58 protein-coding genes (1 of these 58 running past the window's edge) are annotated in these 57,671 nt (G+C 58.9%); 24 read left to right on the top strand and 34 right to left on the bottom strand.

Annotated features, from left to right (window positions below; genetic code table 11):
• From M0D64_RS37715 to M0D64_RS37660, 12 genes are all read left to right on the top strand, one after another.
• Window positions 1–334, top strand: partial view of a hypothetical protein gene (locus M0D64_RS37715; RefSeq protein WP_266241814.1) — the 3' portion only. Its footprint begins 26 nt before the window's first position; the window shows 334 of its 360 coding nt (coding positions 27–360); the start codon falls outside the window, past its left edge; its stop codon occupies window positions 332–334.
• Window positions 335–341: 7 nt separating this feature from the next.
• Window positions 342–947 carry a TraE/TraK family type IV conjugative transfer system protein gene (locus M0D64_RS37710; RefSeq protein ID WP_266241812.1) on the top strand — a complete coding sequence of 202 codons (606 nt, stop codon included), beginning with the start codon at window positions 342–344 and terminating at the stop codon, window positions 945–947.
• Entirely contained in the window at window positions 944–1,951 is a 1,008-nt protein-coding gene (locus tag M0D64_RS37705) for a type-F conjugative transfer system secretin TraK (RefSeq protein ID WP_266241810.1), read from the top strand. Before M0D64_RS37710 ends, M0D64_RS37705 begins: the two co-directional genes overlap by 4 nt.
• Before the next feature lie 2 nt (window positions 1,952–1,953).
• Complete coding sequence (locus M0D64_RS37700) at window positions 1,954–3,342, top strand: TraB/VirB10 family protein (protein WP_266241808.1); 1,389 nt, start codon at window positions 1,954–1,956, stop codon at window positions 3,340–3,342.
• Window positions 3,339–4,034 (top strand): TraV family lipoprotein, encoded by a 696-nt coding sequence (locus M0D64_RS37695; RefSeq protein WP_266241806.1) that lies wholly within the window; start codon window positions 3,339–3,341, stop codon window positions 4,032–4,034. Before M0D64_RS37700 ends, M0D64_RS37695 begins: the two co-directional genes overlap by 4 nt.
• Window positions 4,035–4,047: 13 nt before the next feature.
• Window positions 4,048–4,458, top strand: a complete 411-nt coding sequence (locus tag M0D64_RS37690) for a hypothetical protein (RefSeq protein ID WP_266241804.1) — start codon at window positions 4,048–4,050, stop codon at window positions 4,456–4,458.
• Window positions 4,459–4,545: 87 nt separating this feature from the next.
• A complete protein-coding gene (locus M0D64_RS37685) occupies window positions 4,546–7,125 on the top strand; it encodes a TraC family protein (protein WP_266241802.1) in 2,580 nt (859 codons plus the stop codon).
• On the top strand, window positions 7,122–7,586 hold the full coding sequence (locus M0D64_RS37680) for a hypothetical protein (RefSeq protein WP_266241801.1): 465 nt from the start codon (window positions 7,122–7,124) through the stop codon (window positions 7,584–7,586). Before M0D64_RS37685 ends, M0D64_RS37680 begins: the two co-directional genes overlap by 4 nt.
• A complete protein-coding gene (gene lepB / locus M0D64_RS37675; protein ID WP_266241799.1) occupies window positions 7,579–8,109 on the top strand; it encodes a signal peptidase I in 531 nt (176 codons plus the stop codon). Before M0D64_RS37680 ends, lepB begins: the two co-directional genes overlap by 8 nt.
• A gap of 28 nt (window positions 8,110–8,137) precedes the next feature.
• Window positions 8,138–9,085: a conjugal transfer protein TraF gene (traF, locus tag M0D64_RS37670; protein ID WP_266241797.1), complete on the top strand. Its 948-nt coding sequence runs from the start codon at window positions 8,138–8,140 to the stop codon at window positions 9,083–9,085.
• 9 nt (window positions 9,086–9,094) lie between these two features.
• Window positions 9,095–10,576: a conjugal transfer protein TraH gene (locus tag M0D64_RS37665; RefSeq protein ID WP_266241795.1), complete on the top strand. Its 1,482-nt coding sequence runs from the start codon at window positions 9,095–9,097 to the stop codon at window positions 10,574–10,576.
• A gap of 18 nt (window positions 10,577–10,594) precedes the next feature.
• Window positions 10,595–13,741 (top strand): type VI secretion protein, encoded by a 3,147-nt coding sequence (locus M0D64_RS37660; RefSeq protein WP_266261425.1) that lies wholly within the window; start codon window positions 10,595–10,597, stop codon window positions 13,739–13,741.
• 390 nt (window positions 13,742–14,131) lie between these two features.
• On the opposite strand, the gene M0D64_RS37655 is transcribed toward M0D64_RS37660, so the two are convergent.
• From M0D64_RS37655 to M0D64_RS37645, 3 genes are all read right to left on the bottom strand, one after another.
• Window positions 14,132–14,650 carry a hypothetical protein gene (locus M0D64_RS37655; protein WP_266261424.1) on the bottom strand — a complete coding sequence of 173 codons (519 nt, stop codon included), beginning with the start codon at window positions 14,648–14,650 and terminating at the stop codon, window positions 14,132–14,134.
• A 285-nt stretch (window positions 14,651–14,935) separates the two neighbouring features.
• Entirely contained in the window at window positions 14,936–15,562 is a 627-nt protein-coding gene (locus M0D64_RS37650) for a thiol-disulfide isomerase (RefSeq protein ID WP_266241789.1), read from the bottom strand.
• Between the two features lies 1 nt (window position 15,563).
• Window positions 15,564–17,129, bottom strand: coding sequence for a GspE/PulE family protein (locus tag M0D64_RS37645; RefSeq protein WP_266241787.1), 1,566 nt, complete (start codon window positions 17,127–17,129; stop codon window positions 15,564–15,566).
• Window positions 17,130–17,352: 223 nt separating this feature from the next.
• Here M0D64_RS37645 and M0D64_RS37640 point away from each other — a divergent pair, with 223 nt between their 5' ends.
• From M0D64_RS37640 to M0D64_RS37590, 11 genes are all read left to right on the top strand, one after another.
• Entirely contained in the window at window positions 17,353–17,997 is a 645-nt protein-coding gene (locus tag M0D64_RS37640) for a hypothetical protein (protein WP_266241785.1), read from the top strand.
• Window positions 17,994–19,181, top strand: a complete 1,188-nt coding sequence (locus M0D64_RS37635) for a hypothetical protein (protein WP_266261423.1) — start codon at window positions 17,994–17,996, stop codon at window positions 19,179–19,181. Before M0D64_RS37640 ends, M0D64_RS37635 begins: the two co-directional genes overlap by 4 nt.
• Before the next feature lie 13 nt (window positions 19,182–19,194).
• The gene (gene traN / locus M0D64_RS37630) at window positions 19,195–20,583 is read left to right on the top strand and encodes a conjugal transfer protein TraN (protein ID WP_266241781.1); all 1,389 of its coding nucleotides are present in this window, start codon (window positions 19,195–19,197) and stop codon (window positions 20,581–20,583) included.
• 5 nt (window positions 20,584–20,588) lie between these two features.
• Complete coding sequence (locus tag M0D64_RS37625) at window positions 20,589–20,933, top strand: hypothetical protein (protein ID WP_266261422.1); 345 nt, start codon at window positions 20,589–20,591, stop codon at window positions 20,931–20,933.
• A 14-nt stretch (window positions 20,934–20,947) separates the two neighbouring features.
• Window positions 20,948–21,844, top strand: coding sequence for a hypothetical protein (locus tag M0D64_RS37620; RefSeq protein WP_266261421.1), 897 nt, complete (start codon window positions 20,948–20,950; stop codon window positions 21,842–21,844).
• Window positions 21,828–21,977 (top strand): hypothetical protein, encoded by a 150-nt coding sequence (locus M0D64_RS37615; protein WP_266241776.1) that lies wholly within the window; start codon window positions 21,828–21,830, stop codon window positions 21,975–21,977. The genes M0D64_RS37620 and M0D64_RS37615 overlap by 17 nt, the downstream gene beginning before the upstream one ends.
• A 152-nt stretch (window positions 21,978–22,129) precedes the next feature.
• Window positions 22,130–23,122, top strand: a complete 993-nt coding sequence (locus tag M0D64_RS37610) for a hypothetical protein (RefSeq protein ID WP_266241774.1) — start codon at window positions 22,130–22,132, stop codon at window positions 23,120–23,122.
• 179 nt (window positions 23,123–23,301) lie between these two features.
• Window positions 23,302–24,078, top strand: coding sequence for a hypothetical protein (locus M0D64_RS37605; protein ID WP_266261420.1), 777 nt, complete (start codon window positions 23,302–23,304; stop codon window positions 24,076–24,078).
• Entirely contained in the window at window positions 24,075–24,386 is a 312-nt protein-coding gene (locus M0D64_RS37600) for a hypothetical protein (protein WP_266261419.1), read from the top strand. Before M0D64_RS37605 ends, M0D64_RS37600 begins: the two co-directional genes overlap by 4 nt.
• Before the next feature lie 67 nt (window positions 24,387–24,453).
• Window positions 24,454–24,738 carry an H-NS histone family protein gene (locus M0D64_RS37595; protein WP_266241768.1) on the top strand — a complete coding sequence of 95 codons (285 nt, stop codon included), beginning with the start codon at window positions 24,454–24,456 and terminating at the stop codon, window positions 24,736–24,738.
• A gap of 23 nt (window positions 24,739–24,761) precedes the next feature.
• Window positions 24,762–25,013 carry a hypothetical protein gene (locus tag M0D64_RS37590; protein WP_266241766.1) on the top strand — a complete coding sequence of 84 codons (252 nt, stop codon included), beginning with the start codon at window positions 24,762–24,764 and terminating at the stop codon, window positions 25,011–25,013.
• 186 nt (window positions 25,014–25,199) lie between these two features.
• On the opposite strand, the gene M0D64_RS37585 is transcribed toward M0D64_RS37590, so the two are convergent.
• From M0D64_RS37585 to M0D64_RS37560, 6 genes are all read right to left on the bottom strand, one after another.
• On the bottom strand, window positions 25,200–26,621 hold the full coding sequence (locus M0D64_RS37585) for a DUF746 domain-containing protein (protein ID WP_266241764.1): 1,422 nt from the start codon (window positions 26,619–26,621) through the stop codon (window positions 25,200–25,202).
• Window positions 26,622–27,372: 751 nt separating this feature from the next.
• Entirely contained in the window at window positions 27,373–30,876 is a 3,504-nt protein-coding gene (gene mobF / locus M0D64_RS37580; RefSeq protein ID WP_266261418.1) for a MobF family relaxase, read from the bottom strand.
• Window positions 30,873–31,385 carry a hypothetical protein gene (locus M0D64_RS37575; protein WP_266241760.1) on the bottom strand — a complete coding sequence of 171 codons (513 nt, stop codon included), beginning with the start codon at window positions 31,383–31,385 and terminating at the stop codon, window positions 30,873–30,875. The genes mobF and M0D64_RS37575 overlap by 4 nt, the downstream gene beginning before the upstream one ends.
• A complete protein-coding gene (locus M0D64_RS37570; protein ID WP_266241758.1) occupies window positions 31,382–33,457 on the bottom strand; it encodes a type IV secretion system DNA-binding domain-containing protein in 2,076 nt (691 codons plus the stop codon). Before M0D64_RS37570 ends, M0D64_RS37575 begins: the two co-directional genes overlap by 4 nt.
• Window positions 33,454–33,804: a hypothetical protein gene (locus M0D64_RS37565; RefSeq protein WP_266241757.1), complete on the bottom strand. Its 351-nt coding sequence runs from the start codon at window positions 33,802–33,804 to the stop codon at window positions 33,454–33,456. The genes M0D64_RS37570 and M0D64_RS37565 overlap by 4 nt, the downstream gene beginning before the upstream one ends.
• Window positions 33,788–34,171: a hypothetical protein gene (locus M0D64_RS37560; RefSeq protein WP_266241756.1), complete on the bottom strand. Its 384-nt coding sequence runs from the start codon at window positions 34,169–34,171 to the stop codon at window positions 33,788–33,790. The genes M0D64_RS37565 and M0D64_RS37560 overlap by 17 nt, the downstream gene beginning before the upstream one ends.
• A 433-nt stretch (window positions 34,172–34,604) precedes the next feature.
• On the opposite strand from M0D64_RS37560, the gene M0D64_RS37555 reads away from it, so the two are divergent.
• Window positions 34,605–34,934, top strand: coding sequence for a hypothetical protein (locus tag M0D64_RS37555; RefSeq protein ID WP_266241755.1), 330 nt, complete (start codon window positions 34,605–34,607; stop codon window positions 34,932–34,934).
• A gap of 774 nt (window positions 34,935–35,708) precedes the next feature.
• Here M0D64_RS37555 and M0D64_RS37550 read toward each other — a convergent pair.
• From M0D64_RS37550 to M0D64_RS37430, 25 genes are all read right to left on the bottom strand, one after another.
• Window positions 35,709–36,398: a hypothetical protein gene (locus tag M0D64_RS37550; protein WP_266241754.1), complete on the bottom strand. Its 690-nt coding sequence runs from the start codon at window positions 36,396–36,398 to the stop codon at window positions 35,709–35,711.
• A 39-nt stretch (window positions 36,399–36,437) separates the two neighbouring features.
• Window positions 36,438–36,776: a hypothetical protein gene (locus tag M0D64_RS37545; RefSeq protein ID WP_266261417.1), complete on the bottom strand. Its 339-nt coding sequence runs from the start codon at window positions 36,774–36,776 to the stop codon at window positions 36,438–36,440.
• A 59-nt stretch (window positions 36,777–36,835) separates the two neighbouring features.
• Window positions 36,836–37,150 carry a hypothetical protein gene (locus tag M0D64_RS37540; protein WP_266241750.1) on the bottom strand — a complete coding sequence of 105 codons (315 nt, stop codon included), beginning with the start codon at window positions 37,148–37,150 and terminating at the stop codon, window positions 36,836–36,838.
• A 654-nt stretch (window positions 37,151–37,804) separates the two neighbouring features.
• Window positions 37,805–38,374 carry a hypothetical protein gene (locus M0D64_RS37535; RefSeq protein WP_266241748.1) on the bottom strand — a complete coding sequence of 190 codons (570 nt, stop codon included), beginning with the start codon at window positions 38,372–38,374 and terminating at the stop codon, window positions 37,805–37,807.
• Between the two features lie 13 nt (window positions 38,375–38,387).
• A complete protein-coding gene (locus M0D64_RS37530) occupies window positions 38,388–38,657 on the bottom strand; it encodes a hypothetical protein (protein WP_266241746.1) in 270 nt (89 codons plus the stop codon).
• A gap of 45 nt (window positions 38,658–38,702) precedes the next feature.
• Window positions 38,703–38,960: a hypothetical protein gene (locus M0D64_RS37525; protein ID WP_266241745.1), complete on the bottom strand. Its 258-nt coding sequence runs from the start codon at window positions 38,958–38,960 to the stop codon at window positions 38,703–38,705.
• Complete coding sequence (locus M0D64_RS37520; protein WP_266241744.1) at window positions 38,960–39,094, bottom strand: hypothetical protein; 135 nt, start codon at window positions 39,092–39,094, stop codon at window positions 38,960–38,962. The genes M0D64_RS37525 and M0D64_RS37520 overlap by 1 nt, the downstream gene beginning before the upstream one ends.
• 23 nt (window positions 39,095–39,117) lie before the next feature.
• Window positions 39,118–39,318: a hypothetical protein gene (locus tag M0D64_RS37515; protein ID WP_266241742.1), complete on the bottom strand. Its 201-nt coding sequence runs from the start codon at window positions 39,316–39,318 to the stop codon at window positions 39,118–39,120.
• A 648-nt stretch (window positions 39,319–39,966) separates the two neighbouring features.
• A complete protein-coding gene (locus M0D64_RS37510) occupies window positions 39,967–40,158 on the bottom strand; it encodes a hypothetical protein (RefSeq protein ID WP_266241741.1) in 192 nt (63 codons plus the stop codon).
• Window positions 40,159–40,172: 14 nt separating this feature from the next.
• Window positions 40,173–40,601 (bottom strand): hypothetical protein, encoded by a 429-nt coding sequence (locus M0D64_RS37505; RefSeq protein WP_266241739.1) that lies wholly within the window; start codon window positions 40,599–40,601, stop codon window positions 40,173–40,175.
• A gap of 14 nt (window positions 40,602–40,615) precedes the next feature.
• The gene (locus tag M0D64_RS37500; RefSeq protein ID WP_266241737.1) at window positions 40,616–41,218 is read right to left on the bottom strand and encodes a phospholipase D-like domain-containing protein; all 603 of its coding nucleotides are present in this window, start codon (window positions 41,216–41,218) and stop codon (window positions 40,616–40,618) included.
• Between the two features lie 124 nt (window positions 41,219–41,342).
• Window positions 41,343–43,856, bottom strand: coding sequence for an adenosylcobalamin-dependent ribonucleoside-diphosphate reductase (locus M0D64_RS37495; protein ID WP_266241735.1), 2,514 nt, complete (start codon window positions 43,854–43,856; stop codon window positions 41,343–41,345).
• Window positions 43,857–44,316: 460 nt separating this feature from the next.
• Window positions 44,317–44,616, bottom strand: a complete 300-nt coding sequence (locus M0D64_RS37490; RefSeq protein ID WP_266241733.1) for a hypothetical protein — start codon at window positions 44,614–44,616, stop codon at window positions 44,317–44,319.
• A 15-nt stretch (window positions 44,617–44,631) separates the two neighbouring features.
• Entirely contained in the window at window positions 44,632–46,137 is a 1,506-nt protein-coding gene (locus M0D64_RS37485) for a DUF5710 domain-containing protein (RefSeq protein WP_266241731.1), read from the bottom strand.
• A 5-nt stretch (window positions 46,138–46,142) separates the two neighbouring features.
• Entirely contained in the window at window positions 46,143–46,418 is a 276-nt protein-coding gene (locus M0D64_RS37480) for a hypothetical protein (RefSeq protein ID WP_266241729.1), read from the bottom strand.
• A 10-nt stretch (window positions 46,419–46,428) separates the two neighbouring features.
• Window positions 46,429–46,803 carry a hypothetical protein gene (locus M0D64_RS37475; protein WP_266241727.1) on the bottom strand — a complete coding sequence of 125 codons (375 nt, stop codon included), beginning with the start codon at window positions 46,801–46,803 and terminating at the stop codon, window positions 46,429–46,431.
• A gap of 68 nt (window positions 46,804–46,871) precedes the next feature.
• Entirely contained in the window at window positions 46,872–47,708 is an 837-nt protein-coding gene (locus M0D64_RS37470; protein ID WP_266241725.1) for a hypothetical protein, read from the bottom strand.
• 666 nt (window positions 47,709–48,374) lie between these two features.
• A complete protein-coding gene (locus tag M0D64_RS37465; RefSeq protein WP_266241723.1) occupies window positions 48,375–48,812 on the bottom strand; it encodes a hypothetical protein in 438 nt (145 codons plus the stop codon).
• A 672-nt stretch (window positions 48,813–49,484) separates the two neighbouring features.
• Window positions 49,485–51,983 (bottom strand): ParB/RepB/Spo0J family partition protein, encoded by a 2,499-nt coding sequence (locus M0D64_RS37460; RefSeq protein WP_266261416.1) that lies wholly within the window; start codon window positions 51,981–51,983, stop codon window positions 49,485–49,487.
• Window positions 51,984–53,106: 1,123 nt separating this feature from the next.
• Window positions 53,107–53,301, bottom strand: a complete 195-nt coding sequence (locus M0D64_RS37455; protein WP_266241719.1) for a hypothetical protein — start codon at window positions 53,299–53,301, stop codon at window positions 53,107–53,109.
• Window positions 53,302–53,414: 113 nt separating this feature from the next.
• A complete protein-coding gene (locus M0D64_RS37450) occupies window positions 53,415–53,690 on the bottom strand; it encodes a hypothetical protein (protein ID WP_266241717.1) in 276 nt (91 codons plus the stop codon).
• A gap of 20 nt (window positions 53,691–53,710) precedes the next feature.
• Window positions 53,711–53,956, bottom strand: coding sequence for a hypothetical protein (locus M0D64_RS37445; RefSeq protein ID WP_266241715.1), 246 nt, complete (start codon window positions 53,954–53,956; stop codon window positions 53,711–53,713).
• A gap of 616 nt (window positions 53,957–54,572) precedes the next feature.
• Window positions 54,573–55,076 (bottom strand): hypothetical protein, encoded by a 504-nt coding sequence (locus M0D64_RS37440; protein ID WP_266243624.1) that lies wholly within the window; start codon window positions 55,074–55,076, stop codon window positions 54,573–54,575.
• Window positions 55,077–56,301: 1,225 nt separating this feature from the next.
• Complete coding sequence (locus M0D64_RS37435) at window positions 56,302–57,069, bottom strand: hypothetical protein (RefSeq protein ID WP_266243626.1); 768 nt, start codon at window positions 57,067–57,069, stop codon at window positions 56,302–56,304.
• Between the two features lie 158 nt (window positions 57,070–57,227).
• Window positions 57,228–57,578, bottom strand: coding sequence for a hypothetical protein (locus M0D64_RS37430; protein WP_266243628.1), 351 nt, complete (start codon window positions 57,576–57,578; stop codon window positions 57,228–57,230).
• Between the last annotated feature and the right edge of the window lie 93 nt (window positions 57,579–57,671).

Here is a 57,671-nt window from a genome sequence, read left to right as displayed (position 1 = left end):
GCGGCATGGTGGGGCAGGCCCCTCACTACTGGGAGTTGAGTTCAAGGACACCTACATCCTGATTGTCAGCATCTTCGTCGGCATCGGTGTCGGCCGGCTCTTCGGTGCGATGTTCTATCTTGGGATTCCGTTCGTGGGATATCACGTCAACAAGCAATACCTGGAATGGAAATCGCGCAGCCTGCCAGGCTTCTTTCGGACCTTTCTCTTTGAAATTGGTCTGTGGGGGTATTCAAAGGCGTTCAGGTCGCAAAAAGTCGTGTTCATCGGTGACGATCGCGCAATCACACCAGGTAACAAGCGCGTGCTGCTCGAATCAGACAAGAAGGAGTGATCGGGTTATGAATGTGGGGAACCGTGATAAGGCGGTGGGTGAATACCGCAGTAATAATCGGCTGCTTACCGTCGCAGTGACCTGTGCCTGCGTCGGGTTTCTGCTTCTTGCCGCCAAGGTAACGTTCATGTCAGAGATTGTCGTGAATCAGGTGCCAGGCATGCCCGACGGCGCAAAGATCTGGAGGAATGGCATGGACGAAGGCGCTGTGGAAGCGCAGGCGTTCGCGGTGGCCAATGCGCTTGCCTCCGTGAATCCCAGTAACGCCGAAAGCGTGAAGAAGTTCGTTCAGCCGTTCCTGTCACCGGACGCTTATACGGTGGTGAGCAAGGCGATCGACAACAAGGCTGCGCAACTTGCACAGCAACACGAGCTGGGCAGCTATTACCTCGTTCTTGGCGCTCGCCCGTTCTATCACGACGACAAGCTGGGAAGAGTTTTTGTGTCGGGTGAGCTGCACACGGTGAATGCCGCGCGAGACACGTCAGAGCCCTGGGTGTTTGAATTTCCGGTGCGTTTTGCGAACTACCGGATGTGGTTCGACGGAGTGACGGCCTATGTGGGCGACAAGATCCATAACTCGGACTGGATTGAGGCGCAGAACAAGAAATGAAACGAACATCTCTGAACTATCTTCGCGCCCTCGTCGTTGGCGTGTTATCGCCGGTGGCAGCAGTCGGAATCGCCGCCTCACCCTCTGCGCCCGCCCAGACGTCAGCGTCAATGCAAACAGTAGCGCCCGCTGCAGTGTCGTTCGGAACTGGTGAGTCGGCTGGCACGTCCTCGACGAGTGGTCATCAAACCGCACGGGCAAAGTCCGAGGTGGTTCACCGTTCGGCTGGCGCCAAGCCCTATGATCCACTCGCACTCAATCCGACCATTGCGGTGAAGGATACCCCCGCGAAAGAGATCGACCTGCCAGGCGTGATGAAAGTGGAAGGTCAGTCGGTGGGCGCGCTGGATCCGACTCGTGCGCACCCCATACCAATGACGGATGGCGGTGTGGTCACGATTTACATGAGCGTCAACGCACCGAACCGTATCGAGCTGCCGTTCAAGAACCCGCACACAATTCACCGCGATACGCTGCAGGTCGACAAGAGCACTGGTCAGAATATCTACGTGTACTGGAAGTCCCTGCCGGCGACTGAAGAGACGTTGTATATCGAGCCGCCTGGTGGTGGTCCAGTGCTTGGACTCGATATCAAGCCGAAAGAGGTTCCGGCCCAGACATATATCGTCACCGACGACAGCGGAATCGTCGCAGGGAAGGAGAAGTCGAAGAATCGTAGTGACGACTATATCGGGCACGTCCAGGATCTCATGGAGTCGGTGGCGCTCGGCCACGCGCCGGATGGCTATGCAAGCGTCGACATTGCGCTGCCACCGATTGTCATGGATGGACTCGCGGTGATGGTCGCGAAGCGCTACAGCAGCAGGGAAGGCGACCTTTACGTCTACGGTGTGCGCAATCCCAGCCAGTCGCGCGCGGTACTTAACGAGCAGGAGTTTGACGGCGCGAATGTGCTGGCTGTCTCAATTTTCCCGAAACCAGTGCTTCTTCCGGGCGAACAGACCAGGGTCATTGTTCTGGCCCGCAAACGGGAGGAACAGTAAGCATGTGGGAATCTATCAAGGCGTGGGGTGCGGACAAGTACAAGGAATGGAAAGAACTTGATGCGGTCTTTCGCTACCTTATGCTCGCAATCGTGGCGGTGTTCGTGCCGCTAATCATTGCTGCGCACTTTCGTCAGCCGCCGGCGAAGTCGATTATGCAGTCCATGAAGACAGCCGGTCCTGGCAGCGCGCCTGGGCAAGCTAATGCGCAGGGTGCAGCCTTGCCGACGACAGGCGGGGCTACTGACGGCTGGGGTGGACAGCGGATTCTTCCCGACTCGCCGCGCAACCAGGGGCTGGAAACGGTGCTGGCCAAGATGGACGCGCTTTCAGCGGACGTGCAGAAACTGAAGGGCCAGGTAGGCGCGAACTCAGGTCAGCCCGTCAGATTGCCGACGGTGGGTGCACAGTTTGGCCATTCGCCACTGCCACCCGGATCGCCCGCGGATGCCGCTAGCGGCACCGCTGTTGCGACTACAGGAAACGGATTGGGTAAGGATCTCCCCGAGTCTGTCAGTTTTGATCAGCCGGGGAAGCAACCGGCTGGCCGTGGCAATGGGAAATCTGCCGATGGAGCGGATGCGCCGTCCGATTCGATGGCGGCGGCACCCGTACCGAGCCGGCCGCTGATGGTTTCCGATCCTATTGATAAGAACGCACAGGACGACGGCAGCGGTTCCCGTCCAGATCTGGTGCTGCCGATCTACACCGGCCTCGAGGCGGTGATGCTATCGGGGGTCAACGCCCGCCCGAGCGGCTCGAACAATGGTTCCAGCGGTGGGGCGGCCGGCAGTGTAACTGCCGCCTTGAATGTTGGTGCGCCGTTCGTCTCGCGCGTCAAAGGTGTAGCGATCATGCCGAACTCGTGGAAGACGTCCGATCTCGAAAACTGCTTCATCGGTGGTTCAGCGACCGCCGTGCTCAGCGCCGAGCGGGCGTACGGAATTGCGGACCACATCAGCTGCATTTTCAAGAATGGAGACGTCTACGAGGCACCGATCAAAGCCTACGCCCTGGACGTCGACGGCACCCTCGGTATCGCGGGAAAGGTAGTGAACAAGCAGGGCGCGATGCTGATGCAAGCCGCGCTGACAGGGATGGCCGCAGGCCTCGGCTCGGCTCTTGCACCGACTGCAGTGCCCTCATACAACTCGAACGCCGGCAGCGGCTCGCAACAAAGCTTTACCGTGCCGTCGCCTGGTTATCTCGCGGGGACCGCTGTCGGGCAGGGTGTTAACCATGCGGCGACCGAGCTCTCGCAGTTCTATCTCAACTTCGCGAAGGAGACGTTTCCTGTGGTGGAAGTAACGGCCGGTACCCGTGTCACGTGGATTCTTGAAGAAGACATCACGTTGAAGAAACGAGTCGAATCGAAGGGAGCCAATTCATGAGTTATCGAAACTTGTCCACAAACATTGCCTGTCTGATCGGCGCGGGATTGCTTGTCGGGCTTTCTGGCTGCAGTACTGCCTTCAACCCGATCGGCTCCAACTCGTATGACTGCAATCGCAAGCAGGATCCGAGCAGTATTTATTGCCACAGTTTCAAGTCGGTCGAGGCTTCGACGAACGGGGAACTACCTGACAGCCGTTTTGACCAGGAACTGAAGTTCAGTCAGTACGACAAGGCCACTGAGATTGCGCCGGTCGGCGCATCGACGGGAGCAGTGATCAAAGGAGGGGCCGGCGAGTCAATCGCAATGGGCTCGTCGCCGCTTGCGCAACTAGGAGGGCCTTCGCTGCCGCCCGCAGACGACACGCCGGTGCGGGCGGGCCCGGTCATTCAGCGCACCTGGATCAAACACTTCGTCAACGCCAACGATGCGCGTATAGGCGACACGGTCGTCTACAAGGAGGTCGTCCCGACACATTGGGTCGGCTTTGATGGTGGCGACCCCCAGAGTGTCGAACGAGGCATGTATCCACACAAGGTGCAAGAAACAAAGACGGCAATGGGCGGACTGCAGATTCCTCCGTCGCTCTCCCGGCCGCTTTCATCGCAAACCGATTTCATTCAGCCGGGCACCGCTCCGGCCCCGTCTGAAAACCCAGGCAGTCCCACAGCCATGTCCATGCCACAGTAAGGAAGAGGAGCTCATGCACCAAGACACCCATACCCTCAACGCACCGATCATGGTTCCGGCGCCAACGCCGGAACCGGTCAGATCGACACGTACCACCATGGTCATGGTCGCCGCCATGACCGCAATGCTGATGTCTATCGGCGCGCTCAACGGTGGTTCCGCCCTCGGATCGAGCGCCTGGGACGTGTTTGTCACCACGATTCAGACCGTGATGTCCAGCACGTTCATCATGTTCCTGATCATGCTGGGCCTGCTGATCACCGTATGGCAGCTCGCACACGGTAGCGGATACCGCAACCTGACAGTGGTACTCGGCGTTCTGGTGGTTGGGCTAATCGGTCCGTCGATTGCGACCACGGTTGCAACGGCGACGGGCCCCGGCGACGCCGTATCCGTACAGATGGATCTCGGAACCGCGCAGTAGCCGGTCGAGCCCCGAGAGACCTTCCGTCCCTGACAGCGCGGCGAACATTGCTGCGCTGTCTCTCCCCGATCCGCAGAGACACAAACCGTGGCCGTCACTACCTCGAAGATCAAGACTGAGAAGACGAGCAAGATCGTCAACCTCGAAACGTACACACCCGACACCCGGCTGGTCATCTCACGCCCGCCGACGGAAAAGGCTGTCATCGGCGGGGTCTACCGGATGAGTCCCCTGGCAGGCGGCGGCGGTGAGTTCAGCACGGTTGTCCAGAACGTTTTCAAGAGCCTGCCTGAGGATTCTGTCATCCAGGTATGCCTTGTTGTATCGCCAGACCACGAAGCTGCCGAAACTTTCGCGAAGGGGAAAGTACACGGCGGGCACGTGGTGCAGGATCTGATAGAGCGGCAGAAGAAGCTTTTCGCCTCTGCGACAAAGACTGACGCGTTGCAGGACATGCCGATGCTGAACGTGTCCGAAGTCATCATCGCTCTGGCTGTCCCGACAAACCGGGTGGAAGGCGCTGCGCTCGAGGAAAGCGAAAATCTTCAAAACGATTTTCTGGCGGAACTGCGCAACTGCGGCTTCTACGATGTTGAGCGATTGAGCGCCGCACAGCTCGCCGGCGTGTACCGGAAATTCGCGAATATCTACGCGAAACTCCAGAAGGAAGTTCAACTCGATCCTTTCCTTGATCTGAAGCAACAGATTTACGGGCCGGACGAAGATTTTGACTTTAGCCGCGACCGCCGCATTGGTGCTTTCGGCGAGGACACGTATTGTGCGGTGATCACCTGCAAGTCGTACCCGGAACATCCGTTCCACGGGATCATGAATCTCGTGAGCGGAGCGCCATTTAACAAGGGGCAGACAAAGGAAGGCGGCGGCCAGCGGAACAACACACCATTCATTCTCTCGACAACCGTGCGTGTTGGTAACCAGCGCAAGGAATGGCGCCGCGTTGAGAGCGCGATCAAGTCCCGCACGACGGTCCAGAATGTGCCGCTCAAACTCGGCGTTGAGGACAGCAATGCGAAGCTCAACGACCTGCTGGCGCTGAAAAAGATGGTTTCCGGGGACGGAAACAGGTACGTGCACGTTTCCACCACCGCCTTCGTGTTCGGCCGGACTCCGAAGGAGGCTCGGGTCGCCGCAACGACCCTGAAGGGCACACTGGACAGGCTGGAGTTCGACGCTCGTCTGGTGGTCGGGAATATGCTGGTGAGGTTCGCGCAGATGCTGCCGCTGAACTTCTCTGTAAAAATCGCAGAAGCGCTTCAGGGTGAGACTACGACTGCGGCCTCAGAAGTGGGGTGTCTGCTGCCCGTCTACGGCGACTACCTTGGAAACGTCAATGCCAATTCTCCCATCACGGGTGCCGCCTTCATTACGCGTCGGGGCCGTGCGCACTATTTCGACCCCTTCACAAGCAACTCGAACTTCTGCGGGACGATGTGTGCGAAGTCAGGCGCCGGCAAGTCGTTCAGCCTGCAGTACCAGATTGAATGCGATCTGGCGATGGGCCGTATGGTCATTCTCTTCGACAACGGGCGCAGCTCGAAGAACTTCTGCAGGGCTGTCGGTGGGGAATTCAACGAGTTCGGCGAAGGCGATTTCAGGCCTTCGCTCAATCCGTTCACCGGGCTGACCGATGACGAGTTTGCGGAGCAGCAGGAGGGGATCACGGACCTCGTCGTCATGATGGCGTACGGCGATGAAAAGGTCGATCCGGGTGCCCGGATTGCAGTGAATGAAGCGGTAAAGGCCGCGTGGGCACAGAAGAACGACGAGGCGGAGATTTCTACAGTTATCGACTGCTTGCGCAAGATTGTTGAGTCGGCCGCACAGGATACTTTTCAGAATCAGGTGGTCATCGCCGCATCAAATGTGGTTCCCCGCCTCCGGTCTTTTATCGAATCCCCAACTCGGGGTGTGTACTTCCGCGGGCCCAGCACGCTGGATGCAAGCAAGCAGCTCACGGTGTTCGAGCTCGCGAGCCTCGGCAGCGATGAACACCTGAAGCGATGCGTTCTTTTCTGCGCAATGAACGTGCTGATGACCCGCCTGCGCAAAACATCCGCCAAGAAGCGCTTCTGGGTCGACGAAGCGATTGACCTCTTCAAGGTGGAGTCTGCCGGCGCCGCAATGGAAGGCCTCTATTTGAAGGGTCGAAAGGAGAAGCTCGCGGTCTGGATCATCGTTCAATCGCTGCTTGCCCTTTCACGCTACGCCGCGGGCGAGGTCATCCTGCGGCAGTCGGCGTGGAAAATGATCATGGCGCAGGAGCCAGAGGAGATCGACCAGGTTATCGACAAGAAGGTGATGACAGCTTTTTCGGGCGATGCCTACTTCGCCAAGCTATTGCGCGGTGTTGAGTCGAAAAAGTTCGCGTGGAGCGAAACGCTGATCATGGGTGAACAGACCTACGAGGTGGTGCGCCTCTACGTGGATAAGTTCACCGCGACGCTTTTCAGTTCCGAGGATGACCGGGACGAGGTATTCCGCCTCGTAGACGTCGGTATGAGCGTGATCGAGGCGACGATCAGGGTGATGGGCGACAAGAAGGCGAGGCTGCGAGAGTCGATGCTGAACGTCATCAGGATGTACCGTGAACACGATGGCCTGACCGACAGGGAAATTCTGGCCGAAATGGAGGAACTCTGCGAATGAAAAAGCTCTTGCTAGGCGGCAACATGCCGTATTCGGTGCTGATCGCCCTTGTGCTCGCGGCGTATTTATTCGGCGGAAAGATGAGCCAGGTGACTTCATCTGGTCTGGCGAAACCGGCATGCGGGATAGCAGTTGCGGACAAGGGTGAGGTGATACTTGAAGCCCTGCTGGCGAATCCGGAAATGTCGAAAGACCAGCGGAAAACCAACATCGTTACGCCGATCCTGGACGTAATGCGGAAGTATCAGACGCAAGGCTTTGCAGTTATCGACATGAGCAGGAATGACGCAGGCGAAATGACGGTGGCGGCGGTGCCGGCAAATGCGATTGACATCACGAACGAATTGCGTCACGCGGTCCACCTTCCGCCCTCGACACCCTCTGTGCCTCATCAGATCAATGCCAAGCCGGCAAGCGCGCCGGATGTGCCGAAAGCAGCGAGCGGGGCGGGCAATGACTGATATTGCAGGCACTGTCCTTACGAAACGGAAATCGGCCGCTGACAGGCGGTTTTTCGTCGCCCTGTTTCTGACCGGCCTCCTGCTTGCGGACGCGTTCTGGTTCAAGCCTTTGCTGACGATTGGCGTTGATCCGCAGAAGGAACGCTGCCTGCCTGACCTGCACGCGGCGCTGATGGTCCACCGGGCTCCGCGTGAGGTAAGGGATGGCGATCTGGTTTTCTGGAAGCCACAAGGCGCGCTTTCGCATTTCAGGGAACAGTACATCATGAAGGAGGTCGCCGGCGTCCCAGGTGACCTCGTCACCGTAGCCGGCGGCAAGGTCATGATCAACGGCCACACGGTGGTCGAAGGTTTTCCCCTGGCCCGCTATTACCACAAGCCGGCAAACGCATTCGATCGAAGCGAGATCATCCCGGCCGGCAAGCTGTTCATGATCGGCACGCATCCGCTTTCCAACGATTCGCGCTACTGGGGCTATCTGGATGTCACTCGCGTCTCTGGCTTTGCCTACCGTCTTTTCTAATATGCACCTTCGCCACCTTGTCACTCTCGTGACCTTCTTGTGCCTTGGCGTAGCGGCCTCGGGAATCGTCAGCGCGCAGGTCACCTCGCGCGGCGACGAGTACGGCGACGCCTTTCTGCACTACGAGCCGTATGTAACCCCGGGCGTCAGGAAGGACGATACACCGAAGCAGTCACCGCGCCAGGACGTCACTGGAGCTCCGGCTAAGCCCTCAAGCGAATCCAGCGTAAACGTCGCGTGGTTGCGGCAGAACTACCCGATGCTGGAAGAGCGGGCGATCAACGACCCGACGGACGACAACGTGTCGGCCTACATGTACACAAAGCGGGTCATCCTCGACAAAAGCCAGCGGTTTAGCGAGGCGGTCACACGCGTATTGCACGAGGACCCGATGCTCGACGAAAACAATCGGATCCCATACGCGTCTACCGGTGCCCAGACTGTACGCAACGCCGACTATCAGGCGCAGGAAAAGGCCGTTCAGGAACTCGCACAGATCGGCGGTCTGCTGATCTTCGTCGACGGCAACTGTCGCTTCTGTGCGATGCAGTTGCCGGTGCTCGACATGCTCAAACACACGGACAACCTGGAGTATCTGGTGATCTCGATCGATGGCACGCGTCCCAAGGGGTACAAGGGCACGGTGACAGCCGACAATGGGCTTTACGGCAAGCTGGGCCTTAAGCTGACCCCCTCGATCGTATACGTGGCAAAACCTCGTTCATATCAGGATGGCCGGGACCCAAACCGCTATCTGATCGTGTCACAGGGATTCTACGCAGCCGACGAACTGAGAAAGCAGATCGCCTATGCCGGGCACCAGACTGAGTTGCTGAGTGCGTCAACGATGCGTGATCTGAACGTATGGGATCGCGGCGTGGCCAGCACCACGGATCTACAGCATCTCCAGCTCGATCCGAACAAGCCCGGAACCTTCAGGGCAACACTTCAACCGTACCTGCTCAAGCAGTATTAAGGACCGCCGATGCGCGCAAAACATCTTTTGGCTGCGGCCGTTCTGGCGATCGCCCCGGTGTTCGCGACTGCGGGCATTCTGGCCGATCTTGGCTCGATGGTGATGAGCAACTCGACTGCCCCGAGTACCATGAGTACACAGGATCGGGTGGGCATGTTCATGGGCGGGTTCTCCATGCGCACGCCGATCCAGAATGTTCACCTGCTCACCTTCGACCCGCCGCGCATCGATGCTGGTTGTGGAGGCATCGACCTCTACGGTGGATCGTTTTCATTCATTAACGGCGCGCAACTGATCCAGATCTTCCGGAACGTAGCAGCCAATGCTGCGGGCCTGGCTTTCAAGGCCGCGATCAAGGCGATTTCGCCTTCTCTCGATGCACTGCTCAGCGAATTTCAGGCGCTGCTGCAGAACATGAATAATCTCTCGAAGAACTCCTGTCAGCTTGCGCACCTACTCGTCGACCCGGCGGAGAACGCCTTGTCCAATGCAGTCAACGGCGACGGCACTGTTTCGAGCACGCAGTCGAACGCGTTTACAGATGGCATGGCATCGCTGACGGGTTACCTTAGCCAGGCGAATTCCTACCTGAAGAACGTGTCGTCGAATAGCCCCAAGCAAGGCAATCAGGTAGTCAAGACGGTCATCAGCTCCGGCGCCTCGTCGATCATGGGGATGGCCGGGCTGACGAATGTCGACGGGACTAGCGACAATCCGACAGACCCGAACAGCCTGAACAATCAGCTTCTCTATGCGTTGCTCGGCTACAAGATCAACGGAGTGCCGTGTAGCAGCCAGAACCAGGACGGAACGCCGGCAAGCACCAGCACGCCACCGAACAATTCGGTGGGGCAGGTCATGTGTTCGGGGCCGAAGCTCATTACCCTTGACTCGATTTTTAAGGGCGGTGGTATTGGCTCTCCGTATCCGAACGCAGCGCTGCAGCTCTACCAATGCCAGAACCCGAGCGGCAGTGTGTTTGGTGGGATCGACAACCAGCCGTGCACGATCATGCAGACGAGGGACTTCAACTATCAAGGGGTCCAGGGATACGTGCGAACAATGCTCTTTGGTAGTCCTGATCCGAGTCAGATTGCCACCTCGAGCTCTATCGTTGGGGAGTTTAACGGAGGCACCTCAACGAGTTTTACGCCGCAACAGATCCAGTTCATTCATCAGATGGGCACGCCCCTTATGGCGCTTCTGTCAAAGACCTCAAACCCAGGCACACGGACTGCGATTGCGCAGCGACTCGAACCACTCATTGAGCAATGTGTCACCGCGCAGATCGGTGAGGTTTTGTACAGGGGCGCGAATCTGATTCAGACGTCGACTGGCTTCGATCTCGACAAGGACCAGAAGGACAACATCGAGCAATTGCGTACGGACTATCTCCGCTACCAGAACTTCTGCAATGAAGCCGATTCGATGCACAAGATCGTTGGCGAGTTGAACGACGACGCGCGGCTCATGAGTACCAGCAACCGATAATCCTGGGCGGAGACAGGCATGCCTACCCTAACTTACTACTCGACCAGTGCCGACCTGACGACGCTCTACGCGATCCTTAACGCCGTCGCGATGATCTGCCAGCAGACGGTATTTATCTGGGCGTTCGCACTCGCAGTTTCCCTGTGGCGTCTACTCTCTACGTCCGTTGGGGCCGTGTTCCAGAGTTCGGGCGGAGCGCAGGCCGGTATCTCGACGCTTTCCACCGGGGGCATGAGCGCCTTTGTCCCGTTTGTGGCGGCATTCGTCCTGACGAACCCGGGCCTGCAGGGAACCGTTCAGATCGAAGCGACCGTCAACGGTGCTCTGTCGGAGGTTGACCATGTCCCGTTCGTCATCTCGGCGATTCCTGCTGCTGGCAGTGTCCTGTCGATGAACCTGAACCAGTATGTTTCGACTGCATTCGGCAACGTTGACGCGGAATATCCAGTTATTTCGTCGACAGCGAACGGGTTCATGAATCCGATGAAGATACTGCTCAGTTCGCGTACAGCGATGTACCGGCTGGGTGGCATCGATTCGGAGATCAAAAGTGTCGTCTCGACATGCCTTGGCCCGGACGCGGGGGTAAATTACGCGGCCATCCAGAACCAGGTGATGAACTCGGGCAACTCGGGTGCAACTGCCGCGAAGTCGATCGCGATTAATGGCGTCAATCCTACGTCAATCGGTGCATTGCTATATCAGGCGGCACAGAATACAAGTGGCATGGTCAATGACGTGTCTCTTAGCGCGAATAACTATCTAACCTGTGCCGACGCGGCCCAGCAGGTGGCGAATGACATTTCGACTGCACTCACGTCTGTCGAGTTTCCGCGCGTACTGCAGGGCGCCGTCAATGGTATGGATCAGCCTTTGGCGAACGCTGATTTCAGTTTTTCGACGGTTGCCGGTCAATTCAATGCGATTTCCGTCGCAAACACACTAGGAAGCACGTTTACGGGCGGCACCGCTCAGAGTGAAGCTGAGTTCATGAACATGCTGTTTTCGGAGATGGTCGAGAACGACATTTCCTGTCTGCGGGCCAGTGGCGACTCGCTGACCCAGTGTCAGTCGACGGCTTTGCAGGCATCCGAAGTCGAGCGTAACAACCTTCAGGAGGCTGCGAGCGAGGTGCCGATGTTGCGCTATGCCGGGAGTTTCGGTAATTACCTGATCGCGCTGATCATCGGGCTTGGCCCGGTGATCGTGATGTTCATGATGTTCGCAGGAATCGGCGCGGGCAAGACGATCAAGAGTGCGGCACATATCATCGTGTGGCCACTGCTCGTCGTGAACGTTGGTGCGGAACTGGTCAACGGAATGATCTGTATCAGCTACGCGAATTTTCTGAACGAGTTGCGCCAGGGTGGCTGGCTATCCCATGCAGTGACGTTTGCAGCGTACAAGGAACTCAGTCTGCAGATCGGTACGGGCTCGCACATCATGGCGAGCCTTCCAGTGCTGATGAGCGTTATTTTCGGACTCGGCGAGTCGTCCGCAATGACGAACGTGGGATCGAGTATCTCCCCGAAGAGCACGGAGGTTGCCGAGAACCTGGCGCCGCGACCGGAAAGCACAGCGCCGATGTTCCAGCAAAGTCAGGTTGCCATGGGAACGCAGTATGGCGACGGAATGGGACGCTTGATGTACAACGGGGGGATCGAAGCTGCGGCATCGAGCGTCAGCTACGGCAACAGCGCACGTGAGGTGTCACAGACGTTGAGTCAGGCGGATCAACGCAGCCAGTCGATAACCCAGGGTGAGCAGGATCTGCGCGATTTTCGTCGGGCTAACAGTACGGGGGACTTTTCCCGCTTCACGAACGACAGTGTGGTTGCTACTGCGCTGGCCAGGAACTGGGCCGATGAACATCGAGCGGGGAACGACGAGCACCGGGGCGCCAACACGTCTGACGCGAGGGCTAACTCCAACACATCGCGGATAGGGGCCACTGCGCATGCGGGGGTCGGCACCGACGGGGTTGGTTGGGGTGTCGGCGGGAGCACTTCGACCGAGGCCGGCACGCAGGACAGCGCCACCCGAACCACGTCAGTCGGAAAGAACGAGGCACTGAGTGAATCCCAAGCCATGGCGAGTGTGCTGTCGAAGACCATGCAGCAGCTGGCGAACACGAGTCACGGAACGCAGGCGTCCAGCGATCTGACGAAGGCACTGGATCGTCAGCAGTCGTACCAGAAGACGATTTCCCAGGTCCAATCGACGAGCGATATCGCTGCGCAGGCGGTTCGCGACTCTGATTCGTTTGTGGACATGGCGGGAAGCCTTCACGCGGATCAGATTGTCCGGCAGAGTCAGACCAATGGAGAGTACCGGACCTTCCAGATGACGGAGGGTCGGCTCGCTCAGCAAAATCCAGCGTTCTCGAAATATCTCGGCCTTGCAGAAGAGGAGGCGAAATCCGGCGCGACCGACAGTATTGTGTCCTCGCCAGCCACGCAGGACATGGTCAACCGGCACCGTGCGGCTTACCTGTTGGCACACGATAGCGGCGCGAGCGCGGCAGATCGCAAGCAGGGGCTGGAATATCTCGCGAAGGAAGGCAGCGCGATGTTCCATGGAGGCGTGGAACGCGATGTTCCACAGCCCAAAAACATGCATATTGATTCGCCTTCGAATGCTACCGGCTTGCCTGGATTTGGGCCGCAGGGTGGGGTACTGCCGCAATCGCGGGCGCCCCAAGGCGGCGGGGTACCTCCGGCGAGGCCTCATGTCGCGCACCCGGGACCGGCCGCCACGCCAGGTGGGGTACTGCCGCAATCGCGGGCCCCCCAAGGCGACGGGGCACCTCCGGCGAGGCCTAATGTCGCGCATCCGGGACCGGCCGCCACGCCCGTTTCGGCTCCTCAATCGGATCTGGGGGAAGATGTCAGGGCCAAGGTGGAAGGTGGGCTAACGCACGGAAGCGCCGCTATGGGCAACGCGATCAAGGGTGCAGACCGGTACGCGGAGTATGCGGGTCTGACGGAGGAGGGGCCGGGGACAATCCGCAGAACGGTCAATCTGGTCAACAACAACGCGGCCGATCTCGCTCGAAAAGCGGGAACAGCATCGATGACTGGAATGGGCGACCCGAACAAACCGCTCCCTGGGCAGGAGCCTGCGCCTTCGCCGAAACCCACGCCTTCGAAATTCGTGCGAAGGTGATACAAACGGGATGCCTGTCCAAAGGCTGGCGTTGTCGTTTGACCGGTATTCGGGAACTGTGGTACGTTGGGATAACAGGAACGATACTTTCGGGGGATACGATGAGGATCATGAAAGCGCTTCAAGCTCTCCTCGGCGTAGCGCGGCCAGGGGCACGAACTGGTCTTTCGCCGGCTGGCGATGAGTTGCGGATGAAGAGGGTACGTTCGCGACGCCGTTCTGCGATCTCGACCAGTTCCGGGGTGGGCCTCGGACTGCCGGGCCCGAAGAATGGCTTCGGGATGAAGAGCGGCACGGGATTCTAAGTTCACATTTCCGTGGCGCAATGTAGAGGGCCGTTTTCGCATGCGAAAACGGCCTTTCTACTTTCCGACGTGTCCCGGGGAACCCTTACCAGTCAAATACCCCTCCATCCTCGCGATCGGGCTGCAGATCCATGTGAGCCCTTAGCGCATTGCGTACCGTGGCTGGTGCCAGTTTATACATCGCCGCAATCGTTTCGACGTCGACACCTTCCTTGGTCAACTTCATCCAGGCAACGAGCCGTTCCTCGCGTGTCTGCTTCTCGGTAATGCCCATTGCGCGGCGGAACTGCACGGCACGAGCCCGCTCGGCCTTCTTTTTGACCTCAACATAGGAAAAGGCGCGCTTTCGGTAGAGGGTGCTCAGGATCGTGTCTGGCTTGACGTTGTAAATCTTGGCGATCGCCTCGAGGCTCCTGCCAGAAGTAAGAAGTCGAACCCACTGGTCGTATCGGGTGTTGAGGATGTCGTCTTTGGTGATGCCTAGCTCGTGACGGTACTTGTAGACGTCGATATGTTTGGCACCAATCATCTCGGCAATAACGGTGTCCATGAGTCCTCTGTCGAGGCCTTTCTTTGCCAGTTTTCTCTGTTCGTCAGTCAGCATGGGCGAGATATCGCATAAGGGCGGTAGGCCGGCGTTGCAAAAACAGGGACTGAGTCGGCGGCGGCGCCTGGCTGAGTGTTCTTGGGAGTCGTTCAATACAACATTGCTGCATAAGCCGCTACGGCTTATGCAGCAATGTTCGTCGCCGCGCTCTCTCGGTTCGAAAGTGCCGATTTTAACCGATAGGCGCGACGACAAACGAAAGCTTTGTAAGAATTGGTGAGGAGTGGTCCTGGATGACCGACTCGTCATGTCCATCCATCCAAAGACGCGCAATTGTGCCGTTCAACGTGCCATAGAAATAATGCCGTTCACGAGCTGGCTGAACATCTGCGCGTCTCCCTGTGTGAATTCGGGCGTTACGATGTACGTGCCTGCGACTGTGACGGCCGGCGTGTTGGTGACTTCAAGACCCTTCTGCGTGACAAGCAACGTTTCGAGATTCACCCGCAGTGCATCGGCGTGCTGATGTACCAGCAGAGGAACAGAAACAGGGACGTGCGCCGCCTGTCCTATACGGTCGATACCCGCCCAGTTTCGGGTCGCAATGCTTTTATCCTGCACCCCGATGAACGATGCTTCCATAAAGTTATGCACGTAGGCCGGATAGTATTTCTGGACCGCGAGGAAGCTGAGTGCGAATTCAAGGCCGTCCCCTTTGTTGACCAACGGCGTGAAAATGAAGGCCTTGCCCGCCGGCAACGTCGCCTCCAGATTTTTGAAGAACTGAAAGTAAGACCGTGAGAAAGGACAGGCGGGCGAGAAGAAGACCCGCACCGTTTCCTCATCTCCGGCGACAGGCTTGACCTGGAGGTAAGGCTTAAGCTCGTCCATCCCTTGCGGGACCTTAGCGAAAGCAGTGGGCGGTGCAATGACCGTCAGCATGGCGAGCAGCAAATGACGTCGTTTCATCTCAAGCGGCCTCCTCTTGAAGGAATTTGATTAGGGTGCCAACCTTTGCCTGTTCGATAAACGATGACAGTTCGACGTTCTCTCCGTTGTCACGCGCGCGGCTGTGTGCATCAATTGCATCCGACACTGCCTGGAAGCTGAGCGCATGTTCCTTTGCGAGCCTGACCCGCAGACCCGGGTGCCGTTCCGCGTCGGGGTTTCCCTCTACTCTCGACATAGTCTCGGGCAAAGTTGCACCGTGACTTTGCACCGCTCTCACCCCACCAACTGCAAGCGGCTCAAACGATAATTGCTCGCACGCCACTTTGTAGATATGTGACACGTCCACATTCGGCTCCTTGATCAAACGCTGAATATCCGGGGTGACGACAATTCCCTCGATGACCGGAACCTTGCCCGCAGACTTTCCGTTGGGCACCACCTCCGCGACCTCGCCGCACAAGTCGATTCCGTTCGTTCTGATCCAGTCACGCTCCCCACTCGTGATCTTCCGCGTTTCAACCTCGCCGTCATATCGACTCAACAGCCGTTGGGCGAGTACAAGCTTGAGCGCTGCGGCGATTTTGTAGGCATAGTTGGCGCGGTCTTCTGGCGGTGTCATGTCGAGCATGCGGGTCACAGCCTCCGCCGCGCTGTTGGTGTGAAGGGTGGCGAGAACAATGTGTCCCGTCGACGCGGCCTGAAGAGCAATATCGAGAGTTTCCAGGTCGCGTATTTCGCCGATCTGGATGATGTCCGGATCGCTGCGAAGCGCAGACCTGAGCGCCCGGGGGTATGTGATGTTGCCGCCGATCTGAACCTGTTTGATTGGACCGATGCCCCGCAGTGCGATTTCGACGGGATCCTCGACCGTATGGATCGCTGAACTTCCGTCATTGCGTACACAAAGCATCGCGTTTTGCAGCGTCGTCTTGCCCGATCCGGTCGGCCCCGTAGTAAGAATCAAGCCGCTCGGCAGATGGAGCGCAACCAGGATCTCCTTCATCAGTACATATGAGATTCCGATGTCGTCCAGCTGCGGCGCACGCTGTGCATCGAGCAATCGCGTGATGAAAGCGAAGCCGTTGTAGGTCTTCGTATATTCAACGCGGACATCAACGTTGTACGTCATCTCGTCTTCGAACAACTTCAGACCATGAAGTGCCGAAAAATGATCGGGAAGAGACAAGTCGAATCGCGTCGACTCGATATCAGGGGTGGTTGCCCCCTGTGGTGTTCCCGCTAGTTCGAACAGCTTGGTTTCCCATCGTGAAGCAGCGTCATCCGTCTCATAGCGAAGGCGGAAATTCCTGAAGCCATCCGGCGTACGAATGTTCACAAATATATGAGGACGATTGCGTAAACCTCGCCCTGAGATATGTATGTCGGAACACCTGTAGACAATGGCCCATGTATAAAGACTTCGTATCAGGCGTTCTACTGGGGCCTTGTCGCTCGATCCTTCATCGATCAGCATGATCGAGCGGCGCTCAGCCTTGTTAGTCATCGCGGCAATTTGCGCATCAATTTCCGCGAGTCCAGGTAGGGATGCGAACAGCTTTTCGTGTGCTGCGTATTGCGCACTCATGAGGTTCATCCGTCTGTAGGTAGGAGACAGTCATCGACCGCGATAAGCCGACGTCGTTCGAAAGGTCTATCACCATGGTCAAGCCGACTCATCCGCTTGTCTCAAAGCGGAAATACATCGCAGGATCGGCGGTCGTTATCCATAGGCGTATGGAATAAATAATAATTGGAGTCCATCCGTGAACTGATTATAATTCACCGGTCAAACCCGTGCGAACAACAGCATGTACGATAAAACAAAGCAAACCCACCATCAAATCCGCGACACTCACGACGGGCGTTCACCGCGAGGTCCCGTTCGGGTTGTGGCGATCAAGGTTTGCACGGCCAGTGTCTTCTCAGGACTGTTCGCAATCTTCGGCATCGCATCTGCGTCTGCAGAGGATCTTCTGAATGTCTTTAGTCACGCTGTTGTCGATGGGACGGCAAGTGCTCCGCTACCAGACATTCCCACTTTCCAGAACGCGATCAGGATCGTGCAGCAACGTACGGGCAGCGATGCTCCACTCGCGATTTACGCGGAGCGGATCACGAGGTTCCAGAATCAACCTCGGTGTGGCCGTGTTGTCTTCATGATTGGACAGCCTGCTACACACAAGGCATGGAAAGACATGGGCGGACAACTGAATATCTGTGAAGATGGCGGTCCGCCGCTGCGTATGTGCCCGGGAAAACCGGACGTGCTTCTGCCCGTCGATGCGATGTGCCCCGGGGGCACACGCCCCGTCGATACTCCCGAAGTGACAGCTGCGATTCAGCAGGCGGTCGCACAAGGCAGTTTGACTCCTGACGCCTTTGCTGCGCGTGAGCGGGCTCTGCGTCCCGCCTCTGATGCATTTGCCACGCAAGGGAAGGGAGTTCATCAGTGAAACGCGCGCTCCCGCTCATCGTGACGTTGTTCGCGCACGTAGTTTGCGCACAGAACGCGGCGAACGTCGCCGCAGGTCAGTCGTTCGCGAATTCGATCGCGCCGAGTTCGCCATCGCAGATCGTGAATCCGTCAGGCGTCAACGCGTCGGCTTGGGGTAGTCAATCGGGTACGCCGACCTCAGTCCCAACAGGGCTAGGCGGGTTTTCTTCGCCCAACACGAGTTCGACGCTTCTCAGCACAGCGAAATCAAGCAGTCTCACCCAGATGGGAAATCAGGCGATGACCGATTGCGCGAACTATGTGCCGGGCGCTGACCCGTATCAGAACCAGTACTGCGCGGCCGTGAATTTCCTGAACAACCAGTGCATGCAGCCTACGACTGGTGAAAAATCAATTCTGGGAAATACCGGGACCACACAGGGATCGGCATCCAATTGCGCAGGTAGCTATGGCGCCGGCCAGTCCCAGTTCGGGTTTGCCGATCAGGAAACGTCGAACGACAACATATTCAACCCGATCAGCAACCTCGGGACGAATGCTTCTGGCGTGATGCAGCAAACCTGCAAGTCACAGGCAGTAGTGACACAGCCTGCCCAGTACGCCAACAACACCTGCATTGTCTCAAGGGACGCGGAATCAGACGGGTGCACACAGCAGTTGAATGTCAACGCAAGTGCCGCGAATACTCCGGCAACCCTCGGGCAGGTCGGTTGTGTGTCGCCGTGGATTACCCTCTATTCCGGTGGAGGAACAACGATGGGTTGCCTGATCGTTGCAGCCGACAGTAAGAATTTGCATACCGGTGATACGTACGACGGTTTGATCATATTCCAGAAGGATTCCGTAGACGCCTATGGCCACGCGGAAAAGGATGGGTGGGACGGCTATGACCACGAGTGGCAAGACTGGGTAAACTCCTATAGCGGCGGCAATCCATCCCACTGTGCCGGGGCGGGTACCCCGTTGAACTGCTTCAAGGAGGCGTTCGCCGATGCAGGCTTTAACCACTATACAGACACTGGAATCGCAACCGAGTGGTACAGCACCGGGCAAGGCTATGTTTGTCCCACCGGTGCAACTCTGAGCGGCTCCAATTGCGTCGCGAAAACCTTTACGTATAACTGGACGGACAACTGCGGCCCGCTCACGGGTGGTGCAGCGCTGCCGACGCCATCGCAATGATGGAGAGCCAGCCATGTTGAGACGTCTTGATTTTCGCCGCCTAGTGCTAGTTGCGCTTACCATTCTTCTCGCCCATGCGGAGACTGGATATGGTCAGGCGGCCTGCACCCAGATTCCGGGGTCGCAAACCTGCGTCGATGCAACTCCCTGCAAGACGATGGCCAATGGCGTGCAGGTATGTCTCGATAACGCATCGCTGCCGACAGGCGCCCAGCAGGTCCCCTATAGCTGCTGGCAGTACACCTACCAGTACGCGTGCCCAGGGGCAACAACGAACACGTGCGGCCAGTATCAGAGCAACCCGGCATGCGGCGTCCTCTCCAGCGTTTGCAACGACACGATCGCCGAGACAGGCGAGTGCGACGAGTGGACGTACACGTACCAATGTCAGACGCAGGCACAGCAGGTATCGTCACAAATGCAGTGTTCTAACGGACTGTTCGATACATCGCAGTTCACAGCGCCCGCGAACCAGAACAACTCATTCGTCTATGCCGCGGTCGGCCTTGAAGCACTCGGCGAGGGGCAGAACTACACGAACGGCCAGACACTATTTTCAGGAGTTGCGGAATCGTGCCGGAAGGGCTACGGCGGCATCCAGAATTGCTGCAAAAGTTCTCCGGGTGCCCAATCGAATTCGGTGATCGCGAACATCGCCCTGGGCGCCACGATGTCTGTTGTCAAATACGTTGGCGAGAAGGCCATAGATATGGCATCGCCCTACGTGTTTGACTTCATGTACCAGGCGGGCCTGTTTGGAGATGGTGCATTTCAGATCGCCTCGACTGCAGCGAGCACGGGAGGGACAGCGCTTGCTGCTGGAGGTCTGTCGGTCGGAGCCTACGGGTTCACGGTTGGGACGGGCACCATGTCCGCAGGGGTCCTCGGCGGGAATATCGAACTGATGAGTGGGGCAGACGGCTATCTTGCCTTCAACCCATATGTCTTCGCCGCGATGGTTGCCATCCAGATCATTGAGAACCTGATGAACTGCTCGCAGGCAGAACAGTTACTCGCGCTTCACAGAGGCGAAAATCTGAGCACTTTCATCGACGAAACATGCTCGAAAACCGCGCTCGGCTCGTGCATACAGCACGTCGATAACTTCTGCTCCTTCAATTCACTGTTGTCCGAAACCATCAATATTCAGGGCAAGACCCAGCTTGGTCTACCTCTCGCGGACTGTAAGGGACTGACGCCTCAACAGATCACCAAGATCGATTTCAGGAAGATTGACTTCCGCGCGTTTGAACAACAGATCGTGCAGCAGGCTCAGCAATACATGCCCAGCAGCGGCGATATGAGCAAGAACTACCAACCGGTGATGCAGGGAGCCGGAAAAGGTAGCTCACAGAAGAGCACGAATTCCGTCCTGCCAACCTATCCTTCCAGTTCGCAATAGAAACCATGAAAAACGGAAAAGAAATCCTGACCAAAGCTCTTGTGTCAGTCAGTCTGGTCGCCTTCATTGGTACAGCTTGCTTCGCATCGCTGCTGTATGTCGGTAAGCACGCGCTCGAGAAGGATTACAAGCGCCAGTCGGATGAGCTTGCGAAGAACGAGGCAGAGCTTCGTCGGTTGAAAAAGGAAGGAGACACAAACGCTCGGAAACTCGCCGAGGCTCAGCAACAGCTTGATCGGCTTCAGCCCGACAATCAGAAAATGAAGGACAGTATTGGCGCGTTCGCGATGCAGGCGGCGACCTGCGACACGCTCAAGCGCACGTTGAATATCAAGGAGCCGGGGGTTTGAAGATGAGACTACCTTTGATCGAGCTGATTTCCGCTGTCCTGCTATGCGGAGCGTGCCAGGCTATTGCCGCTCCGGTCGAGTTCGACACGGACAGAGCACACGTCATCGTCGTCCGCCCGCTCGATGTGTGGTCTGGCGACCGTTCTGCGCTGGAGTCGTCGATGGAGTCGCTTACCCATCACAGAACTTCATACGACATCACGCTAGACGGAAAGCGCTACCGCGGCAGCCCGAACGTATTTCAGGGCGTTAGCGACAACCCGGTCACCGAGGGTGTTGAGACCGCGCTCGAAGGCACTGATACGCGATTGGTGAGCAACGATCGGTACTGGTTTCACGTTCGCTTCTCCGCTACGCTTCCCGCTACAGGCTACAGCGCCTTCGCCCGTGCTCAGTCAGAGTTCTATCAACGTCATGTGATGCGTGCGGGTGACCCGCGGTCGCTGTCAGGCCGCACTAGCGTACGAAAGTTCATCGGGGGCGCTCTCTCCATCGGTTCGTTGCTGATTCCTGCCCATGTGCTGGGTGTGGGCGACGGTGCGCAAGTAATGCTCAATTCAGGAATTCCGGACGCGATTGAAAACTTACCAGGACCAGAAAGGGCAGCGCTCACTCCGGTGGAGCTGCCAGATCTTGATCTCAGCGCCTACACGGTGCTTGATGTCTGGCGAGTCGACTTCAAACCGGATATCCAAGGCGAGATCCTCATCGCCTATCGTGGCGATAAGACAGCGGACGCCGAGCGCGACGCGCTGGTCAGGGCGATTGTGACGCTGACGGGAGCAGACACGACGCCGGCAGCTGTCGAGCAGTCCCGCCATGCAGATTTTGAAAAACGCGTCGCCATTTGGGACGCTTGTGTAACCAGCGGTAAATGCCAAAAGGAGGCATCGAATGACTCAGCAGAATAACGACGACAAGCCGTCTGCACTGAAGCGGTTTGGCAAGTCTGTAGCAAAGAAAAACGGCTTCTGGACCTGGCTTGCATTTATAGCGATCGCGATCGCAATGGTCGTGACATTTTTGCAGCAATCTGGCCATTGATGAATGGAAACGCGTCGCTTTCAGGCGACGCGTTTCAAGGAACACGCGGTGTTGCCTAGCCAGCGGACGACGTCGTCAACGTTGATTCGCGGTACATGCGGTGCATACATTGCGCATCGTTAGTGTAGGTTCAATGACGAGGACAACCTTTGATGAAACTTGAAATTGCTATTACTGCCGCGACAAGTGCTCCCGCACCTGATCTGCCAAGCCATCTGCTTCCAGGTGCAGGAAGCGACCGTGCAACGTTTCGCGTCGTGACGGGCGAGGTCCCTGATCGCCAAACTATGACCGAACTGCTGGGCGAGGCGATAGTCGATGCTTACTTGACCGACTACAACGAAGAGACTGGCGAAGGCCACTTTGTTGTGGTTGACGGCGACGCACCGGAAGTGGGCGCGGTTATCGATCTTTCTGGCGAAAATGTCGAATCGCTGGAGTTGCGCGATCTTGATCACATTGCCACCGAGGACCACATTGACGCCGAGGTTGACGTCTATCCATCGATGAACATTGAGAAGTACTACCATAACCTAGATCGTCATGACTGGTACTTTACGTTCTCAGATGATCCGTCGGTCTATAAGCAGGGCAACAAAGACAATGAGCGAATACACGGGATTGCACGCCAGCACGGGCAAGACTACCTGGCGCTTTTAGAGGCGTTCTCCAAGCACCATTTTTCGGGGGAGCCGTGGGGAACCGCGCGCTGGGACAAGCCTGCTCGCCCCGTCAACGGCGTACTGGTCCTACCGTCTGCACCGGAAACGGCTGAGGAAGAGCAAAGCCGTACGCCGGTTGGCGTTGCCGAAAGTGAGTTTCTCAATTCCTTCACATTCGCTCCTTCGCCAGAAGATGCGCACACACCTGACGGCAGCCACGCCGTCAAATTTGTCGATGAGCCAATGGACCCCGGTTTATCGCACAAGGCTTCGTTAGTTGTCGCTGGATACGAAATTCCGAACCCGCACGCAATAATGTTTGCCACCCATTCGGCTATTGCAGTCGTTCCCGCTGCTGTTCTGGTTACGCTTCACAAACCGCTTTCGGCCGTGATCGTGGCCGCAGTCGGCATGGGCTTTTTCCACCTGCGAAATCTAGTAGTAAGGTTTGAAAATGCTCGCGGTCTTCACGTGCAAACGTGATGAAAAAACCAGTGGACTGTTGCGCAGCGTGGCGCGCTGTTTCTGTTGCGCGCAATTTGACCGTGGGCCTTGAACTGCCGTCGATGGATGCCCGAAAGACGCAACACCGTAAAACTTACCAATGTTGTTGATAACTTTACTTATGTAAAGTACTACTAACTTTTATACGAATCTTGGCTATGCGTGAATGTTGCACCCACGACGACACTGATAGCATTGAAGTTGACCAGGATATCAACTCTCCGGAGTCGCTGGAACAGTGGATGGCTGGCGCTACGCGTGAAGAACTCATGCAGCGAATCCGCGACTCAGCATCGCGTGAAATGAGCCAGGAAGAAGCTTTCCTCCCGGCAGTTAAGTGGCTCTCTGGTCGTCTTGGTAACGCGTCGGATCACTATCGCGAGATTCATGGCGTGACGAGCGAACTCGATCTGATTGATCCGTGCTCGATCGTTCAGGTCCTGTTGGAGCTCGCACAGCAAGGCGCAAGGGTCAGCGCATCTGACGGCGAGGTCATGCAATTTCTGAGCGACTATCGCCCGGATCTGGTTGCGCAGTTAATCGCGTATCGGAGGCATTGCTTCACACGCCTGACAAACGACTGGCCTGAGGCCGCTCGAGCGGAGCATCTTCGTAATACTCTGGTCGACCGGATTAACTGTGCTGTCCGAACTGGGTACGCACATCTGCCCTCTATCCAATATTGGGCCGGTCTGCTGGAGGTGTACAGCCCGCACCAGTTCGACATTCTTGCGGAACATGAATCGATCGAACGGGACACAGGCGAAACGGAATTTGCCGAGGGGCGATCTTGTGGCCTCGCGGGCATCTTTCCCGAGTCGCCCTACAACCGGCAATCGTTTAAGGACGCAATGTGGTGGCAAGGACATCTTAAGGGTTCCAATGAACGACGGTGGAAACAACTCATTGGCAAACCGAACATAACGGCGGAGTGAAGATGACCGCATATGCATTGAGAGAGATTCTGCTTTTTGCCGCAATTGGTTTTCTCGCGGCTGTGCTTCAAGGCGGGGACTATTGGCTGTGGATGGGTATTGCCGGCGGGGCGTATCTGGCGCTTGCGCTCCTTTCGTCGCGGGCGTTCAATGCGGCGGTTAAGACGGGGTTTGTCAGCCGGTCGGCCAAAAGTCGCACTGCCTTTGGCGTTCATCCTGAATGCAAGTCGCTGTGGCTGGTCCGGCGGCATATTCTTGCGACGCCGTCTACCCGGTTAGCGGTGCCCGCATCGAAACGGAATAACTAAAGAATGGCCCGGCCTTGTCCATGGGCCAGCTAGTTGCAATTTGAAGGATGAAGGGGAGATTTGAGAGATGACAGACTCGACGTACGAGACGCTGCTGGCACAACGCGCGACTCTTGAAAAGCAGATCGAGGCAGCAAAGAACGCCGAGAAGTCGGCAGTGGTGAAAAGTATTCTCGAAAAGATGAATGCCTACAGCATTAGTCTCAGTGACCTAGCCAACGCCGCCCGGCGAAAGAGTCGAAGGCGCGCGGAAATCCGCTACCGTGATCCATCCAGCGGCGAAACGTGGTCCGGCCGAGGTAGGCCCCCGCGCTGGATCGACGGGAAGGATCGCACTCCGTTTCAGGTTTAACCGTCCCCGCGAGGGTTCCTCCTATGACCACCCATCGACAAAAGTCGGATATGCCCGAAATCACCGCGTGGGTGTCGGACCTGCGGGATGCATTCGGTGTGGAGGAAGTGAACTCTATCATTCGCCGCGGCCGCGACGGGGAACCGGTCTTCTTCGCGCAAGAGGGCGGATCATCCTACGGCACACCGCTGCCGGCGGGTAACGGTTGGGACGCCGCTGGGATCGACGCACGCCGTGTCGATCCCATCCCGACCCGCGCGTCGATAAAGCGTTAGCATTTCGCAGAACTCCTGCTTCTGCTGTCCCAAACAGGCGTCGTACAGATCTGCCGACAACCGGTTAGCCAAGATAGTATCGAAGCTAGGCCGGCGCGCTTCAGCATCCGCTGCGAGCGGATCCATTCTGAGCGACCGCGGCGCAGAAAGACCCGAAGACTCCGACGCGTCGTAACTCATTGCCCTTCAGGCAGCGCGCCGCTCGAGCGCTGTAATCCGAAAGGTGCGCTTGCACGCCGGACAACGATACTGACGGATGCGGTGCTCCACCGGCAGGTGGTGTGTTTCGCTCGCGAAGCCGTACAGCTGCATGGTGCCCTCCCACGCGCACTTAGGGCATACCATCGGCGGCGCCTGCGGCTTGGCTCCGAGCTGCGCCAGACGCTCGTGGACTCCGGACGGATCGAGTTCGAGCAGCCAGCGACGGAACTTGGGCACCCAGTGGCGGCTAACCAGCAGCGTCGATACGGCAAGCTCTTCGGCGGCCTGTGTGTACGAAAGCGGCTGCGAAAGCAATTGCACGAACCGCGCGAGCCGGTCTCGATGCCGCATGCCCGAGAGCGGCGTGCCGGTGAGCCGAGAGAACACCTTGCCGCACTGCGTGCAGCCGTATTGCGGCACGCCGCGGCTGTTGTGTGCAGGGTTGACGTGTGATTCGCCACACCACGGACACGCCGGGCGCGGCTCGACGTCCGGCGCATACGCGCGCGTGATCGCATCCATCAGGAAGTTCGTGAGCGCTTTGTTCTCCCGGTCCGGCAAAGCATCGGGTTCTACACGCGAGCGCTTCCCCCACACAGGCCGATCCGCCCGCACGACTGACGAACGCGCCGGCAGCGCACCGATGTCCAAGCGAAGTTTGCGCGGTTGAATGCGCTTCGGCGCGGGCGGGGCCAACGGTGCCACCTCCGTGTTCGGCGGCAGCGCGAACGCCGGGGCGCGGCCCTGCCGCGACTGATTGCGCAGCACGGTATTCGCGACATCTTGAATGATGATCATGTCCAGCACGATGCCGAGCGCTTCGAGTTTCAGCCGCTGCAACGTCGCGCCGCACGTCGGGCACAGGAACTTGCGTGTGCGATCAATGTTGAAGCCCCCATGGAGCACCGCGCCGCTATAGTGGCACTCGTAGCAGGTCGTGCGCGCCGCAAACCGGACCCCCAGCCGCACGCGCGCCTCCCAGACACCATCGGGATCAAGTTGCAGCAGCCACTGCCGGACCGCTGTAACCCAGCGGCTTACAGCGCCTCGTCCTGCGCCGAGGTCATCTGCAACGGATTCAATCGATGTTTGCTGTCCGAGCCACGGAATCAGGTACCGCAGCTTCTCTGGGCTGCGTAGGCGCGCAAGCGGCGTACCGGTACGCCGGTTGAAGCCCTGCTTGCACGACTGGCAGCCAAAGCTGGGACTCGCCCGCCCCCGGCTGGAGCGGCGCGAAAGCAGTACCGTATGGCGGCTACCGCAGCGCGGACAGGCACAGGGCTTCTCCGAGAGCGAGAACGCCTCTTCCCACGCACGCTCGACGTACGCGGTGAGCCCAACGTCCTCGTGATCTGGCACCGGCGCGCGTGCACGCGAGAGCGGCACCGTCGGTTCAAAGACTCGCACCGCCAACTTCACCTCATCATCTCTCGTCCGCTTAACCATGGCTCGCCTGGCCCTATTGTTGAATCGTGGCATTCTTCATCGGCGCGCTGGTGACCCGAACGAAAGCCTTTCCAGGCGCGAGCACCTGCAGTGCCGGTCGTTGTCTGGAGTTAGAAGGTCACCCACGTCGCCCTGTTCCGGGCGAGGTCGTCCATGAGATAGCGCACCGTTTCCGCGTTGACTCTTGTTGTATTGACGATCCCCTGCCCCGCCGGCTTGCTGCCGGATCAGATCACGCGCAATCATATCCTAGGGGTAGCCTGCCCGACCTGCGGCGTGCCCAGCGCAAAATTGTGCGGGCCGAGGAATGCGTGGGTCGTCACATACCCTGCAAACACGCGTGCATCGGTGAGCTTTTTCAGGAGCGCGCGGACGGTGGGAGCCCGGTCTCTGGTCCACGAAACGCATCGTGACCACATCGAAGCTCCGAAGGTGCCATTAAGATATTTGCACCCGCCTCGACGCGATGGCCTCCGAATATCAGTCCGCTCTCTTCGATCTGGCCGAACTGTGTGCCGGCGATCGCGTCAAGCATCTTCTCGGTCGGCGCACTGTGCTCGAGGCAGATAGCTGGCCAGATTCCTGTCGCGTCGACAGTTCCTTGCGCTCCTCGATCAGTTGCAGCGCCGGATCCGGCACCGGTCGCGCGGCCGGAATGGGCTGGACCCGGAGTGGCAGTCTGCGCCGGCCGGACGATATCGCATAACGGATGCTAAAGCTTCAGGATACGCCCCTGCTCCGGCACCTTCGCCGGCGTCCTTTCCGGTGTTTTTTCCGGCGTCTTCTGCAGGCCTGGCCGCGTTTGTTCGACCGCCTGCGTGGGCTTCTGGAGACCTCCGTTCTGCAGATTTGCCTGATTCTGTTGTTGCCGGGCCTGCTGAGCCTGTGCCATTTTCTTCTGCATGTCGACGGCGGTGGTCTTTGCCTTCTCCGCCCCCGCATTTTCGCGTAGTCCTTCGAGGTCCGAGGTCACAATCTCGGTGTTGCCTTTCGCCCGTGACGCGGCGACATAGGAGGCGAGCTTGTGGATAATCTTCGCCCCGGTCCAACTGACGGCAATAATTTCGCGATCGTTGGTAGCGCCCTGCTCCTTAAACGATGTGTGCGCGTAAGAATGCTCGATCATGCGGAGCTGGTCGTTATTCAGCCGGGACTCCCTTCCGTCCCGCTTCCATACGATCGTGGCCCCATCATTGTCGACATCCTTGATCATCCCGCGTGTGCCGTTCTTGATCTTGGGCGTTTCTTTGTCCTCAAACGCAATGATCGAACGGGATTCCACGAGGTCGCCGGCGGCGTAGTTCCGCTTTTCGAGCTTGACCGGACTGAAGAAGTCCTGACGCTGCGGATTGATTTCGACTTTTCTCCCGGTCGCATCAACACCAAAGACACGATTTAACTGGACGTTGAACCCCGTGATCTGAATAACGTCGCCCTGCTGGACGCCAATCTCCTTGTAGTTCTTGCGATATACCAAATGGTCGACGCCCGCCTTCGCCAGCATCACTGCGTGCCGCTGTTCGGCCTCCGTGAGAGAGGGCTGGTCGAAATGCTTCTTCTCGAACTCCGGGCCCGAGAGGTGTCCCTCCTTCATTAGGAGCGAGTGAACAGCCGAGTTAATGTCCTTTCGATCATCGTTTGTTAGTGCGACCACACCGACCAACGGCTTCTCGTTGCCTGCCGCGCGCAACTCCCGGAGATTGATTAGATAGCGGTCCGCAACCGTAGCGGCAAGTTCTTCGCCGTCGACTTCCAACTTGTCAAGCAGATCGATCGCTTTCGCGTAGTCCCCGGCCTTGATCTCCTTAATCGCCTGTTTCGTGGCCGGCGTCGCGTTATCGAACCGGCGCGTTTCTTCCAGAACCGACAAATGGATGCCTGCCTGTTGAGCCTGTTCAAACGCCCGGCCGGCCGAGACGCTCTCGTGTTGCTTGATGTCACCCTGAAACACAACGCGTGCGCCGAATTCACGGGCGAGCGTGGAAAGTTTTTCTGTATCTCCCGCACCGGTGAGTGACGACTCATCCATAACAAGCAGGGTCTTCTTCCCCTCTGCGTTGCCGAATCGTTTAAGGTTTGCAAGCTTTGCCTGGGTAGCCTCAAATTCATGGGCCAATGCGTCTTTACTCTGGCCGTTGTTCAGATATAGCGTTGTGCGCGCGGCAATCGCCTCAGCGACCCCCACTTTCTCGAAGCTGGTCCACTTTCTGCCGATCGACTGTGCCTTGTCGACGCCTTTCACCAACTGGCCTGTAACAGCCTTACCGGCGAACGAGGTGGCATTCTGGTGGATGCGTGTAAGGCCGTCCCTGTTCCTGTTGGCAAGGTTCGTCAGGAACGTACCAACCGCATTGCGGAAGTCGTCGGGCGACCTGAATACTTCCCCACGCTGATGGTCAAAGGTGTATCGGTGTTTTCCGTAGTCGACCTCGCTGTTTCGCACCTGCAGCTTGTGCGACTCAACGCGCGCGTCGGGCGAATGACGAAGCGGGGTATTCGCGTTGATAGTCGCGCGTAGTTCATCCAGACGCAGTTCGGTAGCCTTGATTCGCTTGTCGCGTTCAGCAAAGTATCCGGCGATTGTGTTGCTCGGGATGCCGCTGGCAGCTTCAAGTTCAGTGGCTGCAGCAGCGGACGTCGCGACGCCGAGGACTTCCCAACCCTTGGCGACCGCCACTTCGTAGACGAGGGCATTGGCCGCTGTTTTTCCGGTCCCGGCCTCGCCCTGAACACCCTGGTAGGTATCTGGGTGCATGAGAATGTTACGGGCGGCATTGACCTGTTCACCGGAAAGACGGTACTCCTTGCCCGTCTCGATCGTTTTCCTTTCATTGAACGCATCTACCGCCGCGATGAATTCCGCCTCGTCGGTCAATACGACATTGCCTTGCCCGCGACCCTCGCGAATATTCCGGGCCAGTCGCATCTCGCTATCGATTGCCGCAGGTGTCGTAAATATCCGCGAGCCGTCGTCGCCCAATTCCTTCTCGACCATACGATGCCCGGCAACGTGTTGTTCTATTGCCCGGTCAATGTCGTCCATCCCGCCGCGGCTGAAAACAAGCGCAGTCTCTTCCAAGTCCGTGAGCTTAAAAGACTGCTCGCGCTCGGAAAGGTGTTCAATTGCCCACGAAACGGCTCTAAGCGCTTCGCGGTCAGCGCGCGCCTGTTCTCGTTCCTCCCGGGTTGGTGCCCGCTCCGGATCCACGCCATTGCGCTGCTGCCCGCCACCAGGTCCAGCTGCCGCCCTCTGTTCCCACTGTTCAACCCGATTCCTGGCGGCAGCAACGACGGATTCCACGTCGAGGTTTGCGTCGCGGCCGGTTCTTTCCCAGGCATCCTGCAGGACGTCCCGCGGGTATTCTTCCTTGCCGGCCCGACTGGAAAGCGCAGCAGTCTGCCGCGCATCGAAGCTCGCCTCCCCCGGGTCGATGCCCCGCTCGACCAGCGTGTGACGAATCTGCGCGCGCCGACTGCTATAGGTCTGGACCTGTTCGTCTGAGAATCCCTTAATTTCGAAGTCGATGCCGTTTGAGGCGTGTTCAATCTCGTAACCAAGTTTCTGCAGCCGGTGCGCGAGCTCGGCCTTGTAGATAACGTCGCCCTGCGCCCGAAGCTTGTAGAGGCGGTCATTGGTCAGGCTGCGCCACTCCTGTCGCTTTTCGTCGTAGACCGCGTTGACGATAACGTTGTGGCTATGGAGATGCGGCTCGTTCTCCCGGTTCGTTTCGTGCAGGACGGTCGCGTATAGAAGGTTACCGGCCAGTTCCGCCCGATTCTGACCGTTTTCGTCCTTTACGCGAACTATGGACGCGTGTTTTTCAAACCATGCCATGACACGTTCGTTCGCGGCTAGGTGCGCATCGACGACCCGCTCGTCCTTCCCGACAAGAGCGGCCAGGGAGACACTTTTGGGCGGCGCCACGGTGAAATCAACTCCCGGACGCCGGTTCTTCCCCTTACTGTTCTCAGCCAGATCTTCAATTTCCTGACTTTCCGGGTTGCGAAGCTTACCCTCAAGGAGTTCAACGAAATCGTCGCGCGTCACAGCCGCACCGCGCTTCCCCAAAAACTCCGCGCCCTTCCCTTGCCAATGCGCCGTCGCCTTTTCGTTGACGTAATAGTTGTCGGCCTTCTGGCTGGCCTCCTGATTAAACGACTTGTCGTGATAAACCGCCGCATCGGAGGCGCTACTGATTTCCTGCTTTGAAATCATACGGCGCCTCCCTGCTCGCCAGGCAGGGCTTGAGCCGTAAAACCGGTTTCGCCCGGATTCAAGGTGAGCGGCACGCGGATCTGTTCGTTGGAAAGCCGAACCCCGTGCGCGTATCGTTGCGGCGACAAATCGACTGTTCGTGCGGTTTGCCGACCGGCCAAGACAAAGATTCGCAGCGTCGGGTATTGCGTGGTCGACGGCGAGGCGGAAAGCCGGAAGCCGACCGTGACGTTCATCCCGACTTTGGCTACGACACGCAGATCGGTAACCGCAATGGCGGGAGCAGTCGACGCCGCCGGCGCGGAGTCCTTGAGATCCCGTTCGAGCCGTACTGCCTTGATCGTTGCGATATCGGCGTCATCAAGCGTCGCCTGAACCAGTCCGGTGTTAGCTTCTCCGGTGCCGAACACGATCTCGCCCAGTTCAGACCAGAAATAGAAAAAAACGGCGACCAGCAACGCGAGCGTCGTGAACACCCAAGTTACAAAAATGCCCTTGAACGATTTCATCGCGAAACCCCCTTGCCGCCATTCCTGCGTCCGCCAACCGGCCCTGTGAAGAGCCCTGCCCCATGCGATTCCTCGTTCGTTTCGTCTGGTGTCGAATCCTGCTGCGGCTGCTCGCTGGCTCCGTTTGCGCCGCTATCCTTCACGCGGACCATTTCACCGGTTTCCTCGACGACGACCCAGACGCCTTCTGCCTCAATGGTTGTTTTCGCCTGTTCCGCAGCTGCTCTTGCGGCGCGCTCCCTTTCTGCGTCCTCGCGAACGCTCGCGATCGCGTCCTGTCCAGTGGCCCGCAAAATCTTGAATCGGGGATCATTCGGCGGATTCTTTCTGACTTCCTTGAACCGGTTGACTCGCGCCCACGGCCGCCACCATTTCGGAAGCCAGTGTCGGTAATCAACCTTTGACACGGGGTAGCTTCCCGGCATCTGGATATAGGCCACGCAGTTGTCGAGAGAGGCGATTTCGGCGGGCATGACAAGCCACTTCTCCCCTTCCCCCTGATTCAGGTTCGCGCCATCCCGCCATTCGCTCACCGCCAGTGCCTGGCCTTCAGAAACCACGTCCATTTCCCGCTTGGTCAGGCGTTCGGCCATCCGTTTTGCCATGTTCGGCTCGGGGGTGGCAAGCATCGCGACCGTCCGCATACAGTTGAGAAGGGCCTCGGCGCGGTCCTGGCCCATCGTGGTGTAATACTGCTTATCAGCCTGCGTACCGGTGACGACGCAAACACCGTTTTTGCGGAGAGTGGCCTGCCACTTGTCCATCTGGATGTCGCCGAGTTGCGCTGACTCGTCGGTAAAAAACCAGTATCTGTCTTCGTGCACAATTTCCTGTTTAGCCGCGATCGCACCGAATGCGACGGTCAACAGCAACCGGTACAGCGGTGCAAACATCGCCATTGTGTCTTCGGTGTTGAGGATGAAAAAGCGCGCATCGTCGTCCGCATCGAAGAATTTCCTCATCGACCAGTCGCCATCCGGAACTGCGGCGATACCATCAAGGTAGATCGCAATAGAGCTGATAACACCCTGGCGTTGTCCGGTCGAATCGCCACCTACTGCCGAACTGGCGACAGACTGACGTACCAGCAGTTCCAACTCATCCTCCGGCATGGCGAGAATTGCCTCGGAGATCACCCGGGTGTGCTGCGCTCCGCGTTGTGCCAGCCGCAATAACATGACGGAGAAGAGCGCTCGAGCTGCGTCCTCGAAAAACGCACTTGCGCCGTGAACAACGCCAGCTTTCGGTGGCAAAAACGCGTGCGACAACGTATTCGAGTCGTAGGTGTTGACCAACTCGGCGAAGATCGACCACGGGACGCACCCGAGCATCGAGGGGTTAAAGAAGAAGTCCTTTCCGGGACGGTAGTACGCCCGGAAGTATTCGCCAGCGTGGTCATAAATGACGCACTTCTTCTTGCGGGCAAAAACCTGCTGCATCAGGTCATGCTGCCCGATCGACTTCCCTGTGCCTTGGGCACCCAGGAAAAGAATGCCCTGCATTGGCGCCTTAACTGGAAGGGAGATGTCGAGAATCTTGTATGGCCCGGGTTCCTTGCGGCGAACCTGTGAAGACAGAACGGCGGGTTGAACAACATCTTCCTTGCCACGGACGAGTTTGTTCTCTCGCGCCTTCTTTCCAACTCGGCGAAGTGACCGCCAGATTCCCATATAACCGAGGAGCGCACTTGCGACCGCAGCGATCAGAACTTTAGGAAGCGCACTGGTGACCGGAGACATCCCACGGGTGACTACCAGAAATTGTGGGGGGGTCAGCATCTGTATCTCGGAGCCGTCCGCCTTGACTACGGTCACAAAGCTGTCGGCCCCGTGTTCGTCCCTAACCGGCCATTTTCGGGGAGTATCTTTGGAAACGATGTGCGAGACGATTGTCTGTTTCAGAATGTCGCTGTCGGTCGGGTTGAGCCAGCCGAGCCAGAGAATTATCGGCAGTAGCAGGCCGGGCAATGCACCAGCCCACATTGACATGTTCATGGCATGAACCGTGAGCTTCATGCTCGTGAGAAACAGTGCCCGACCGGCGCCGGCGTCGGAAATGACAGGTTTGTTCACGCGCCCTCCTGCAGATAGAGGCAACCAAGATCCTGCTCGTCGACCAGACGATAGGTCGATACGTCGTCGGGTAGCAGTGAAACCAGTTGGTCGGCGCGTGCACCGAAACTGTCGCGCCAAGCGTCATCCGGCATGCGGATAAAGTCGCAAAGGCGCACATTCCCGGCGCTGTCAATGAAAAGCAGATCGCACGCTTGGTGGTGTTCCTTGCCTACCCGGGTGTACCTGAATTCCATCATCCGATCGTGCCCATTGGGCGACGACCACACCAGGCAGGTCGCGTCGTATTCCCCCGGCGGGAGTTGATCTGGGGCGTTAACTGATTCGATATCAATTGGCAGAAACATCCTCGTCCTCCGTGGTGAACGCCCCATTGTCATGCCCGGATTTAATGCCGCTGCCGAAGTAAACGGAGCTGTCCACGCGTGACCGGAATTGCTCCGCCGCAGAGCTACTCAGACGGTGACCGACACCGTCCGGAAGTAGAACCGCGGCGACTCCCGCTGCCGCCATCGTATGGGTCATATGCATCACTTTCTCGATCCGGTCGAGTCGCTCGATGAATGACTCATATCGCCGATCGAACTTGGACAGACCGTCGCTGATGAAGATGCGAATTACCGAACTCACCGGAATCTTCATTCGCTTCGCCAACTCAACTATCTGCTCTTCCGTCTCTGGATCGAGCCTCACAGTACGTCTTTCTTTAGTCATCGAAAACACCAAGCTTGAACAGGGTTTTTGAAGTTGCGTCAGCCAATGGCTGACACGCCAAACACCTTGTAACTAATAGGATTTCGCGAGTTTAGGTTTGGTTTGTTCGTTGTGCCGAAAAAATTTTGTCTGACACCAATTCGGTAGGGAAATCATGGGTTTACCACTGGTTTTGACGTTGCACGCGCGCGTGCGTCATGTGTGTGCCTTGGAGGGGGGGCGGCTTTGACCTTTCTGAGGGCAGTGGAGATCAGAGAAAGGGCTCGCGAACCCCCGGGTCGGGAACCGGCGGGAATTGAGTTTTCCACGTGATGAAGCGAAGATCTATCCGCGCACGGGACCGCAGGGTTCCCGATTTCAACGTCACTATGGAGAAACGGTAATGTCGCAGGAAAATGGGAAAGAGACGAAGCGTGTGGGTCGGCGGGCTGGAGTGTCGCTCGATGAGCAAATCGCCGAAACGCAAAGAAGGCTGGAGGCGCTGAGAGAGAAGAAACGCGTTGAGGAGAAGAATGCGCTCGGGAAGAACCGAAAGGCGATTGGCGATCTGTTCAAAGCGGAGCGGCTGGACACCGTGGATGTCGAAGTGTGGCGCAAGGCGTTGCCGAAGGTGAAGGCGCTGCTCGGGATGGCGGCGGAGAGCGAGAGCGACCCGCCGGCGGTGCCGGCAAGCGACGCGAAGGCGGAGCCGTCAGCGGCGGTCCCGCCTTCGAAAGGTGCGGGCAAGGCGGAGGCGCAGCCGGAGCCGGAACCTGTCGCGTAGCATTTTCCACAAATCCACGGCGTCGTACGGACGGTCGCGATTCGTATGGATCGCGGAACCGGACGCCGCGGGAGTTACCCACAGTGGGCTTTGCTGTGGGTAACTCCGATGAAGCGGGGCGCGGTGGAGCTTGTGGGAAATGCGCGGTGTTTCGGCAAAGGCGATGGTGGTCGGATGATGCGCCGGGTCGTAGTGGAAGTGGCGAAGCCACGGAACGCGAGATCCGGCGCATTGCGTCTACGTTGACCGAAGGAGCGCAGGTGCCGACGGCACCGGAGCGACTTCCGGATTAACTAGCGATCCGAGCGCGTAAGCGCTGAATCCCTGTTGGGCGTTTTTCAGCGCTCGGTGTCGGGTCGCGCCGGTAGGTGCGATACGGCATCGGGCGCTGTCGTGGCCCGTGTTCGGCGAGGGATCGCAGCGCGGTCCCGAGCGTGGAGTCGCGAGCGGCCTGCATTGCATCGCAATGCGCCGTCGAGCGGCTACTCGTGCGGGAGATCGGCTGAGCGGCGCAAAGCGCCGGGAAGCGGATCGGACGATTCCATTTTGAGCGCGGGTTTCGCTCAAAATCACGATAGCTTCAGCGGCCCGTGCTGGGCGGTTTTGGAGCACCGCGGAAAAGCCGTCCCGCACGGGCCGGTCCGCGCGAGCCGACAACCTCGGCACGCGATCTGCGGACTCGCGCGCCGAGGTGGCGTAATTCAGGCCGGACTATCGTACTTCTGACTCACTCCGATTTTTTCGCATGCGCAATTGTCCGGCACGTCAAGAGAGCTAGTTTTCGAAGCATCCGCATGGGCAAGTCCAATAGTCCAGACCGTGACTGCAATAACCAGCATCAGCCATTTCCTTTTCTGCGGCGGCCAGTTCGTCGGGGCTCAAGTAACCGAAACTGCGAGCAACCAGCACAACTGCTGGGCGTTCTTCGGGAGCGAATTCGTCAAGCATGCCTTCCACCATCCCGCACAGCAGACTCACCATGTACTCGTACGACTGGCCGCATCGGCGGTTGGCTTCACTGGCCATTTTGGTGATTCGACTGTGGACCGCGCGAAACGTGGCGGCGTCTATCGGTGGCAATGCGTCGGCGAGATGCGCGCCGTCAGGTGAGTCGATTTCTTCCCCGCTCTCGCCCGCCTCCGCGCGCATCTGTTGCGCGTCCTCTTCTGCTTCGCTGCGGTCGGTCGCCCAATCCGTGAGGAACGCGGCATAGTGCGTTTGAGCATCCGCTCCCTCGGCGTAACCGTCGCTCCACTGCTGGATCAGTTCAGGTACGTCCGCGATCAGGTTAGGCATCGTGGCGTCGGGATACGTTATAAACCCAAGCCGTCGAGCGGTGGCACCTGCGGTATCTGCCAACGATTTGACTACACCGGTCCGCACGCCTTCGCTGGCGACCAGCGCAACACGGAAGTTTGCCCAGGTGGTGCGCGCTTCGAGCGCGAGTGAGAAAGTGTCTTGCATGTCTTGACTCCTGAAATTGACAGATGGCACCAGCGGACCTTAGTGGCCCGCGCGCAACAATTTGAGCGCCGCTTCGGGAGGCTCCATGAAGAAGGTCCACGCCAACGACTGCATTTCCGCGCGAGGTTCCGTGTCGCATGCGCCGATATCGACGTAGCGATTTGCCGTCTCTCCCCATTTTCTGATTGCGTACATTTGCGCCTGAAACGGGTTGAGGATCTGGCCACCGGTCATTAGCTCCCAGGCGGTCATGAGCGCATCGGCTGCTGCTTTGCTCAACGCCTCGGCGGCCGTCTCGGCTCCAGGCATGTCGGCGAACAACATCCATTCCTCGGCGTTCATAGACACGGTGATTGCGGGCTTAAACGTGATTTGCATGTGACGCACCTATGACCAGAAGGTGGCTGATTTCGCCTCCGGGTGGAGGCGGGCAGGTATTACAGACAGGCGACTGAGCGAACCATCTTCACGGGGAGCCGGTGGCGCAATGTCCGCGCGATCCCGCTGCCGCGCACGATCCGGCGCGCATGGTCTTCGTCTCGAACCCGGCGAAATGCCCGACGACCATTCATGTACTCGATGCGGACGGCAGGGCTATTTGCCGGTGCGCTACGGTGGCCATTGATGCGTGCGGTGTTCGCGTCCTGTTGAGGCCAATCTGCGAGCAGACGTTGATAGCGGGTGGTGCCGATGATCCGCGTATGGATCGGAGCCGGGCGGGCCTTATATCCGCGTTTAACCTTCAATGTCATGGTGCGAAATCCTTGCGGTTTGGTTTCAAAGCTGACCGGGCCCCTAGATTCGAGTCCCGGCGTAGGTTTTGTTTTTGCCGAGCCGGCAGCTGCTACCGCGCTGCCGCCGTTCCCCTGAGTTCGTTGTCCCGGCGACAAAGGAGGTCGCCGTGCGAAGGCGTCAAGGCGTAAAGAGAGGGAGTGGTGCGGCCCGCAGCCCGCAGGGCGAGGACTCGGTCCCGAACGGGCCTTGACGACGTAGCGCGGTGGCCTACGGTCGCGTTTCGGGCAACGAATTCAGGGGAATGGCACCAGGTGGCCAGGTAACGCGGGAGGTAAAGAACGCCGCGCGGCGAGCGCCTTCATGCGAACGCAGTTCGCATCACTTCAGGGGGTTGGAACCGTGGTGGTCCACAGTGGCAGATTCAGCGCGCGAACCGCGAGCGGCGAGCATTGCGTAGCAATGCGCCGTCGAGCGGATACGCGTGCGGGAGGTCTGGCGAGTGGCGCGCAGCGCCGGGAGGCAGGTCGGACGATTGTATTTTGAGCAATTCATTGCTCAAAATCTGGATGGCGGCGCCCCGTCGGCGAGCCGGACACAAGCATCGGGCTGGATGGGTCGCGCGTCAATATTTCAGCCAAAAAGTAAAAGACCCATCGCGTGGGCCTTTATCGCTAAACTTCGGTCCCGCCTATCCAGACGCTACCAAGGTACGCATCGGCGCCGCCACTTTGCGCAACTCGCGCGGTGATCTCAGCACTATCGACAAGCTCCTGCAGTGACATATGTGTCCAAGCGTCTCTCGGTGCAATAACAACAAGAACCGCGCCGCACAGGTCTTTTAGTACGAAAGCGGCTCGCTCATTTCCGACCAACATGTCCGGCTCAGCGGCTGTGACGGACTGAGCGATCATCTTGATACCGGATCTGCTGCAGTAGGTCCCTCCCAAAGGCTGGAACCAGTTATCGACAAACGCCTCGTTCATCTCGAAGGAAACGGACATTTGCGCGCGATCAAGCGCGTAGGCGGGCCGAATGACGGAGTGCTTGTATGCCCACAGGCGCACGCTGTCTCGCGCCGAAAGTAGAGCGCAGTTAAGGTCGTGACGCAGCGCGAGAAGTGCAGTTTTCAAGGCTTGCATATGCGGCTCACAAATAAGGACAAAATGGCCATCACCCAAGAGGATAGCGTGTGCAGTAGCAGTTACAACCAGCGCGAAACCCAGCGAACGGATAAACATCATGGACCTCGTTGAATCAGAAGAACAGACGGGTGACGGCGCGAAGCGACTCCGCTGCCCACTCGCCAATTTCGGCCAGCGTGGTGACGCCACGTTCCGGCGCTTCGGTGAGGTTTGCCACGTCCTCGACAACGTGCACGGTGTTCGACGGCAGGATGTAGCATTTGGTCCGGACAAGCTGTCCGGTGGTCGCGTTCGTGTAATGAACGAGTTCCATCGTGTACGGGCGTCCGGACGTGTCTTCGGAATGGATTTGCTCGCGGATGACACTGCAGAGAATCGGCATTTCGTATGCTCCAGTGAATTAGGCAGTAAAGGCGGTTTCGCCTCGTTACTCGTTAGTCGGTGTCCAGGCGAGCGCTTCGCCCGATGCGACGTCGATGCCGACCGGGCCGGTTTTCGCGTCGTGGCTGTAGACGATGGCGCGCGCCTTCTTCCCTGCGAATTCGAGGAATGACAGGATTGCGCTGCGGTTGCATTTACCCCGATACGGGGCGGTGTGGATGCCGTCCGATGCCTCGGCGGTGATAATGACTTCGTTGCTTTCGATCAGCAGATCGAGTGCCATTGCGCGTGCCATGAGTTTCATTACTTCACCTCTACAACGAACAGCACAGGGTTTGCTTCGTCGATATCACGCGAAGCGGCCTCAAGTGCGAGGGGCAGGTATTGCAGGTGTTTCCATACGCTGAAGTCAGCGCGAAGGATCTTGTAAGTGGACATGTCTGTACCTCCTAAAAATCTGATTAGAGGGGCATCGGGGACCAGGTGCCGGGGGCGTGCCGGTAGAGGGTCACGCGTTTCCTTTCACCATCAACCAGCGTTTCGAGTCGCACGGCGCGCACGTCGTCTTCCGGGCGGGTCCAGCGGTGCATCACATGGATTTCCGCGTTGGCGGTGCAGCCCAGGAAGTGAGCAGCGACACGGCGGAGAAGATTCGTTTTCATATGCGTTCCTTGCGTTTCGGTTTCAGAGCTGACCGGGCCCCTAGATTCGAGTCCCGGCGTAGGTTTTGTTTTTGCCGAGCCGGCAGCTGCTACCGTGCTGCCGCCGTTCCCCTGAGTTCGTTGTCCCGGCGACAAAGGAGGTCGCCGTGCGAAGGCGTCAAGGCGTAAAGAGAGGGAGTGGTGCGGCCCGCAGCCCGCAGGGCGAGGACTCGGTCCCGAACGGGCCTTGACGACGTAGCGCGGTGGCCTACGGTCGCGTTTCGGGCAACGAATTCAGGGGAATGGCACCAGGTGGCCAGGTAACGCGGGAGGTAAAGAACGCCGCGCGGCGAGCGCCTTCATGCGAACGCAGTTCGCATCACTTCAGGGGGTTGGAAGTCCAGAAGGGGCGTAGTCCCTTTTGGTCGGCGTCAGCCGAAAGGCAAGCGCTGAAAGCCCGAAGGGTCGAGACCCGCAGGGGCTCGATGCGCAGCTCGCAACGCGAGCGAAGCACGCCATAGCGGTTTCCGGGCGCAGCCCGGAAATGCCCCTAGTCTCGTTCGGTTCGGATGGATGGTGTTTCAGCGGGTGTCGCAGTCGCTGCTGCGATCGACACCGGACAGGTCTTGTTCAACGTGCTCACTACTTTTCCTGTGAGCGCGGCCAGGGTTAGTAGCCCAACCAGTCGCGCGCAGCGCTCAGTGTTGCCGGAATGTTCGATCGCTCGATGAAAGATCGCCTGTCCTTGTCGACACACGTCACAGCAACCCGGAGAGTTCCGTCACCGTTGTCGATGGTGGGCTCTGCTGGGTAGTGGCTGTCGATCCAGGCACCTAGCTGATCCGTTTTGGGGTCGGTCATGTGGGTCTCCGATATCAAGGGTGCGGATGCTGTGAGCCGGCCGGCACGGTCGGGTATCGCGTGGAGGCCTTCCGTCGCCGGGCCGGGAACATCTGCAAGTACCCGTCTGCCGCCTGAAGAAAAGGCTGTAGTGCCTTCCAGTCATCAACGGCCGCATCGTCGCCTTCGCGATGCTGGGCGAGGACCGCGCCGAGCAGCTTCGTGAGCGCGCTCAGGTGACAGCGCGTGCGATTGTCCGCATGGGATTCAGCGCAGGCGAGCCACGCATTCCACTGTGCAAGACGTTGGGTGAGCGTCTCCCACTGCGTGGCGCGGATCTCCAGTCCGTTCAGGACGCGAGCTGAAAGCACCTGGGTGACAAGGACGGCGCCGCAGAGAATCGGCAACATATCAAAGGCGGCGGTGGCGCTCGAGCTGGGAGCATCGCTTTTGGCTTTTCGCATGGCCGTTCTCTCTCCTACAGCGGACGGCACGTGGCCAACCGTGACTGGAAGTGCTGTTCGAAACCAACCGCTGTGTCGACGTCGTTCCATTCGAGAACGGCGTCCTCGCTGTTCGAGTGCTCGCCGGCGCCGGTGTAGTTGATGCTGCCGTCCTGCACGCTGCGACCGTCGATCACCATGGACTTGTCGTGCATCCTGAGAAAAGCGGCAGTCGAACAAACCTGCGCGCCGCTGTGGGCCAGATACAGCAGACCGCGGCGGATATATCCGTCGCGGTCGTTCTGGATGCTCTCGCCGTAGTCGACCACAACGGTGACGGTGACACCGTCCTGTGCTTTCCGGGCGAGCGCTTCGATGATCTGGCGGTTGGTCAGGATGTATGCCAGTACGTGAATCGATTGCCGGGACGAGTAGATGCCGTACAGTACGAGCGGCATGCCGAGACCGTCAGGCGAGAAGCCGTACCAGTTCTCTCGTCCAGCAGGTGCACTGGCCGTGTGGGTCGACTCGGACTTCTGGATAAGCGGTACCCAGTATGCCTGCTCGGCGTTCGCGCTGGAAATCGAGAGGCCAGCAAGCAGGCCTGCAGCGATCGTGTGGAGGTAGCGTCTGTTCATGTTGGAGGCCTGAGTTAGTGGAGAACGTTCAGGAGAGCCTGAATGATCGTGAGTACGAGTTCCATGGTCGTGTCCTTTCGTGGATGGCGGTTGACTACGCAACCCGCGGGTCGCGTCCCGTGGATTAGCCGCAGGTGCCTACCGTTCCGCAATTTGTGCACTTGTCGCAGCCGTCGACGCGATGAACAGCCTGCGCGCCGCAGTCGTTGCATTTCTTCCCGTTGCCCAGCATCGGCCGCAGGTAGTTGCCGTCATCAACCGGCTTTGTCGCTGCGGCCGTCTGTTGGACGAGCTTCAACGCGAGCTCGCGCACCGGAACCTGATTGCCTTCCGAATCCAGAAACCCCTGTTTGATCAGGATCTGCTGGAAAGCGTACCCAATTGCAGCTACTTCTGAGTCGTGGTACCGCGGCACGCTCGTACCGTCCTGGCGCTCGAATGAACCGTGGCGCACCGGCCCCTTGTCCCACACGACATCGCGCATATTGGCGAGAGCTTTGGCAACGGAAAGGCCTGAGCGGGCAACCATGGAGAGCTGGCGCATATTCGACGTGATCCACTGCTGACCATCATTCCGCTGACCGGCCGGGACGAAGAACTCGACGGGCCGCTCGATCTCGACGGGCTTGCCGTCGAGGATGCCGGCGACGCGCATGAAGCTCACGCCTAGATAGACAGACTGCTTGCCCTCGTGGTTGTGGTACTCCATTTTCGAAAATACACCGGGGAGGTCACCGTCCGGACGGCTCGGGATACGTTGCACGAGTGGGTCGAGGTCCGGACTCGCGCTGGTGACGGCTTGTTGTCCGCCAACGGAAAGCACTGAACCGAGTGTGTCGTTCGGGCGATAGGTGGCAAGGCCTTTGAGGTTGGCGCGCCACGCGTCGGAATAGAGCCCTTTGAAGTCCTCGTACGGGTAATCGCCGGGGACATTGACGGTCTTGCTGATCGCGGTGTCGATGAAGGGCTGTACTGCCTCGAGCATCTTCATGTGATCGCTCGCCTTCATTTGCAGTGCGCTAACGAAGTAATCCGGCAGGAATTTGATGGTCACCGACCCGTGCTCGCCGGGTTCCAGCACATGGTCACCGCCCTGCTCCGCGAACAGGCGGAAAGCGTGGTCGTACACCAGATACTCCTGATAGGTATCATCGGGCATGCGCTTCTTGCGGGTGTAGGCCCAGGAGAAGGCCGGTTCGATACCGTTGGAAGCGTTATCGGCAAATGCGAGCGTGATAGTGCCGGTCGGAGCGATCGAAAGGAGGTGCGAGTTCCGGATGCCGTGTTCGCGGATCTTCTCGCGGATCTCTAGCGGAAGTCGCTTCGCAAAACCGCTCGTTAGATATTGCTCCGCGTCGAACAGTGGAAAAGCGCCCTTCTCTTTGGCCAGATCAATCGACGCAAGATAGGCATAGTTGCGCATCGTTTGCGAAATGGCCGCAGCCGTAGCGCGCCCTTCGTCGCTATCATACGGAATACCCATCATGACCAGTGCATCACCCAGCCCGAGAAAGCCTAGACCGATGCGCCGTTTCGACATGGCTTCTTCCTTCTGCTGCGGGAGGGGCCAGAAAGTCACATCGAGAACGTTATCCAGCATGCGAACGCTCCAGCGAACCAGTTCGCCAAGGGCGTTGTAATCGAAATGCGGCGAACGCCCGTCACTACCCATGGAGAAGGCATTTCGCACGAATCGCGTCAGGTTGATCGAGCCAAGATCGCAACACCCGTAGCTCGGCAGGGGTTGTTCGCCGCAAGGGTTCGTCGCATCGATCCGCTCAACATAATGCAGGTTGTTTTCCTCGTTCATCCGGTCGATGAACAGGATACCGGGCTCCGCGTGGTGGTAGGTCGACTGCATGATCTGGTTCCAGAGGTCGTTTGCACGGACCTTCCGGTATACCCACTTGCCGTCATCGCGCTGATATGTGGAATCGATGACGTCAGGATGGGGCTGCGCCTCGTGACACAGTTCGACATCGGTGTCATCCTCCACGGCTCGCATAAATGCGTCCGTCACGCCAATTGAGATGTTGAAATTGTTAAGCTTGCCCTTGTGATCCTTGGCGTGGATAAAACGCTCAATGTCCGGGTGATCGCAGCGCAGGACACCCATCTGTGCACCGCGCCGCGCGCCGGCGGATTCAACCGTCGCGCACGATGCGTCGAATACGTCCATGAACGAGACCGGGCCGGATGCGCGGGAGTGAGTGCCTTTCACGTAGGCTCCGTACGGACGGATGCGAGAAAAGTCGTAACCAACACCACCACCCCTGCGCATTGTGGCTGCAGCTTCGTTCAGCGCGATGTAGATGCCGGGATTGCCTGGCGTCGTGTCGTCCATCGAATCGCCAACCGGCTGGACGAAACAGTTGATGAGCGTGGCCTGGATGCCGGTTCCTGCCGCTGACCAGATACGACCCGCAGGAATGAATCCGTCCTTTAGCGTCTTGGCAAACTGCGTGGCAAGGCTGTCGCGCAATTCCGGTTTCTCTACAGAAGCCAGCGCGTTAGCGACTCGTGCGCTGACATCGGCAATGCTCTGCTCGTCGCCCTTTGCGTATTTCTCCAGCAGGACATCGGTGGAGATCTGTTGGGGCAAGAGAGCGTCCCGAATCATCTGTTCGTTTGCGTTCATGTTGAAGACTCCATGTATTGAAGGGTTGTAAAGCTGACCGGGCCCCAAGATTCTGAGTCCCGCGTAGGGTTTGTTTTGGCCCGACCGGCAGTTGTTTCGGTGCTGCCGCCGTTCCCCTGAGTTCGTCGTCCCGGCGACAAGGAAGCACGTAGGCGGGGACTGGCAAGGGCATGCCCGGAGGCCGCATCGCGGAGCGCAGCCGAAGGCGAGCACCGAACGGGTGAGGACATGGCGAAGCAAACCCTTGACGGGAGGCGCTGGAGGGCTACTGTCGCGTTTCGGGCGGCGAAGTCAGGGTGGCGGCTCAGGTAGCCGTGACTGCCGCGAGGGAAAAAACGCCGCGCGGCGAGCGCCTTTATGCGACCGCAGGGAGCATCACTACCTGATGGGTTGTGGAGGTTTGACGTTGAACCGCACGCGCCGGGGTGTGGCGCGTGCGGCCGCGAGAGCGCGGCACCGTTCACTCGAAAAGCTCGTTCCGGCATTCGTCGCCGCCGAAAGACTGAAACTGGTCGAGCGTGATGGAGCCTTCGGCAAGGTCGATCAGCAGGGACCATAGCAACGCGCTTGCGTCGAGCACTTTGGATTTTCCAGGCGGCACCGCTTCATCGTCCCGGATCTGGATAACGCGCGCCGGCTCGCCCGGCATGGAGCCTGGAACGGACTCGATGCGAAAGCCTCGTGCGAAGAGATGCGCCTCGAGCGAGTCGATTTCGGCGCGGATAGCGTCCTGCGGCGTCTGTTTATCGTTGGTGTCCATGACGGTTCCTGCCAGTTATGCTGCGAGATGTAAAGGCAGGCTGAACGTGAGTTCCGCCTGAATGATTTCGACCACGCGCGAGCTACCTTCGCGGTCCTCCAGATCGTTGAAGTCCGTGGGGCGGCCGTCGAGCGAAGCGAAGAACGGAGCGATGGCCTTCCCATTGAGGATTCGTGCGGCTTCCTGCGCGGCCTCGATGCCGGCGTTGCGCACGGTCTGGCGAACGTGGCCCTTTCCTTTTTGCACGACGTCGACTGTGACCCCGCTAACGATGTGGCGCTCGACGTGAAGCGCGATCCGATATTTGCCGTGGTGCCCTTCGTGCCACTGGCCATCGGCCAGCAGCCCAGTCAAGGTGATTTCCCGTGTGGCGTCATTCACGCCGGCCAGAACGCCTAGCGTCTCGGGCTTGGCCGCTGGGTTCAGGCCCACGGCCAGGACTTTGTCGATCGACTTTTCGAGGAAAAACTGGTCGTTGTCACCGCAAACCAGTTTCGGTTGATCGGCCGGCAGGACCGGAGCGAACTGCCGTGCCACTTCGACCAGGTTGCCTGAATCGAATGCAACCACAACCGGCAGGCCTGTTGATTCATGAAGGCTCGCACCTGTCGCGTAGCCCTCACAGAAGAGGACGGCCGGCGCGAGCGCGAGCTCGCGTGCACGACGCACGCCAATCACGTGGAAGGCACCCTTTTTTCGCGCGCCACTGGCGAAGACCTTGTTACCTCTGGGATCGATGGCCTGGGCTGTGAGTAGATTGTCGTAGACGTCGCGCCCCGGAATAACGAGCCATTTCGCATTGCCGGGCTTGAATTTGGGCATGTTAAGCAGACCGGCCATGTCGTCGGTCCCGCCATCCGCGATGCGCAGGCCGTGCGCGCGCACGCCCTTCTTTTCGAGGTAACCATGTACATGGCCGGAGGCTTGTTCAAGTGGCACGAGGATCTGCAGGATCCTGTCAGCGACTGCCTTTTGCTCAGCTTCAACCTGCTGTTGCCGTAGAGCTTCGCGCTCCTTGTTCTGTGCGTCGATCGCGGCGAGCTGGACTCTCGAGAGGCGCGCGCCTTGATATCGCCATGAGCCGGTCCGGCCTTTGAAATTGCGAATGACGCCATGCGGAACGCCGTCAAGGCTTAACCGGTAGCCGCCGTGCGTCTGGTGGATCTTGCTGCCCTTGTCGGTAGTCAACGGCGCGCAATGCCACTGGCCATCTGGTACCGGCTCAACCGGCACAAGCCCGTAGCTCTGCATCGCGTCCCGAAAGTCGGCGATTACGTCTGCCCTATTCAAACCTGCAGCGCTCAGTGCCGCGTCGTCGACGATCCAACGTGCGAACGGAGCACGATCGGCATTCACGTGGATGTAGCAGACCCGGCCCGCGCGGTCCCACTGTGCGCCCATCTTCAGCGCCTCACGAACCTCGTGGCTCGGCACAGCCAGAAATACCCGCTCGCCAAGGGCGTATGTGCGGGGGATGCGGCGCTCGCCGCTACTCGATGATTTGGTCATGGTGACGTTCACGGCGATCAGACTCCGGTGCGGCTGGGCGGGATACGCGGCGCGGCGTAGAAGCTGCCAGTGAACGCGTAGCGGAGATACACACGGGCCATGCTGTTCTTGACGGTGCGTTGCATGAACTTGCGACGGTCATGCACGCCGGCGACCGACATCCAGCCAAATGCCAGACCGAGGTGATAGACACGGTTGCGGCATCCCGGCAGCTTCGTGGGCGCCGGCCCGTCGACAGTCCACGGCGTACCGAGGAACGCCAGGCGACAAAGAAGGCGCGAGCTCGTGTGCATGTCAGTACCGTCAGGATTTGAGGCGCATGTTGTTGCGCGCAAAGTTGAAGGCAGCGTCCAGGTCCGTTCCCGCGGGCGCGGTGATGTCATAGGTCACCACCCTGACGGCGCCTGCCGCCATGCAGCCCCGCGCATAGGTCTCGCGCATCGGCTGGTGAGGCAATACCTTGCAGATCGCCTGTCCGTACCGGTCGATCCATTCGCACCCGAAGAACGTGCTCGCCTGAGCGTTGGTCATATCGAGTTCAGGAAGTCTCTCGATCGTTGTCATGTTTCCCCCGTCGTCACAGATCGCAGTTAGCACCGCAGGTATCCGGACCGTGTTCAGCATAGCTAACAATAATGGATGGTTCCACACCCGGGTCATTCTGTCGAAACGGCGCATTGCGGAAGTCGATGGGGACCGGTTTCTTTATGTCCAGCACCGACTCCCCTTCCGACCACGGAGGCTCCTCAAAATGAGTGAGCGATCCCGACTAGCACGCGCTGCTGGATGGTCCGGGACGTTGGTTCGTACCACGTTCCCTGCATTCCGGCGAAGACGCCTTTCTCATAGTTGGACTGGCCGTAGCCGAAGCTCGTCACCTGATAGCTGGCCTTGATATGTGTTCGGGGCGTTACCGCATAGTCGACACCGAGGCTCGCGCTGCGACTCGGGCGCGAGCCAAGACGTTCGTCGAGGCCGTGCATGGACTGAAGCAGGACGCCGAAGGTCTTCCCGTAAGTTACATCTGCAGACAGTACGACTCGGTGCGTGATGGAGTACTGCGCCATAAGACCGATTCCCGCCATGCTGTTCGAGTATCTTTCGTTGGTGCCGCGTTCCCAAACGTGAAACTCGTACGTTAGGTACGGCGTAACCTGGAGACGTCGGCTGGCGAGCGGCATGAATGCGCGCCCCAGTTTGAGAGCAACGTCCGCCTCCGTCATTGACGTGGTCGTCTGCACAGGCGCACCAATGCCGCTCGGCGAAGTCAGGGAAATCTGATACCCGGTGTAATTCGTATGTCCGGAGGCGACCGTTACTGCGGCGGAGGTATAGATGCCTTCGAGTCCGAATATTGAGCCCTGCCGGACCGCTGCGACCTGAACAGCCGGTTGGGAGCCTTGCTCCGAGTCGGCGTATTTTCCGCCAGTAACGTGCGCATTATCGAGTTCGTGATAGAGCAGGTCGTTAGCACCGAACGAGATGGAGACTTCGTTGTTTGCGGCCGTAATGGCTTCGTCAGCGTGTGCTGCGCTGCAAAGCAGAGTGGCAGCGATTGCGATCAGTGTGTTGCGTGTGGTCATTTTCTGTTCCTCGTGAGTTGAAAACGCGTCGTTTTTAAAGCTGACCGGGCCCCTAGATTCGGAAGTCCCGGCGTAGATCTGTTCTGCTGAGAAATGTGTTTCTTACGAAGCTGCCGCCGTTCCCCTGAGTTCATCGTCCCGCGACAAAAGAAGCCTGTAGAGATGGGCGTGCAAGGGCATGCCCGGAGGCCGCACTGCGGAGCGCAGCCGAAGGCGAGCACCGAACGGGTGAGGACATGGCGAAGCGAACCCTTGTGCGAACAACGCGTAGGGCTACTGTCGCGGAGAAGGACGGGAACACAGGGGACGGGGTTTCGGCAGTAAGACCATTCGAGGCAGAACGCCGCGCGGCGAGCGCCTTTTCGTGCCGAAGGCACGACGCGAAAGCGCGTTCGTGAGAACGAGGAGCGCAGCGAAAAAAAACCCCGCGTGAGCGGGGCAAACTTGCTGCGATCGAGGGACCACTACAGCAATTCGGTGGAGAAGCGCTTGAACGGTGAGAGTTTTCGGGAGCGAAGCGAGCGATCGGCGAGGCGCTGGCCGCCCCGACCGCAGGGAGAGGGGCGAGACTCCGCAGGAGGCTCGACGCCTAGCCCGCAGTCTTTGCGGGCGTAGCGCAACATAGCCGGTCTTTGCAAAGCAAAGACGCCCCTAGGGATTGAAGGTTTATTCATGGTCCGACTCCACGAGCAGGATCGTCCAGCGAATGCTTTCCGGCTTCGAGCGTGCGGCGAAACGAAGCTCTGCGACGGTCCAGCATGCGAATGCGAGCAGGCAGACAATGCACAGCGAAAAATAGCCAAGCATCACCCTCTTGACGAGAAGCCAGTCCCGTTCTGCCGCGGAGGCAAGCGTGGGCGACTCGAGGTTCAAATAAGACGCGAGATTTGGGTTGCAAAAGTGCACAAAGTGGACGACCAACGGACCGATGATCCAGATAACTGCGGCGGCGGAAAGGACTAAAAGAGAGCACAGAGCCAGTTCGACCAACGTCAACCGCCGGGAAAACCTACCGATAGATTGAATGGAATTTACGGGTTGCTCAGTTGGCAAAAACAGACGCCCGGCAATGAGAGCGAAGACCAGCGAACTGAGCATCTGCATTGATTAATGCACCACCGTCGCCGAACGATTTGTGCCGAGCGTGGCGTAGCTCGAATCGTTCGGACTCTGGAGAGTGGTCCGACGTGTATGCAGGAGATTTTGAAGTTCGATGTGCCTTCCACCACGAGTCAATTTGTCGAAACCAATCTCTGTGGCGGGTGCCTTTGCGAGCCGCGGGTGCGCAGTGGCGTTGATTCGCCCGAGTGACAGGTCATTGGCATTGAATAAGCTGGACCGATGGTCGTAGCGACGCGCGCGAGTCGCCGCGCAAGCGGCGAGCGTAGCGTGCGTGGTTACGAATATGTTTTTCTCGGGTTTTTCCAACATCACACTTTATATTTGACTCGATAGTTTCGTTCCGCAAGGAACGCATGTATTTATTCTACTCACTTGCAACACTGACTACAATTCCGACGCGGTTTGCGTGGAGCTCCGGGGGAGGAGGTTCCAAGGGGGAACCGGAACGGGGTTCCCCCTTGTGTCGGCGAAGCCGATACTGTTTCTCGTCGCGGCTCTCCGACGGGTTGGAGCGCCGGATGGCGCGCCCCGGAGGAGAGCCGCGACGCACTCTGGGCGGAGCGAACCGCTTATCCGGCGGAGATTCGGCCACAAAAAAACCCCGCAACGAGGCGGGGCAGAAAAGGTCCGAAGACCCGAGGAGAGAAACTGGTATCAGGCTGCCTTCGGCAATGAGATGAAAGCTGCCGGGTTAGGTGCCGGGAAAGGCCATGCCGAAGCGGGTGACAGCGGAGCGTTCACGGCATTGACGGGCTGCGCGACGCTGGCCGACTGCGTTTCCGCCTCAGCGGTTTCGCATGCGAAATCGGAGGCTTTCGGGAAGTGCCACGCGCCGAGTTCGGCGGTTGCCTGCACTTCAACAGCACCACCCTGGTCGGGGGTTTCCGGCGTACTCGCTTCATCGCTGACGACCCCGGAACCTTCGTCATCCGGCGTTTGGTCGTCCTCGTCGGTATCATCGTCACGCGTGGCGTAGTACCTGATCTGTTTTGCTTCGGCGGCGACCATGAAATCCGGCAACCAGTTCTTCCCTTCGAGTAGCTTCTCGGCAGTTTCTGCTGCCTCGCCCTTCTTCATCTTCGCAAGACGCTTGCCTTCGTCCGGCGACACAGCCTCGCCGACGATGGCGACAATGCGGTCCTTCGAAATATGGTCGAGGTAGCTCTCGCGTGTCGGTTGCCAGTACGCCGACATGTTGACGTCGAGCGCAGCCGCGATGGCATTGATTGCGTTCGGTCCTTCGGTTTTGCTAACGCCATTTAGGCTGATTGCTGTGCAGACGGCGAGGATATTCAGCAAAGCGGCCTGAGACTGTTCAAGCAACCATCCGAACAGCGCATTCGGATCTTTCGGCATGGCGATACGACTAGCGATAAAAGTAAGCCGCAACGTCTCGTAGCGGGCTTCTTTCTTGATACCCGGTGCCGAACGCTCGATTTCATGCGTTGCATCACGGCAACTCACCTGCACTGCGCTGATCGCTTCCTCATGGGTTCTATAGACGAAGTCGAGTGCGAGTTTGTGCACGATGGTTGCCAGCGCTACGTGAGGGTTCATCGCGAGTTCGCACTGCACTGCGGCAGTCCGATGTGCGGTGAGGTTGAGCAGCAGCTTCTCCGAGTGAGCAGATTTTTCCTTTGCCGGTTGCGAATGCGAGATACCGGCGGAGGCTGTACGCGTCAGGTGTTCCGCTTCTTCGGAGTGACCCGATTCCTCGATGACGGTGCGCAACGCGGGTTCGTCATCCGCGCGGACCAGACCAACCGTTACCCCAACGCCATTACGGGTGAGAAACACCACTACGCCCGCATGTGCCTTGACCTCCGGTGCGTAGCCCATACCCGCGTCCTCGATCTGCGAGTAGCGCGTCTGAAGCTGCTCAAGTTCCTCCTCCAGCTTGTTGAATTCCTCATCAGTTACGTTGTCCGCTGCCTGAAGTTTTTCGATCTCATCCATATGGGCTTCGAGCGTCTGGAACTCGGCCTGCTGCTCGTCGCTGAAAGGGAGCGATGCGGGGCTAATCTGGCTGAATTCCGACCGTGCCTCGCGAGGGAAGTCGGTGCGCACCTCGACCCACTTCCAGCCTTCAGCGCGGATCGGCGCAGCTTCTTCCTCCAGTTTCTGGAGAGCGAGGCTGCTCATGAGTGCCATGTCCGTGAACCATCCCTCGCTTTCGTTTGCGAACAGATCGCGGCGCACCTTGCCTCCGGCCTTTTCGAACATTTCGAGGCCGACAAATCGGGCAATCGGGCTGTTGGACGCGTTAATTTCGTCCTGCGTGATGACCTTGCGCAATTCGTGCGGTTGCCGTTGCCACTGGGCCTGAGCGCTGAACCAAACGCGCTCCTGCGCTTCATGGTCGTCGCTCAAGGCCAGCGCCTGAATCTGCGACAGTTCCATTTCGTCGTTACGCCAAAGCTCGCAGAGCCTGGGCGATACATTCGCCAGTTTGAGGCGACGTGCGACGGTCTTGGGATTGATATTGAAAATCTCCGCGATGTGTTCTGCACTGCGGCCTTCCTCGACCAGTGCGAGGTAAGCGTGGCATTGGTCAGCCGGGTGTGCAGGATTGCGCACGTCATTTTCGGACGCGCTGGCAAGAATCGCATCGGCAACCGAAATGATCTGGCAACGCACGGGATAGTCGTCCGGAATATCCCCCTGCTCCGCGAGCCAGTTCAGCGCCAGGCGTCGCGTTTCTCCGGCGTCGACACCATAGGTTTGAGCTTTCTTGGCTACCTTCTTCATCGGATGAACCACGAGGTTCTGCAGAAGGCGCTTCAACCCCCTGATGTTGACCGCGAGCGAAACTACGTCTGCTTGTGGCCGTTCCTTCTTGCGCTGGTTAAAGGGGGACTTGACCAGGCGATTCAGAGGGATCAGCGTGAAGTCTGCCTCATCCGTAATGAGGCGTTGGGGGTGACCCTGCGACTCGTTGGCTTGTGCGTTCTGGACAGCGTCGTTTTGCCTCACGGTTTCCATAGCGATTCCTTTCAAGAATGGGTTCAGGTGTAGCGGGACCGCCGGGCCTCTAGATTCAGAAGTCCCGGCGTGAGTTGTTTTCCGGAGTCGACGGCCTCCTACCGAAGCTGCCGCCGTTCCCCTGAGTTCATCGTCCCGCGACAAAAGGAGCGCGAAGCGCGCGACGGTCAAGGATTAGAGGGCGTGAGTCGGTGCGGGCAGGCGCGCAGCGCCAACCCGGTCACGACCGCCTTGACCGGCAAGTGCGAGCAGCTACTGTCGCGAAAAGGACGGGAACGCAGGGGACGGGGATTTCGGCAGGGACGGATGTCGCGAGGGAAAACGCCGCGCGCGGCGAGCGCGCTGTCTGAGCCGCTGCCGGCGGCGAAGCTGGAGGGGATGGCACGCGCCGGGGCGCGCTGCGGAGCAGCGTAGCCCCAAGAGCGGGCGTCTCTGGAATCCTGGGCGCGGAGGTTGGCGGCTTGCGTGCCTGGCGTGAGACAGGAGCGCAAGGTGCCGCGCGCAGGCTGGATTGCGGAGTCGGTGCGCGTGAACGCGCACTCGATCCGGCTAGTCCCCGGTATAGAGCTGCTCTGCAACTCTGTCGGATTCTGGACGCGTGGCCCAAAGCGCATCCATGCGTTGGAACGCGACCGATTGGGTCGGCACGTTATCGACTATCAAGCCGTCGCACAGGACGTCATAGGAAACGACTAGCACGCCGCAGGCGTTACGTGACTGGACGCGTCTGCTGTCGAGTTGCATGGTTGCCCCTGAATTAGTAAGCGGCGAATCGGGTATCTGCGGTGGGGATGCTGGGCGGTATCGTGAACAGTTCGATTGCGTGGAACTGTCGGCGCTCGTTGGCACCGGCATTTGCGTGATGGCCGCGCGCGCAGCAGCGTCAGCCATCACTTCCTGTGCTACTCCTCATACCGTCTAAAAGTTAGTCGATGCGCAAGGTCGCGCCCCGATTCATATGCGAACAGGAGATCGCGTTCGGCGTAGTGTGTGGTAAGAGCCGCGCGGAACTCGCGTATGCCGTTGAAGAATGCAAGGATGGACTTCATGGGTTTCTCAGTTGTTTTGGGTGAGTGGGTTTTTAGATGATGGCTGCAATGAACATCGGGAGCGGGTTATGCGAGTCGCGCTTCCCAAACGCCTCGGTCCGTCGCGTCGAAACCTGATTTCTCCCGTCCATCAAGGATGGCGTGCACCTCGTTGCGAGCGGACACTGTGCCCATATACACCCAATCTGCGCCCTCGAAGTCGAGGCTACGATAGACGTCATAGGCGTTTATGGTTCTGGCGAGCGTCACGCGTTCTCCAGGCGCGCGACACAGCGCGCAACGATTCGCTCCATGCGCGTGGCACGTTGCAGGAAATAGGCGTTGGCCTTGCGATTGTTGATCGAAGCCGCCTTGTCAGCTGCACGACGAGAAACACGCGCGTGACTCGCAAGCGCGTCCGCGAGGGCGTGGATCTGGATCAGTCGGTGCGTAGTCAGCACTAGTTGTCTCCTGAAGGTTCGATCCGACCGGTCCCCTAGATTCTGAGTCCCAGCCATGGTGGTTACTGATGTGTCGGCAGCAATTCTCGCCGTTGCCAACGTTTCCCTGCCCCTTACTGAAGGCGCTCGGTCACGTCGCAAATCTCCGCGATGAACCGCCCTCCGATTCGCCCGCCTGTGACGCGGCAACCCTCTGCGGTAAAGCCGTCGCCGAGCAAACCAAACACCTGCCGATAACACTCGATCACTTCATCAAGCGATTCGCACGCGGGCGGATCGTAAGCGCGTACCACGCGGCGGGTGCCGCAATCGGTATTGCAGTACACGGTGATCTGGTAGAGGTTTCCCGCTGCGATCGCCTGTGCAATCGACCGACCCTCCTTGATCATGATTGCCTCCTGTCCGTCTGTTATGCAGCGCCCTTGTAGACGACCCGTCCGCGCGTGCCCCAACGTGCGCCTTTCAGGCAGTCCCACACCTGCCAGGCTTTGGCGTTGGCCTCTGTCACCCAAACCTCTCCGCCTGTCGATTCGAGCGTTTCGGTCACCACGCGGCGCAACTCTTTTTCCTTGTTCGCCTTGCCCATCCCGTTGATCTGCTTCTGCTCTTCGCCACCCACAAACACCTTGATGCTGAATTGCCGTGCTGTTGCCATCGCTCTACCTCCTCCCGGGTTGCCGGGTTTGATTGCGTATTCCGAGGCTGACCGGGCCCCTAGATTCAGAAGTCCCGGCCATGCCGGTTTGTGCTGAGTCGGCGGTGCTTCTCGTCGTTGCCGCCGTTCCCCTGAGTTCGTCGTCCCGCGATCAAAGGAGACGCGGCCGGAGCTGGGTCAAGGATTCAAGCGCGGGGTGTGGGGCGGGATGGAGCGTTAGCGACTGACACGGCCCCGCGCGCCTTGACGCAGCGCAGGCTGTGGCTACGATCGCGAGAAAAGGACGGCGAACCAGGGGGACGGGAATTCGGCACGAAAAGCCGCGGCGAAGTGAAACGCCCGCGCGGCGAGCGCATTACCGAGTTGCTGAAGGCAGCGAGGCTGGAGGGGATGGCACGCGCCGGGGCAAGTCCGCGGGACGCGGCGCGGCCCCAAGAGCGGGGGTGAATTGATTCCGTGACGCGGTGCTGTCAGCTTGCGCGACAGGCGAAGCCTGTCGCGCGAGGTGTCGCGTCACGGCTGTTTAGTGTGTTGTGGAGAGGGGGACCGCGGCGTGCCCTGACTTTGCGGTGCGCGCGACAATGCCGCCCGCACCGCAACCAGGTCGATCAATGCGTCACTGGCACGTCAGAACGACGAGACCGTTGATGTCACCAGTGTTTGCAAGCTTCGCGCCGTAGGCGACGGCGATCAGCGGTTTGGTCGTATCGGTGCCCATCAGCCGCGTCATGACGGTCACGCCACCACCAAACGCCTCACCACCCGAGGACGCGCTTGCCTTCGAGAAGGTGGCGGCAGTGTCCGAGCCGATTGTGACGGTCGCGGAGAAATTTTTGATCGTCAGTGTGCCAAGATCCAGGGTCGCGGTGGCCGTCTGCAGCGACCCAGGCGCAACGTTACCCGCTGCCGAAGTTGGCGAGGTGGCCATAAGATTCGAACAGGCGAGCGAGCCGGTTCCCGTCGTCGGCATCACCAGCGGAGCGCCGATAGCATAGTGCGCCCCTTGATTGGCAGTATAGTTTCCGCCGCTCGAGTCCGAGCCGTTGGTCCAACGGCCGATCGCGATATATCCGCCCGCCCCGTTGATATCCGCAATCGTTGATTTCTTTGTCAGCGTCACGGCCCCATTCGTACTTGCAACCGTCGTGAATGCGCCCCCGTAATTCGATTGTTGAACCTGGCTCGAGAGCGGAGCGGTGGAGGTCGTAAATCCATCACCTGTCAGCCCTGTTGAGGTCAGCGTGTCCGGCGCAAAAACCGCAGCCACAATGCCATTTACACCAGTTACAGCGGGCGCGGTACCCGTGACGCTATAGTCGGTATTCGACGTGGTCGTTGTCTGTGGGGTGGTGTTCGCGGGTTGCGTGGACTTGTCTCCACTATTTGAACTACCACCTCCTCCGCAACCTGCGAGCGCAAGTGCAAGTACAGCAGCGGAAATGGAGCGGGATTTCAGACGAAGCATTTGTTATTTTCCTCGATGCTAGTTGTTGTTCCGGTGGCTAATCTGACTGATGCTACCAACGCGATTTTAGATATCGCTACATTGTTACTTCGGACTATTACGCAAAAAATTCGCGTCGGGCCTTGGGTGAATTTTGGAGTTCAAGGCGACTGGTATCGTACATGCGCACCGTCAAAAAAAGATAGGTCGGGTGCAGGTCAGCTGCAGTGATGCCAGTACGCAAGCAACTGACGGCGGGCTGGCTCCGGGAACCGAGCTGCTGCAGGCAGCGAGGCTGGAGGGGATGGCACGCGCCGGGGCAAGTCCGCGGGACGCGGCGCGGCCCCAAGAGCGGGGGTGAAATGATTCCGTGACGCGATGCTGTCAGCTTGCGTGACGGGCGTAGCCAGGCGCGCAAGATGCAGCGGCACGGCTGGATGGCTGCGGCAGTACCGGAAACATAAACGCCGGAACCGGGCCGGCGTCTCGGGGTTAGGACGATGCGGGAAGCTCCAGCCGTCCGTTGTCGTACATATGGCACATGGTCAAAAAGTAACTCGGGTCGGCTGGCCATCTGCAATTTTGCCAGTAGGCGAGCAAGGCGCGGCGAACTGGGTCGGGATACTCACGTACGCGAGCTCGTGCCTTACGCCACTCTCCCGCGCGCCGTTGTCGATCGGCAACGGTCTGGCGTTCCCACGTGACGCGGCGCCCGGCCATTTCTTCGTCGGTGCTTATCTGTTCGGCAGCGATCTGGTCTGCGAAGAGCGGAAACGCTTCGCGCTCGATTCGTTTTTTTCGTTCGAACGCTGCTCGCTTGCGCGAGGTGTCCGTAAATTCATACCGCTCCTGTCGCTTGAACCTCATGGGTCTATCTCCTCGAGCGAGGTCGCTCGTCTGTCTAGTCGATCAGGGAAGAAAGCAATAAGCCCTCACCGGCGAGCTGCGCTTCTGCAAGGCTTTCATGCGCCCGGGAGAACATATCGGGTTGGCGCACAGAACGGTCCAGTCTTGCTATGGTCTTCGCGAAGCGCGACCCGCTGGTGCCATCGACGCTGTTGGCTCCTGCTGCGGCGCAGATACGGATGCGCTTGTCGGAGTTGACCCGACCGACATGCAGATAGCAGTTACGTCGGCGGGCGACTGATCCCCAAGCCATGGTCGTCGCCACTTTCCATTCAGTGGTGCCACCTACGAAGACCCCAACTGCAGGGGACAACAGCGAACGCACATCGTCAATTTCCATACCGTCCTGCACGGCAATCAGGAGCCGTGTGGGGAGGTCGCGGAGCTTTTCCAGCCAGGCAAGCGAGAAGTCGAGAGACTTCAAGCCGCCAGCAACGATATCTGGCAGCACGATCCAGTCGGCACCCTCCCCTAGTTTGTCGACGGCGCGCATGAAAGCGTTTTCGTCAAAGGGGACGCCTTGCTGGAATGCCGACCACGCTCCGTTGTCGAGCGCGTACGGCATGCCCTCCGTGCGCAATACTCCGGCGGCAGAAACCAGTAGCCTCCACCCGGCAGCGCGCATCGCGGCAAGGTTGCGTCGCGTGCCCGTGCGGCTCGCGTATGACACCATCGGCGGCCGATGCAGTTCGATCCGCTCCTCGACCTCCAGGGGTTCTTCGTCGGCGCTGCCGTCAACGCAGTAGTAATCTGCGTATGCCATGAGTGCCTGTGCGTGCCCGACGCGCTGTCCGGTTAGGTACGGCTTCGTCCAGTCGGGAAGTGTGAATGCCATCTTTAACCTTGCGCGCTGTCGGCGGCCATCGGCCGCCGTGGTCTGCGAGTAGCCCGCGTGAAGCGGACTGCTGTCTTGACGTTCCGTTACGCCTCTACGGAAGATGGAAAACCGGCGTCGGCGAGTTCTGCACGCGCTTCGTCGTCCCAGTTTTCGGGGGACTCGCCTTCGCAGCGATAGGCGTACACCAATGCGATGTCACGCGCGTCTTCGCCTACCGCGGTGACCTTCACGGCAACTTCGCGATACGTGCCGAAGTCGTGCGAATTGCTCTTGGTGTAGAGAGTGACGCCTTCAGGCGGCTCGCCGATCACGCGTTTGATCTGGTTGATAAAAGCCCTGCATTCCGCCTTGCTGCGCTCTGGGTAGTCCGATTGCCCGACCTGTGCGCATTCTTCATTGCAAGGCGATGACCCGATTTCGATGATTTCAGCCATACGGTTCTCCAAAAGAGGTTTGAGCTGACCGGGCCCCCAGATTCAGAAGTCCCGGCCATGCCGGTTTGTGCTGAGTCGGCGGTGCTTCTCGTC

The sequence above is a fragment of the Paraburkholderia sp. WS6 genome (assembly GCF_030464835.1).
GTDB classification, from domain to species: domain Bacteria; phylum Pseudomonadota; class Gammaproteobacteria; order Burkholderiales; family Burkholderiaceae; genus Paraburkholderia; species Paraburkholderia madseniana.
Note: the sequence above shows the minus strand (reverse complement) of the source record. Positions and strands in the feature narration are given on the sequence as shown.

Bases quoted from the DNA above. Each gene is read 5' to 3' on its own strand.
- M0D64_RS37625 (WP_266261422.1), top strand. From the start codon at position 20,589: ATGAAAAACGGAAAAGAAATCCTGACCAAAGCTCTTGTGTCAGTCAGT.
- mobF (WP_266261418.1), bottom strand. From the start codon at position 30,876: ATGATTTCAAAGCAGGAAATCAGTAGCGCCTCCGATGCGGCGGTTTAT.
- M0D64_RS37710 (WP_266241812.1), top strand. From the start codon at position 342: ATGAATGTGGGGAACCGTGATAAGGCGGTGGGTGAATACCGCAGTAAT.
- M0D64_RS37690 (WP_266241804.1), top strand. From the start codon at position 4,048: ATGCACCAAGACACCCATACCCTCAACGCACCGATCATGGTTCCGGCG.
- M0D64_RS37560 (WP_266241756.1), bottom strand. From the start codon at position 34,171: ATGACTAAAGAAAGACGTACTGTGAGGCTCGATCCAGAGACGGAAGAG.
- M0D64_RS37590 (WP_266241766.1), top strand. From the start codon at position 24,762: ATGACCACCCATCGACAAAAGTCGGATATGCCCGAAATCACCGCGTGG.
- M0D64_RS37540 (WP_266241750.1), bottom strand. From the start codon at position 37,150: ATGACATTGAAGGTTAAACGCGGATATAAGGCCCGCCCGGCTCCGATC.
- M0D64_RS37665 (WP_266241795.1), top strand. From the start codon at position 9,095: ATGCGCGCAAAACATCTTTTGGCTGCGGCCGTTCTGGCGATCGCCCCG.
- lepB (WP_266241799.1), top strand. From the start codon at position 7,579: ATGACTGATATTGCAGGCACTGTCCTTACGAAACGGAAATCGGCCGCT.
- M0D64_RS37650 (WP_266241789.1), bottom strand. From the start codon at position 15,562: ATGAAACGACGTCATTTGCTGCTCGCCATGCTGACGGTCATTGCACCG.
- M0D64_RS37655 (WP_266261424.1), bottom strand. From the start codon at position 14,650: ATGCTGACTGACGAACAGAGAAAACTGGCAAAGAAAGGCCTCGACAGA.
- traN (WP_266241781.1), top strand. From the start codon at position 19,195: ATGTTGAGACGTCTTGATTTTCGCCGCCTAGTGCTAGTTGCGCTTACC.
- M0D64_RS37640 (WP_266241785.1), top strand. From the start codon at position 17,353: ATGTACGATAAAACAAAGCAAACCCACCATCAAATCCGCGACACTCAC.
- M0D64_RS37595 (WP_266241768.1), top strand. From the start codon at position 24,454: ATGACAGACTCGACGTACGAGACGCTGCTGGCACAACGCGCGACTCTT.
- M0D64_RS37470 (WP_266241725.1), bottom strand. From the start codon at position 47,708: ATGACCACACGCAACACACTGATCGCAATCGCTGCCACTCTGCTTTGC.
- M0D64_RS37645 (WP_266241787.1), bottom strand. From the start codon at position 17,129: ATGAGTGCGCAATACGCAGCACACGAAAAGCTGTTCGCATCCCTACCT.
- M0D64_RS37510 (WP_266241741.1), bottom strand. From the start codon at position 40,158: ATGACCGACCCCAAAACGGATCAGCTAGGTGCCTGGATCGACAGCCAC.
- M0D64_RS37695 (WP_266241806.1), top strand. From the start codon at position 3,339: ATGAGTTATCGAAACTTGTCCACAAACATTGCCTGTCTGATCGGCGCG.
- M0D64_RS37610 (WP_266241774.1), top strand. From the start codon at position 22,130: ATGAAACTTGAAATTGCTATTACTGCCGCGACAAGTGCTCCCGCACCT.
- M0D64_RS37435 (WP_266243626.1), bottom strand. From the start codon at position 57,069: ATGGCATACGCAGATTACTACTGCGTTGACGGCAGCGCCGACGAAGAA.
- M0D64_RS37530 (WP_266241746.1), bottom strand. From the start codon at position 38,657: ATGCCGATTCTCTGCAGTGTCATCCGCGAGCAAATCCATTCCGAAGAC.
- M0D64_RS37525 (WP_266241745.1), bottom strand. From the start codon at position 38,960: ATGAAACTCATGGCACGCGCAATGGCACTCGATCTGCTGATCGAAAGC.
- M0D64_RS37480 (WP_266241729.1), bottom strand. From the start codon at position 46,418: ATGCACACGAGCTCGCGCCTTCTTTGTCGCCTGGCGTTCCTCGGTACG.
- M0D64_RS37430 (WP_266243628.1), bottom strand. From the start codon at position 57,578: ATGGCTGAAATCATCGAAATCGGGTCATCGCCTTGCAATGAAGAATGC.
- M0D64_RS37465 (WP_266241723.1), bottom strand. From the start codon at position 48,812: ATGCAGATGCTCAGTTCGCTGGTCTTCGCTCTCATTGCCGGGCGTCTG.
- M0D64_RS37605 (WP_266261420.1), top strand. From the start codon at position 23,302: ATGCGTGAATGTTGCACCCACGACGACACTGATAGCATTGAAGTTGAC.
- M0D64_RS37680 (WP_266241801.1), top strand. From the start codon at position 7,122: ATGAAAAAGCTCTTGCTAGGCGGCAACATGCCGTATTCGGTGCTGATC.
- M0D64_RS37550 (WP_266241754.1), bottom strand. From the start codon at position 36,398: ATGCAAGACACTTTCTCACTCGCGCTCGAAGCGCGCACCACCTGGGCA.
- M0D64_RS37535 (WP_266241748.1), bottom strand. From the start codon at position 38,374: ATGATGTTTATCCGTTCGCTGGGTTTCGCGCTGGTTGTAACTGCTACT.
- M0D64_RS37705 (WP_266241810.1), top strand. From the start codon at position 944: ATGAAACGAACATCTCTGAACTATCTTCGCGCCCTCGTCGTTGGCGTG.
- M0D64_RS37490 (WP_266241733.1), bottom strand. From the start codon at position 44,616: ATGGACACCAACGATAAACAGACGCCGCAGGACGCTATCCGCGCCGAA.
- M0D64_RS37700 (WP_266241808.1), top strand. From the start codon at position 1,954: ATGTGGGAATCTATCAAGGCGTGGGGTGCGGACAAGTACAAGGAATGG.
- M0D64_RS37520 (WP_266241744.1), bottom strand. From the start codon at position 39,094: ATGTCCACTTACAAGATCCTTCGCGCTGACTTCAGCGTATGGAAACAC.
- M0D64_RS37575 (WP_266241760.1), bottom strand. From the start codon at position 31,385: ATGAAATCGTTCAAGGGCATTTTTGTAACTTGGGTGTTCACGACGCTC.
- M0D64_RS37495 (WP_266241735.1), bottom strand. From the start codon at position 43,856: ATGAACGCAAACGAACAGATGATTCGGGACGCTCTCTTGCCCCAACAG.
- M0D64_RS37515 (WP_266241742.1), bottom strand. From the start codon at position 39,318: ATGAAAACGAATCTTCTCCGCCGTGTCGCTGCTCACTTCCTGGGCTGC.
- M0D64_RS37445 (WP_266241715.1), bottom strand. From the start codon at position 53,956: ATGGCAACAGCACGGCAATTCAGCATCAAGGTGTTTGTGGGTGGCGAA.
- M0D64_RS37545 (WP_266261417.1), bottom strand. From the start codon at position 36,776: ATGCAAATCACGTTTAAGCCCGCAATCACCGTGTCTATGAACGCCGAG.
- M0D64_RS37500 (WP_266241737.1), bottom strand. From the start codon at position 41,218: ATGAACAGACGCTACCTCCACACGATCGCTGCAGGCCTGCTTGCTGGC.
- M0D64_RS37450 (WP_266241717.1), bottom strand. From the start codon at position 53,690: ATGATCAAGGAGGGTCGGTCGATTGCACAGGCGATCGCAGCGGGAAAC.
- M0D64_RS37475 (WP_266241727.1), bottom strand. From the start codon at position 46,803: ATGCGCCGTTTCGACAGAATGACCCGGGTGTGGAACCATCCATTATTG.
- M0D64_RS37660 (WP_266261425.1), top strand. From the start codon at position 10,595: ATGCCTACCCTAACTTACTACTCGACCAGTGCCGACCTGACGACGCTC.
- M0D64_RS37505 (WP_266241739.1), bottom strand. From the start codon at position 40,601: ATGCGAAAAGCCAAAAGCGATGCTCCCAGCTCGAGCGCCACCGCCGCC.
- M0D64_RS37565 (WP_266241757.1), bottom strand. From the start codon at position 33,804: ATGTTTCTGCCAATTGATATCGAATCAGTTAACGCCCCAGATCAACTC.
- M0D64_RS37615 (WP_266241776.1), top strand. From the start codon at position 21,828: ATGACTCAGCAGAATAACGACGACAAGCCGTCTGCACTGAAGCGGTTT.